This window comes from Balneola sp., from assembly GCA_003712055.1.
Taxonomy (GTDB): domain Bacteria; phylum Bacteroidota; class Rhodothermia; order Balneolales; family Balneolaceae; genus RHLJ01.
In genome coordinates, this window is the sequence record RHLJ01000002.1 from 115,344 (window position 1) to 173,014 (window position 57,671).

A 57,671-nucleotide genomic window follows, 5' to 3' on the forward strand; every position below is an offset into this window, starting at 1 on the left:
TCTCTTAGCGCTTCAAATACCTGGTGATCTTTTGGGTAAACCTGGTCAAAGAATTTTTTAGACGTTGAAAAAAATTTATCAGCAAAATCAACCTTTTCCATATTCAAATATGACAATCCAAGGTGAAAATTCAAATTGCCTAAAATTTCTTTGTCTGAATATAAATCGGTTAAGTGTGTGAGCAATTCAACTAATTCGGTTTCTTGGTTACTATCAAAAAAAAGATCTATTAAATCAGAAAGAGCTGCTGGATTTTTAGGTTCAATTTTAAAAAGTTGAATAGAATACTTTTTTGCTTCTTCTATTAATCCTTGTGAAAGAGTTTCAACTATTATCTTTTTCAAATAAGTGTAGTGAGTTGGAAAACAGTCAATCCCTTTAATAAAATTTTGGAGGGCACTTTGGTCATCATTCATCTCTTTATACCACATTCCAATCTTAAAATACTTATCAGCCTTTTCTTCAGGGTCTTTTGACTGCTCAATTTCCGTAAGGTTTTGCTGTATTACTAAGTGATTATCAAATTCAATTTTTCCGGCCTTTGCAACTTTTAAAACATGCTGAAGCTTTCGGATATTTTTATTTAATAATTCTATAGGAGTGAATAAAACGATATAAAAAATATAGTTTTCAAATTCAATAAAGCCAGTAGCTTCAATAAAGGAGTATCTAGGAATTTCTGCGATTCTTATCTTAGTTTTTAATGCGTCTGTCCTTTTTACAGTATTTTTATATGTAAACTTTGATCCTTTGTCGAACTTTAAGAGTCGAGCATTTTGAAAATCGATTAATTTCTCGATGTCATATTCTGGAAAATCCTTTTTCCAAAATTGCATATACATCCATTCATTTTTCTTTTGGGCTTCTTCAAGTGTTAAGCCACGCTGATGAATTGTAGCAAAAGAATTTACCTTTTCTTTTAAATTTAGTACCCATCCGAATGGAGCGGGGACAAGAACAAAGAAGTGTCCTGAATATGGTATGGCACCAAAACCTTGAAATACTTTTAATTCTTCAAAATTTAGAATGTCAAGCTCTACGTGTTGATTTCCATAGTATGCTCTATTAATTGCAGCTTTTGAATATCCTTTCTGAGTGATAATAACACCTTGATGTGCTTCTACATCTTCAACCATTGAACAAAAGCTTTCGATTTTTTTGACATCAATTTTTTCTGAAAAATTTTTGCAATCAACAACAATTTTTAATTCATACCCAGCAATTTCTCCTTCAATTAAAATGTCAATTTGTCGAGGTACCTTAGAAAACTTTCCGAGAATTTTCTGGTCAAATGAAATCGTTGTCTCAGGATAAGTTTCCTTAAAGTATTCAAAGATTTCTTTTTCGTACTCTTTCCAATTCATTTTGGTCTATTAATATTCTAGATAAGTCATAACATTAAGTAATTGTTAGCGCTTTAAACGTATCGTGTTTCTCCTTCCAAATCAATGAGATGTTCAAAGTTTCGAGAACTATTTGATCCAGTCCGAAACTTATTTCTTTCTAAAAAGTAGAGGTTATCGTTTTTTCCTCTATATTTGTTCTACAAATTAAAAAGATATGAAAGAAACAAAACTCGGAGATTTTGAAGAAACCTTGCTTCTTATTGTGGGAATCCTTGATAAAGAAGCCTATGCCTTCAAGATCGCAGAAGAATTTGAAGACCAACTCAAACGCTCTGTGTCAATCGGAGCAGTGCATTCTACCTTAAATCGCTTAGGAGATAAAGGCTTTCTCACTTCCAAGATGGGAGATCCGACTGCCGAGCGAGGAGGGAGGAGAAAACGCATTTATGAAATCACTGCGGAGGGGCATCGAGCCTTGAAAAACTCTCGTGAAATCAAGCTTTCGCTATGGAACCAGTTTCCTGCCTTTGCAAACCTAAAGTTTAGGGTAGGGTAGTGATAATTATCTCAAATCAAATACCAGTTTTGTCATTCCGCGGCGTATGCCCGGAATCTAGATTTATCTTAAAGATCAGAATTCAATGCTTTAAGGAAGATTCAGATTCCTGCTTCCGCAGGAATGACTTATTAGAGAAATGCTGGTTAACTCTTCCTACAAGACAAGGAGTATACTAAATGGAATCCAGGCCTCCTGAATTAGCTGAACGGTTTTTATGCTTCTTCCTCAAACAAGAGTTTCAGGAAGAGGTACTTGGTGATTTAGAAGAGGCTTACTATTTCGCTTTGAGGGAGCACACCGAACGAAGAGCAGCTCTCTTGTACTGGTTCCAGGTGCTTAACTATCTCCGCCCCTTTGCTATTAAAAATTTCCGCTCACCCGAAATCTATCCTGTTATGCTATCTCACAATATCAAAATCAGTTATCGTACCCTGCTCAAGAACAAGACCTACTCCCTGATAAATATTTTGGGTCTGGCCATAGGTATCACTGTTTCTATCTTCATAGGACTTTGGGTACTGGATGAATATTCCTTCAACAAAAATCATGAGCATTATGATCGAATAGTCCAGGTATTCCGAAAGAATGTTACACCTGAAGCAATTTATATCAATAGTTCTATGACAGGTGCACTTGGAGAAGAGCTAAATGAGAAGTTTCCCCATTATTTCGAATACACGGCGCTAACTTTTTTTAGACCCAGTGAGCAGGTTCTTAGTATCGGTGAAAATTCCTTTGAAGAAATGGGGTATTTCTTTCAGCCAGATATCACTCATATTCTTTCGCTACCCATGTTGGAAGGCTCGAGAGATGCTCTTCAAAATCCGAGCAATGTGATTATCTCGAAATCATTTGCAGACAAAGCTTTTAGAAATGAACAGGCTATTGGACAAACGGTAAATTTGAATGCGAATGTAGATTTGATAGTGGCCGGAGTGTATGAGGACCTCCCACAAAACTCGACTTTTGGAGATGCTTCCTTCCTTATTTCCCAGGCACTCTTCTATAATGAGCAAAATCCCTATGGATGGGACAACTATAACATGAAGTTATTTGCTTTGCTCCGACCCGGCGTAAATGTCGAAGATGCTTCAGAAGCGATTAAAGATGTTATCAAGCCCTACCGGGATGAATTGTACAATAAAGGAGAGATTTTTTTGCTTCCTATGAGGGACTGGAATCTGAATTCTACTTTTGAAAATGGGGTACAGGTAGCTAGCCAAAAAGTGCAATTCATTCGATTATTTATTGTCATAGGGCTGTTTATCCCGCTCATTGGATGTATCAACTTTATGAATTTGAATACCGCCCAATATCAAACAAGAGGGAAAGAAGTAGGTATCCGAAAAACCTTAGGATCGGTGAGAGCTACTGTAGCCAGTCAGTTCCTGGTTGAGTCGTTTATGTATGTATTTGGTGCCTTAATGGTCTCTTTGGTATTGGTATATGCCTTGCTTCCCGGCTTTAATGAAATCTCCGGAAAGGAAGTCACACTTCCCTGGATGTTCCCCGCTTTCTGGTTGTTGTGCCTGGTATTCAGCTTAATCGTTTCTTTGTTTGCGGGTAGCTATCCTGCTTTTTTCTTGTCTTCATTTAATCCGATGGAAGCTATAAAGGGGAAATTGAGACAAGGAAGAAAAAGTATTCGGTTTCGCCAGGCCCTGGTGGTGTTTCAATTTACTATTTCCATCTTTCTGATTATTGGAACCATCACTATTCATGAGCAGATCAATCATGCCAAGAATAGATCCATGGGATATGAAAAGGAAGGATTGATCACCATAAGAGGACGAAATGCTGACTTTGCCCAGAAAGGAGAGTTATTGAGAGAAGAGCTGAAAAGAACAGGAGCTGTTGAAGAAGTTGCTTTTTCAAACTATCCATTGACTAATACACTTGGTAATAACGGTGGGTTTAGTGTTGAAGGATCAACAGAAATAAACCAGGAGACGTTTAACACAATCTATGTGACTCCGGAATATGGGGCAGCAGCGCAATGGGAATTGGTGGCAGGTCGTGATTTTAACAGAGATCAGGGAATTGAGATCAATTCAATTATCCTGAGTGAATCGGGGGTTGCGCAGTTAGGGCTTACAGACCCTATCGGAAAAGAAATTACTGCTCATAACAACACATTTAATGGCCAAACTAATTTTACGATCATTGGCGTGGTGAAGGATATGATCAAAGGCTCTCCTTTTAACGATCCTGTTCCACTCATGCTTTTTCCAAATACTAGTACTAACCGAAGGGGATTTATGTTCGTGCGGCTCAACCCCGACATGCCCTATGGCGAATCGATTGCGGCTGTTCAGGAAAGTTTTCACAGCGTGTTACCCGATCACCCCTTTTATGCCCATTTTGCGGACGACCAATACCTGGCAAAGTTCAAGTCCGAAGATCAAACAGGTACATTGGCAACACTCTTCAGTACACTAGCCATTTTGATAAGCTGCCTTGGATTATTTGGTCTTTCAGCATTTATGGTTACTCAGCGTGTTAAAGAAATTGGAATCCGAAAAGTGCTCGGAGCTTCTATTACTAATTTGTGGATGCTGTTGTCCAAAGATTTTGGTCAGTTAGTAATTATCGCTTGTGTGATTGCTTTACCTGCTGCCTTTTATGCGATGAATAGCTGGTTACAAAACTATGAGTTTAGAATACCATTGTATTGGTGGATTTTTGTAGCTGGAGCGGTCTCTTGTTTGGTAGTTACTATGCTAACGGTGAGTTACCACTCGATAAGAGCTTCACTGGCTAATCCGGTTGAGTCTTTGAGATCGGAGTAGTTCTTTTATTAGTCATTCTGAGGCTACCGCCGAAGAATCTAATCGGGTTCTATCCGGTAAGATCCTTCGCAAGTATGCTCAGGATGACTTCAAAAAAGAAAAGATATTAGCACCCAATTCCTCATACTCTGTACCTGAGGTCCTAAAAACTACGGCAAAAAACACAGCCCAGCCTTTTGCACGGGTAATGGTTGAGGGTGTAGCTCCATATTCTTCTACAAGATCTTCTCTTAGAGTTTTTGTCATCGGAAGCATCCAAAGAATAGCAAGGTCCGTGGCAGGATCTCCTTTGGTGATGTCTCCCCAATCTATTACAGCTTGTATTATCCCTTCCTTTACAATGATATTTCCGGGGTGCAAATCTCCATGTATCAATGTGGGATTAGTATTTATTTCTTGTGCTAGGGCTTCTTCCCAAAGCTTCAATACGTGAGGAGACAACACGAGCTTATTTTTTTGAATTCGCTCATCAATCACATCTGCTTTACTTGTAAGTGGTGCATCCCTAAAAGGATTTAGAGGCGCACCTTCAGGACTGATATCATGAAGTTTTTTTAAAAAGTGAACGAGTCGAAAAAGCTCTGGTTCGGCAAGAAATGTATTTCGAGCGGCAGTACCCTCGAACCACGGAAGAATACTCCAGTGCCAGGGGTAAGAGCTGTCAGGCTTTCCAACTCTTATAGGAGCAGGGATAGGTAAAGGAAGTTGCCCTTTTAACTTTTGCGTCCATTCAATTTCATAGGTTATTAGCTCTGCTCCCAACGCTCTTCTGGGGATTCTTACGAGGTATTGATCACCAAGTTTGTAATTCTGGTTATCCCAACCACTTCCTACCAGCTTTAGGGAAAGCTCGGAGAACTCAGGGAATTGTGAGTCAATCAGGCTTTGGACTAGTTCCTCGTCTATATTGAGATCTGAGTTAGGGTAAGCAGTCATGGAATCAGCTTATAAATCCCAAGGGTTCTTTCCTTCAATCTGGAGCTTCCAAATGGTATTGCTCCCATCAGAAATGCGCCTTATTTGAGTAAAATCATCATTACTTATAAAGATCATTGGAGATTCAACGTCAAAGGCAATTTCCATTATAATAGTAAGGGTATCATTAGATGATAAGTATTCACCTGACTGTAGAATATCAGTAACAATCACTTCAGAAGTAGAGTCAGGAAAAAGTTCAAGCCATTGTGCGCAATTTACACCTTGATTCAAAAGTTCAAGGCACTCTTCGGTGGAAGAAGCAATTGGATAGACAAAGGTGGTATTTCCACTTCCAAAAAAGAAAAGCTCTTCGTCAGGATTGCTGTCACTACTACATGAAAGCCCGAAAATCAGTAGGAAAGAAAGGGTCAAAAATCTCATGAGCACATCAACGACTTAGTTGTGCAATAATTTTAATTGCTCGTTTCGAAACTGACTTTCTAGAATCCTGGCTATGTCTATCAAGGTGCGGGAGCATCCAGCTCTTTAGAGAGGAATCCTTCTCTGCCCAGGTAGATAATGTTCTCATGGCTTCATTGAGTACAATCCAGTCGTTATGGAATTCGAGATTTCTCTTCACAATCGACACTGCTTGCTCATATTGCTCATCGTTCATTTGATCCTCAAGCTTTAGAAAGAGCTGGCATAAAGTCCATTGGGTTGAAGCCTGATCAATATCAGCAATTTCGGTTAAAAACCGATCGATATAGGGTACGAGTAGCTGCTTTTCTTCTGCACACACTCTTTTCATTGCATTGGACACACGCAGGCGAACTACCTCATCTTCACTAAAGTAACAATTAAAGAGTTCATCAAAGTTGGAGTGATTGGCTAAAACTTCTTCAACCACCTCAACAGTGTTGCCCAGTGAGTTGGGATGTCCTCCGGTTAGCCGCTGCTCAAAATTATTCATCGCCAGGTTTAGATTTTGTAAGATGCCAGATTGTTATTCCACACATTACAAGATAAGGCAAGCTCAACTTGTGTTATTTGTTAATGGTTATTGAGAAAACTATTCACCAATAACCATTAACATACGATGTAAATATTCAAAAGCATTTTTATACTTCCTACTGCGATTCTTCAATCTTTCGAATAGCCTTAAGGATACTTTTTCTAATTCCTGGGGAAAGAGCGTTGACATAATGAGGTTGGGCCAGTACCAGGATTTCATGATTCAACTCAGGATATTTTTCAGCAAATCGGATCATACATTGAAAGGCAAAATGCCGAACAGAAGGTTTTTTCTGAACCTGTTCCCAAAGAGTAGTACTGTAATCATACAACCGACTCTCTTGTTCTTCTTCCATATCCATTTTGAGGAGGATTTTGATGAACTCTCGTTGATGTCCATCCTCTAATTCCGGGAGCACATCTATTATTTCGGAAATGTAAGGAGTGATTCTAGGATCATTCTTTTTCATGTATCCTCCGATCATCCAGGTTGCTCTCCAACCGAATGGTTTTTCATCTGTGAGTGCGATACTCATGGCCTCATCAAAACACTCAGGGTGCTCATCAAGGAACTCAACCTTTTTAAGCTTTTCACGACTCAGCAACACCGATTTGAGGAGCGGATTCATTTAGAAGGGCTTCTTATTAGTCATAAACACGAATGATTTCCCCATGACCATTTCCCATAATGCTACGGACATAGGCGTTGACTACTTTTTGATTGGATATGGGATTGTGACCCGGAAAGTAATCCTTGTACTTCTCGTAGGCATCTTCCACAACTCCCAAAGCCACAGCATTTAGCCGAAATTGAGTTCGTGTCTCTAAAGCAGCAGCCTGAACAAAGCTGTGAATGGCTCCATTAACCATGGCCGCGCTTGTTGTATTCATTACTGGATCATCTGCAAGGATTCCCGTTGATAAAGTAATAGAACCGTGCTCCGAAAGATGGTTCTGACCAATTCGGACAAGATTTACCTGTCCCATTAGCTTGCTTTGGATGCCAATATAAAAGTCTTCTTCACTGAGATCGTTAAAGGGAGCCCATTTAGCTTCCCCGGCAATACAAACAATGGCGTCCACTTCTCCAATTTGTTCAAAAGCTTTTTTGATTGAATCCGAATCTGCAATATCAATGAGAACATCCCCAGTATTTCTGCCACCTATCAATACGTCATGGTCGTTGGAGAAATGATCAACCACTCTTTTTCCAATAGTTCCGTTTCCGCCAATGATTAATAGTTTCATTCGAATAACCCCAATTGATCTTTCTTTGGTTTCTGTTCAAAGCCTTTAATCGTTCGGCCTCCATATTTCCAGGAATCTCTTCTTTCCTTTTGTATGAGCTCTTCAACTTCATCCTTAGGCTCAAAATTTTGTTCTGCTTTTTGAGAAAGCTTAGCCAGCTTCTCGATGGCTTTAAGTTTGTCCGATCGATCAATCTTTGCTCGTTCAACTGCAGTTTTTAAGGTGGAGATAGTTTCATCATACACCGTAGTTGGAACAGGGAAGGGGTTGCCTCCCTTACTTCCATGAGCAAAGGCAAAACGAGCAGGGTCATTAAATCGGTTTTGAGTTCCATGAATGACCTCACTCACTAAGGCCAGAGATTGTAGCGTTCTGGGTCCCAGCCCTTTTAACAAAAGAAGATCTTCGAAATTGGAAGTTTCAGCTTCCTGGGCTACCCAAAGTATGCTACCTAGTCGCTTGAGGTCTACATCTCCGGATTTAATTCCCTTGTATTTAGGAAGCGACATATGCTGCAATTCATTGATAATATGAACGGGCTTCTCATTTGTGATTTCGAGAATCCCTTTCTGAGCTGGTTCTGCTTTGGCATCTACCATGTTGAGGATTTCTCCCTGGTGATCTCCGCATACCGCCGTATGGGGATTTTTCACGAAAGAAGTAATCTCTTGTGAGTGCCAATGGTAGCGTCTAGCGCTTCCGTCTTCGGGTTTCATTCCCTGCTGAATTACAGACCAGTCGCCGTCGGCACTTACCACAAAACTGTGGATGTACAAATTGTATCCATCCTGAATAGCGGTGTTATCTACTTTCGCGCTTAGCTTACTATATCGTGCGAGCAGGTTTCCGTCTTTTCCGGTTTTGTCACCCACCTTCTTAAGTTCTTTGGGAGTGGCTAGCGATTCTTTTCCTTTGCCTCCACAAACATATAATCCCAAGGATTTTGAATGAGGATTTAGCGACTGTTTCAATGCATTCAAAACCGCAGTGGTAACACCGGAAGAATTCCAATCCATCCCTATTACTGCTCCAAAACTTTGAAACCAGAAAGGATCAGAGAGTCTACTTAAGAATCCTTTGGTTCCATAGTCGATGATAATAGCTTCTACAATAGGCAGACTTAGTTTGGTCATTCGTTCGAACAACCAGGAGGGTATTTTACCTCCCATCAATGCTAAGTCAGCGGAGCCTGAGGATTTCATGGCTTGTCACTCTCTACTTCAGTTTTTTTCGTCCATTTACGGCCATATTTCCAAAGCAGAATAATAACCAGTATAAGCATTAACTGGGCAAGAAGACCACCTATAGCTTCACCCGCTTCATAAGCACTTAGTGAACCGCTAAAAATAGCTAAGAACTTAGCTACATCCATGGTCATTCTATCCAAAGTATTTAGTGCTGTTAATACTAGAAGTCCAGCTAGTACCAGAAAGATATAACCGAATAGTTTTTTCATATAATATTAACGTCTTGATAAGTGCGCTTTTCAATTTGAATATTGAAAGCTTAATGAACATACTAAAAGAGGTTCAACACCAAAAGCATTGAACCTCTAAAATTTTGAAATAAGTATTAATTACTTATTCACTTTAAGCATGCCTTCTATGCCAAAAGCGGAATAGACTCCTTCAGTAATCTGATGGAGTACCTGGTTGTATTGTTCAACCGGTTCTCCCATTCCCATATGATCTACCACTGTACGGAATGGTTTCGCACCGAATGGGAGTTCAATAAGAGAGGAAATGGCATCGGCCACGATTTGAGGGCGTTGCAGTTCATTGTTCTGCAATGCTTCCATGAATGCTTCTCCCATAGCCTGGGGAGCATTCATAAATTCTCCATAGCTTTCATTTCTGCTAGTATCGCTTGGTTGTATCAGATTATCAATGAAAGTAGTAGGAAAACCGCCTGGCTCAACAATGCATGATTCAATACCAAATCCGGAAAGCTCGGCCCGGTAATTTTCGGATAATGCTTCCAGAGCCCATTTTGAAGCTATATAGGGTCCATAGAAAGGAAGGGTAATTCGTCCAATACAACTCGATATTTGTATGATAGTGCCCTGTCCCTGTTCGCGAAGGAAAGGGAGAACAGCTCTCATAACTCTCTGAACACCAAATACATTTACATCGAACACGCGCTGCATATCTTCTGTGGTAAAGTGTTCTACCATTCCAGAGACGCCAACACCAGCGTTATTAATCACTACATCCAGGCCGTCCATTTTTGAAATGGCTTGTTGCACTCCTGAGTTTACGCTCTCCTCATTAGTTACATCCATTTCAACCAGATGTACACCTGAGGAAGAAAGCTCTTGAGCTACTGATTCATTCTTTCCTGAAGTCGATCGCATAGTTCCGACGACAGTATGTCCTTGTTCTGTTAGCAATTTTGCGGTTAAGAATCCAAAACCGCCACTTGCTCCGGTAAGTAAAATTTTCTTGCTCATAATATCCTGTTTTAAGGGGTTAAGTTATTTGACAAGAATAAGATCAGAACAAACAGTAATACTCTAGAACACGGAATAGGGAAAGGAGCACACAATTTACTGGTGTGGTATGAAGAAGGTACATTGTTCAATGTTCAATGTTCAATGTTCAATGTGCTCCGTATCTCAAACGCTGGTCAATTCACTTCCCGGTATTCGTTGGGAGTCATTCCGGTTTTATTTTTGAACAGGCGACTGAAATAATGGGGATAGTTAAATCCCAATTCATAAGCGATGCCACTTACCGAATCGTCTGATCCAAGAAGCATATTCTTCGCTTTATTAATCAGGAAGTCATTTATATGATCTTTAGCAGATCTTCCTGTTTCTTTTTTAAGCAGATCACTGAGATAATTAGGAGAGAGATGACAGTGTTCAGCAAGGTATTGAATAGTAAGGGGTCCGGATTGCAGTAGTAATCCCTGGTTGAAATAGTCCTTCATTAAGGATTCCACTTTCGAAACAATGTCCTTGTTGTGAGCCGACCGCGTATTAAACTGGCGCTCGTAAAATCTTAGGCTATAATTGAGCAGTAGTTCAATATTGGAAACCAATACCTGCTGACTATGATTATCAATACGCTCATTAATCTCAGTTTGAATCATATCCTTGCAGTTCAAAAAAACCTGCTCCTCTTGTTCAGACAAATGAAGGGCTTCATATACCTCATAAGAGAAGAAAGAGTAATTATCGATGTTTGAACCGAGATTAGTTTTCCTTATTAAATCCGGATGGAAATAGAGGAGCCATCCTTCAACCTCTCCAGGTTCTTGCGCCCGGGTTATTGTGATTACCTGACCCGGAGCAGTAAACATTAATACGCCCTCAGCAAAATCATAAGAGTTACGACCGTAATCCAATCCACAATTAGAATCTTTCAGAGCGATGCAATACATATCGGAGGAGATTCTGGTTCCTATTTGTTCTTCACCATGTTGTAGTTCTCCCACATTGATTACCGATACTAGCGGGTGAGTAGGTTTATCTAACTTCAGGAATTCATGAAGTTCACTTATAGAATTGTGGTTAATGATGGGACGAGGCATGTGGAATTTTTTGTTTACAAAGTAGCAGCTTCCAATGATTCAGACTAACACAAATTCCGGTTCTAAAAGCATTTTTTAAATGAAACAGGTGTATCTTTAGCGCCAATCAAAAAGCCCTATACATGCACAAGAAACAAATTCACATCACGGTAGAACTAGACGAGCAACATATTCCAACAAACATTCTCTGGAATGCCGATGACATGCAGGGAAAAAGTGAAGCCCAGTGCCGGGCGATGCTACTGTCGCTTTGGGATTCCCGGAATAAAGACACCTTAAAGCTAGACCTTTGGACCAAAGATATGACCGTGGATGAGATGAAGATATTCTTCCATCAAACACTAGTTTCTATGGCAGATACTCTTCAGCGATCAACTGCTGATGAACGCATTTCAGGAGACATGATGGATTTTTGTGATTACCTCGCTGAGAAGATGGAGATTAAACAGTAGGCAATTATTCAATGATCAATTGGTCAATTATCAATTTCGCAATTAAGAATTAGTTGGAGGCTTGTCATTTCGAACGAATGTGAGAAATCTGATTTATGTAAACAAAGGCAATCTTTAGATTTCTCGCTCCGCTCGAAATGACAAAAAGAAAATTCTTAATTGAAAATTGAACCATTGATCATTAAACCACTGTTAATTGAATAAAATCGAGCCAAAACTAACCGCACTTTCTTGTTCTCGTTCATCCCAAAGATCATAAGAGAGAATCTCGCCTTTTAAACCAGGAAACGTTTTGAGGAAGGTGAAAAGGGGAGGGAAACCACAAATTCTATAGGGATCGTATTCCTCTTTCATTAAGCCTAATAGTTTATCCGGACTTCCGGTTGCTCCGATTTCGAGGAAGCGCTCATCATTAAGCTTTACCTCATCAAATAGTTGTGATGCTGGCTTTTGGTCGCCAAATTTATGCCCAATGTGTGAAAGGTCTCCGCTGATCAGGAAGAAGGTGTCTTCATCATCGGCATATTCTTTTCTCAGTAATTGAGTGAAAGCTTCTACCTGTTCTTCTCTAAAGCTATTTGTGGAATAGAACAGTTCATCGAGTCCGCCCACAAGAATTGGGATTATTTCAAACTCATGACTCCAAATATGATTTAAAAAGAGGAGGTGAAGTTCGATGCTGTGTTCTATGCGATGGGCGCGGTCTTGGAATGATACTCCTGGCTGAGAAAGATTCTGAAACGAGTTCAGAATGACCTCATTAAAAGAAGTGTTGGAAGCTGTTTCTCCATTGGGGAGGGAGAAGTTTTTTTGGCTGATTACAAAGGGAGTCTCCTGGTAGAGTTTGTCATACCATCCTGAATAGTGAGAGGTAGCGAGAATCACTACTTTTTTTGGAGTAAGGTTTTTTATCGCTGAAAAAGCTTTTACATAACTACTTAATCCAACCCTTGGATCGATGTGGGGAGCATATAGAGCTTTAGCTTCCATTACTGGAGTTGATTGTTCATAAGTATTGAACGCTTCATCTAGCCAGGTTGAAAGTTCTTCCGGATTTTTCGGATAAGATATCCCCGCAGTATTGCTGAGGTGAATGGCCGAAGCTTCGTACTCGGTTTCGATAAGTTCGGAGTGACTGTTAAAGTACTCAGACTGAAGAAGCCCATGTTCATCCAGGTGGCGGATATATCCCAGTACTTGTTCTTTAGTTACCTCATCGGAACTGAATTTCAAAATATCTTCTACACTTCGATTGCCATCCAGTAAAGAAAGCATAGTTTGGGATTCCATAGGGAGAGCGAAGTCAGGAGTCAAATATCCTAAAGCATCATAGAAAACAACCAGCGAATGCCCATTCTGGTGATGCGGAATTTGCTGAATATCAAATCTTACCGGAGGGATAGGGTCGGAGTAAGAATTAAATAGCAATTCTTCCATTTAGAAGGAGATTTTGATATTCAGGTTTGGGGTGAACCCAAGTAAATACCTCTCTTCTTCAACAATTTCAATTTCTTCGTCGCTATCAATTTCGTCCGGGTAGTAGAAACGATTCAGGATATTGGTACGATCATAAAGATTAAGGAAAGAAAGTCCTACTTCAGCATTGAATGATCGGGATAGCGTTCGGGGTACCTTATACCAAATCGAAAAGTCCAGGCGATGATAATTAGGTAGTCGTTTACTATTTGTTTCCCCCCATTCTATCACAAAGAAAGTTTCTGTTTCTGTTTCTCCTTCGTCAACTTCTACTACCTCAATAACTTCTTCGTTTTGAGGTTCGGTATAAGGAGCTCCTGTTTTAAAGGTCCAACCTGTAGAAAACTCAAAGTTTCCAATTTCCAGACTTTGAACAATCTGAAGCTGATGCTTTTGATCAAGGAAGGAAGGAAATCGCTCGTCTTCAAAATCCGGAAAAAAACTTTCTGCATCTACAAGGGAATAACTGATCCATGCCCGGTAATTATTAATTCGTTTTCTAAGAAGTACATCCAGACCGTGAATTATGTCTTCACCGCTTGATTCTTCATCATCTAGTTCCAAGCCCCCAAAGTTATAGTTCAAAGAAATCAGGCCATTTATTCTTCTTGAATAAGCTTCTGCATCTAATAGCCAGCCACTATGTTGAACCACAAAACCTCCTGATATTTGCTCACTTCTGAGCACAGGGAAATCTTCTTTATCCGACATATACCAAATTTCTTCTGTTCTACTGGAAATGGAGTTGTCGAAGTTTTTCAAAGTTCGGATGTATTGATGATATCGGCCAGTAGAGGCTTTTAGTTGAAGCCAGTTTGTCGGGGAGTAGGAGATATTCAATTGAGGATCTATGGTGTAAATATCTACAAATCCGAACCTGCTGGCTCTTACTCCCGCATCTATCCGAAAAGGTTGTCCTACTCCGAATATATAATTTCCAAACAGGGAATAGCCGATGCCAGAGTTCTTTGTTCTATCAAAAAAATCATCTTCATAAGTACTTACTTGAGAGAGGGTAAAATCGACATCGAGGATATTTAATTGACCACCGAATTTGAGCTGATTATTACCCAGTGAAAGGGTATTGATTGCCCGGATTTCGGTATTTAGAATATTGTTCGTTCGTAATGCCCGATCGCTAAGTGAGTCTACTCCGCTTGCAAAACCTCCATCAAATGGGTCTTCCTCTTCATCTTCCTCCTCATCGTCTTCTTCATCATGATCATCGAGTTTGGAAAGTTGTTCACTGGCTTCAAATTCTGCCGGGTCTACTTCTCTTTGCAGAAGAAAGTCATATTCTAAATCATAAGAAGAAACGGATGCACTTATTCTGCTTTCAAAACGATCGCTCCAGAAACGATCCCACGCAAGGTTTATGCCTGCAGTATTTACCTCATGAAATTGAAACTGCGCATTTTGCTCACCCTCATTGGTAGTTCGGTAATCGAGTTTATTCCCATTCGTAAATACACTAATGGAAAGTTGATTCCTGTAGTCTGGTTGCCAAATCCACTTTCCATTAAAATCCCAGAATACCAGCTCCTGTTTTTCTACTTCATCGCCTTCTCCATCTTCTATTTCAATGGGCTGTCCATCTCTGGAAAATTCGGAAGCATTAAACAGTTTATCCTGGAAAGCATCGAAAGTGGCGGATTGATAGATGTCGGTATAAGAGCGTCTGCCTGAGAATAAAAAGCCATGTTTTTTGAAGGGTACAGCAATAGATCCACTGGCATGAGTTAGGTTGGAATTAACATCTCCAGAGGTTTTTCGAGGCAAAAAAGTAGGCCCCTTCATTTCCAGCAATCCTGAGGTAGCACCACCAAATTGTGTTGGAATTGCACTTCGATACACATTCACCGAGTTAATGCTTGAAGGGATGACAGCACTCACCAGTCCAAAGTAATGCCCGGTGTGATACAGAGGAATATCATCCCAATACATAGATACCTGATCGTTAGAACCTCCCCGAATGTTTAGCCCGGAAGCAGATTCATCTTGAGCATTTATTCCGGGAAGAGCATGTAGAGAATACAAGGCATCAGGTTCTGAAAGCCCCGGAAGAACGTTCATGTTTTGTGGGCGGATAGTTACTGTTGAAGCGTCCTCTTTAACAATAATCCCGGTATTGAGGTATTCCGTAACAGTGATACTTCCCAACTCAGAACTTTTTGGGGTTAAGGCTATGGTAGTATTTGCTGAAGTATAAAGCTCTAGTGCCTGGAAAGTTTGGCTCTCATATCCTAAATGGGTGAGTTCAACTTCATATTGTGAAGGCTTGTTTACATATAGCTCGATGTAACCGTCTAGGTCAGAATAGGTACCTTTATAGCTATTCAACTGCCGAGCTAGTACGAGTTCAATGGGATCTCCGGTCTCAGAATCGATGACGTGAAAAGAAAGCAAAGCTCCAATTTCTTCAGCCGGCTTAATGGCTATGAAATTTCCTTCGACTACCTCAAAACTCAATCCATATGGACTTAAAATCTTCACCAAAAAAACAGATAGGGAGGTGTTATCTACTTCAATACTGATAGGCTCGGCAGGGATTTCAGTTACTGAGTAGGAGAAGAAGACAGCATAATTATCTGAGATATCCTCCAGGATTTCTGGCAATGGCTTCTCATTCGCAGAATAGCTAATACTCTGACCAAATAGGGGTATGGCTAACCCTATCCATAGCAACCCAAGTCCTAGAAACTTCATTGTTAATTATGAATGGTAAGCGTTTTTGTATCAGAATTATACGAATAGGCAAACCCGAAAGGCTCCAATACTAGTCTTAATGCGGTATCTACATTATTGGTAGGAAAGCTTCCGGTAAACCTGAGTTCATCATTGTCAGGTACATTGAAAAAGGTGACTCCATACTGAGCTGTTACTTCATCAAAAGCCACCTCCAACGGTACATTTTCTAAAGTGATGATACCACTCATCCATGAAGGGCGAAGCACATCTTCAAACCCTGATTCAGAAACAATGGCACCAACTTCGAATTGAATTTGAGAACCTGCTTCAAGAACACGTTCAATATTAGCTGCTTTTACGGCAACCCTTCCTTCATAACAGGTAGCAGTAAATAAGCCCTTTCGGTTCTTTACATTGAACTCGGTGCCTAATACCTCTACCTCTCCTAAAGGAGTGCTAACTTTGAAGGTATTTCCGGAAGTGACATCAAAAAAAGCTTCGCCATCTAAAGTGATCAGGCGTGACGTTTCCCATTGCTCTTCATCAAAAGAAAGTGAAGAGTTTGCATTTAATACTATCTCGGACCCATCAGGAAGAATGATGATTTTTGTTTCTCCAAATGCGGTTTGGTATAAATTCAGTCCTGAGCTTTGGAAGAATGCCAGATATAGGCCAGTGAATGCAGCAATGAGGATGGTAGCAGCAATAGAAATAAACCGCGCACGAGGAAGAGTAAAGATGGTGGCTTGCTGAGGTTTTTCAATTCGATCTTTCAGTCTTGAAAACTCATTATCAACATCAAACTCCTGAACGGAAAGAGAATCTGAAACAGAAGCTATTTTTTTGAAGTCCCCGAATTCCTCGTGGTTCTCAAAGGCTTTTACTTCTTCCTCACTTAGTTCACCAGCAAGCCAGCGGGCTAGAAAGGTTTCATCATTGATATGTGGTTTTTCGTTTGACACGGCTTAATGACCTTGTAATACGTCCTTTAATTTTAGTAGTGCTTTACTCATTCTTTTTTCAACCGCCTTTTGGGAAACTTCCAGTCGTTCAGCGATTTGTTTGTAAGTCAGTTTGTCAATTCTGTTCATCAGGAACACTTCTCTTTGTCCTTCAGGCAGGGCAGCAATAGCTGATTCAAGTTTGGTTTTGTACTCATTCATTTCCATCTCAAATTCAGGATGTTCGCTGTTGAGCGTTTCTCCATCATAATTGGAGGCGTACTCAAACCGCACATTATCCTTTTTGATCAGGTTGAGCATCAGGTTTTTAGCAACGGTGTATAAAAAGGGAAGAGCAGCATCCGGTACCACCGATTTACATTTCTCCCAAAGTTTTGCAAAAGCATCCTGAACCAGGTCATTTGCACGCTCCAGATTACCGCATTTGTAATACAAGTAATTGCGTAATTGAGGAGCCGATTCTCTAAAGATCTTTTCGAATACCTGCTGTTGACACACATTTTCAGCCATTTCCAAGGGTACGGAACACTTGTTAAATGTCCAACTGTTCTGAGCATATCCTTTGCTGAAAATGTACTTTTTCTCATGGCGCTATATGGTTTAAGCTTTGAGTGTAAGTGATAACAGGGCGTAACTCATTTACTTCCGATTCTTTTTCAATCGTGGTACTGATTTCAATAACCGAGCTGTTCTTTTTGCTCAATAGCATCAAATCAAATGCTGTTACTGCAAAAATGAACAGCAGAATCAAAATGTAAGGGGTTGAAGGTTTTGCGTAATTCATGATTCAAATTTTTGTTGTTTACTTATAAAACAACCGGGTTAAGGTTTACCCTACCCTATACTTCAATTTTTCTTAGAATTTCTTTTTTAAGCCCCTTCTTATTCGCCATTTGGATTCCTAATCCAGGTCGAACATTAATCTCCAACACAGTTGGTCCCATTTCTCTGTCAATCACTATATCTATTCCCAGATACTCTAGAGGAAATGCCCTGGAAACTTCTTTAGAAAGTGCGATTATTTCATCCCAATGGGGGAGAGTTAAGCCCGTAATTTGATTCCCTGAATCCGGATGGTGAGTGGAGTACTCCTTGCCATCATATACATGAGTCAATATTCCTGTCTCCATATCAATACCCACTCCAAGCCCTCCTTGATGTAGATTGGCTTTCCCGTCCGATGCCTCAGTAGGCAACCTGAGCATTCCTAAAACCGGAACTCCTTTTACGGTAATAATCCGTACATCCGGTACTCCTTCCGAGTAGATGTTACCAAAGAAGGCATGAGGTTGAATGCACTGTTCGATAATGGCTCTGTCTGAATCACCAAAGGAGTATACTCCAAAAATGATATTTGCGATGTGCGAGAATATCTCGCGCTCTTGGATGATTGAAGAACCTTTGTACCAGTCACCTTCTTTTTTGTGAAGGACAAGTATCCCGCCACCACCACTACCTTTAGCAGGCTTTATGACCAACGAATGATGGGCTCTAAGTTTTTTCCATTTAGACTCTATCCCACCAATATTGGAAATCATGGCATAGGTTATAGGACAAGAAAGGCCTCTTGGCTCTAGTACCAGTTTTGTTTCAGCCTTATCATCAGCAAGCTTGTAATGCTTTCTCTGGTTATGGGAAAATATCAGGTCAACATTTCGCTGGTTGATGCCCAATACGTTCTCTTTTAACGGCTTTGAGTTCGAAAAAAGTGAAGTAAGCATGATTAAACTCCTTTTAATGCTGCAAAGCGTGAAAATTCTGTAAACCGTAACCCAATCCACCTTCCGAGCAGTAGATTTAAAGCAGCAATAGTGAATAAGATTTCGGGGAAGGTGATAAGGAAATTCTGAATCAGTGTTGACGAGAATACCCATACACAAACCAGGGTAACGATGAGTGTTTGTAAGTACACATTAATAGCCTTTTTCGGAGAATCTTCTTCTACTTTGCGGGCAAATTTTTCAGCCATCATGGTTATGATGATAATTGGGAACACAAGGGCTTTAGTGGGATCTAGCCAGCCCGTCTTGAAGAAAATTGTTAAAGCGATAATACTAATAATGGCTACTGCAGTTAGCATTACACTAATTTTCGGTGTGTGCAAAATGCGCCACTTTTCCAATGGAAAATTCATTAATGCTATTGCTACAATGATCATAGTGAAATAGCCTAATCCGATTAAGGTCCCCATTTCCATAAAAGCAAAGGCGATTAGTACCGGTAGAAAAACTCCAAAGGTTTTCAGACCTACCACATTTTTAAAAACCGAGACCAAAAAAGCGCCAAGAGGGAGGAGTAAAAGAAAAGTAAGGGGCTTTTTAGGAATCCCGGTTTTGTCTAATACATCCCAAAGGTTAATGGCAGCAAAAGTGGGATAGTGATTTATTCGCTCTGATTCGATGTTATATAAATAATCGAATTCAATATTCTTTGAACGGGTAATTAGGAATTCATCGCCTTTGTACAATTCCAGGTAGTTTGCCGGGATTTCGGCAAAGTGGCCGTTTAATGCATCAAAAGGGACCCAGGTATTTCCGAGTTTTGCTTCAACCCATGCATGGGAAGTTTTTTTAGTAATGTCCTCCAATATGATTCCCCCCACCATGCGGGCTGGAATACCTTTGGCACGGAATAAAGCCACTAGCAGCCTGCTTTTCCCATTGCAGGAAGCTTCGTACTGGGTTAAAGCTGTTACCGCATCGGTAAGCTCATCGGTCGAACTTGAAGGGATTTTATGTACGAACTCATAAAAGGAAGAGCTTATTTCAGATAACGTATTGATCGAATCCGACGCAAGTACGTTGGAAAGACGCTGAATTTTAAAATCGTTGGATTGAATAAAAGGAGTAGGAGAGATCCAGGTTATTCCATCCGGCTGGATGTCATTCATTGATAACGCAGGATCAATATGGACTTTTAGGCGTTTTCCTCTGAAGGCGAATGTATAGGAGAGGTCTATATTCTCAGTTGATTCTCCTCTCCACGCCATTTTTTTATTGAGGCCATCCTCCCATACAAGGCCGGAAAATTCTTCTGTTATGACTTCCTGTCGGATAGTGTTTTCCGGGAAAAAGGTAGTAACTGAATATGGAGTGCTATCGCCTTTTACAGCGAAATCATATTCTACATTGTAAAGTGTCTCAGAGTAGAAGTTCTTTTGAGATTCCTTACTGATGCCAATTCTGAGCAGGATTAATAGAATTGGAATAATTATTAGTAAGTAGGTGGTGGTTTTCATGGGTTGAGTTGGTTGTTTTTACCATAAAACAACCAACTCAAAAGTTACCCTACCCTAAAGAATATGTGAGTGATGAATCGAAAAGCAATTTCCTCTTGGTTTTCAAGAATCTTACCCACCCCTCAATCCCCTCCGGTGGAGGGGAGGCTCTTTGTTGGAGAATCTATTTGGTTATAGGAGTTCCCCTCTTGGGAGGGGAAAGGGGTGGGTAAAAACTTTTATTAGAGGATTCCCAAAGAGGAAAAAACTCTGTTTCTAGTATTTGCTTAAAAGAGTCACCAACTCCGATAATCCCTTGAATTCTGCGTAATCAGCAGCAGTATTTCCGTTCTCAGCAACAAGAGTTTTATCAGCTCCGGCTTCGAGCAATGTTTTAGCCATTGATGCTTGAGCAAAAGATACGGCGTAAATCAGGGCAGTTTCTTTCTTTTTGTTTTGGAGATTTATATCAGCACCGTGCTCCAGAAGAAGTTTGGCAATAGAAACATTTCCTTTAAATGCTACTCCCATTAGTGCGGTATTACCCATTACATCCCTGCCATTTACAGGTACCCCTTCTTCAAGAAGGTACTTTACGACATCTTCCTGATTTACATAACAGGCCAAAATAAGAGGGGAAAAGCCCTTGGAATCGGGAGTATTGAGAAGCGATTGATCGCCTTCAACCTGCTGCTTTATTTCCTCAATGTTCCCGGCGCGAATCAAGTCAAAAAAATCCATGCATTCTCCTGATGATGTTAAAAAGAAAGGGCAATACAAGATTGCCTTATACTGATTTAGCTATGAAATAGAATTGTTGTTTAGATCATTCCGCAGCGAAAGCCGGAATCTGGATTCCTGCCTTCGCCCGCCTTCCATAGTAAAAGTACGGTGGACAGGCAGGAATGACTTTTAAATTGTTTGATGGGTTAATCCAGGTCAAAGCGATCAAGATTCATCACTTTATCCCATGCATTTGCAAAATCTGAAACGAATTTAGCCTGTGCATCATCGCTTGCATACACTTCAGCTATTGCTCTTAACTCAGAGTTTGAGCCAAAAATTAGATCAGCTCGTGTGCCTGTCCATGTAAGCTCACCTGTTTTTCTATCCCTTCCTTCAAATACATCTTGAGTATCGGAAGTTGCTTGCCAGGTATTATTCAGATCCAGCACGTTCTTGAAGAAATCGTTAGATAAAGTGCCCGGATTATTGGTAAACACACCATGCGTTGAACCATCAAAATTAGTGTCTAATACTCGCATACCTCCAACCAGAACAGTCATTTCAGGAACCGAAAGTGTCAATAACTGTGCCTTGTCAACAAGCATTTCTTCAGCAGTAGTATTGTGTTTTGGATCGAAGTAATTACGGAAGCCATCTGCTGCCGGCTCTAACCATCCAAATGATTCCACATCTGTTTCTTCTTGTGAAGCATCCGTTCTTCCGGGAGTGAATGGAACAGAAATGTCACTTCCGGCATTTTTTGCTGCCTGTTCAACACCGGCACATCCGCCAAGAACAATAAGATCAGCAATGGATACCTTTTTGTTTCCAGATTGCGACTCATTAAAGCCTTGTTGGATTACTTCCAGGGTATTGATCACTTTCTCAAGCTGAGTCGGGTTATTGACCGTCCAGTCTTTTTGTGGAGCTAATCGAACTCTTCCACTGTTTGCACCACCTCTTTTATCTGATCCTCTAAACGTAGAGGCGGAGGCCCATGCCGCAGAAACTAATTCTGAAACAGAGAGCCCGGAATCAAGGATCTGTACTTTTAGGGTTTCAATATCTTCACCATCAATTAATTCGAAATCAATAGCAGGGATCGGGTCTTGCCAAAGTAGTACTTCTTCTGGTACATCGTCTCCTAAATAAAGCACTCTTGGTCCCATATCACGATGTGTTAATTTGAACCATGCCCTTGCAAATGCATCTGCAAATTGATCCGGGTTTTCTAGAAATCGTCTGGAAATCCTTTCGTAGTCAGGATCAACTCTTAATGCCAAATCTGTGGTAAGCATAAATGGAGCATGCTTTTTCTCAGCATCATGGGCATCCGGTATTTCAGCTGCTCCAGCTCCGTCCTTTGGCTGCCATTGCCACGCGCCAGCCGGGCTTTTAGTTAACTCCCACTCATAGCCAAACAGGTTCTCAAAAAAGAAATTACTCCATTTGGTAGGGGTTTGTGTCCAGGTTCCTTCCAGTCCACTGGTAATGGTATCGCCTGCTATTCCGGATTCATAAGAGCTTTTCCAGCCCATTCCCATTTCTTCAATACTAGCGCCTTCAGGGTCGGCTCCAAGATTAGATTCTAAACCGGCGCCATGTGCCTTTCCAAAAGTGTGTCCTCCGGCTATTAGGGCTACCGTCTCTTCATCATTCATTGCCATTCGGGCAAATGTTTGGCGTATATAATGTGCAGACTTGGCAGGATCAGGCTCGCCATTTGGGCCTTCGGGGTTTACGTAAATAAGCCCCATATGGTCGGCGCCCAATGGTTTTTCTAATTCGCCGTCATTAGTATGGCGCTGAGATCCTAACCATTCTCCTTCCGAGCCCCAGTAGATATCTTCTTCTGGCTCCCACACATCTTCACGACCTCCGGCAAAGCCAAAGGTTTTAAAGTCCATAGATTCGAGGGCGATATTTCCAGCGAGTATCATAAGATCTGCCCAGGAAATTTGGCGTCCATATTTCTGTTTGATGGGCCAGAGTAATAATCGGGCTTTATCCAGATTCACATTATCAGGCCAGCTATTCAGGGGAGCAAATCGTTGGGTACCTGCTCCGCCACCTCCGCGACCATCAGTCACTCGATAAGTTCCCGCGCTATGCCATGCCATTCTTATCATCAAAGGACCGTAATGACCGAAATCAGCTGGCCACCAATCTTGAGAATCAGTCATGAGCTCAGTTAAGTCCTTTTTTAACGCTTCGAGATCGAGTTTTTTGAATTCTTCAGCGTAATTGAAATCGGAATCCATAGGATCTGACAACGAAGAATGTTGTCGAAGAATGGATAGGTTCAATTTGTTTGGCCACCATTCGGTATTTCTTGCTCCACCACCAGCAGTTTCTCTTAGTGCTCCGTTAAAGAAAGGGCATTTGCTAATATCTCCATCTTTCATGTGCTCGCTCATCTCGTATTCCTCAGTTAGGTTGGCATTAAAATTTTTATGAAGAAATGGACTTTAAAAATTTCTATCAAATCACACAAAACTTATGGCGTGATAGAAGGAATCAATATCACTAAGGGAATAGAGGAGATTAGGAATTCTGCTCCTCTCTCATCTTTTGGCACTCGCATTTTGTCCCATAATTAATGCACAGTGGATGGTCAGGTGCCTTTGAAAACCGCGCTTTACAAGGGCCTCTGCCATGGTGAATAATAAGATGAGACAAATCGGTCCAGCTCTCCCTCGGAAATAAAGCCACAAGATCTTTCTCTATTTTATCCGTGTTGGTTTTGTGTTTTGTAAGCCCATAACGATTGGCAAATCTTTTTACATGGGTGTCTACAACTACACCGTGGTTTATATTGAAAGCATTACCAAGTACAACATTAGCCGTTTTTCTGGCTGCTCCCCTTAGGGTAAGAAGTTCGTCCATGGTTTGTGGTACCTTACCATCAAATTTTTCAACCAATGTTTTAGATGTTTCTTTCAGAGATTTCGCTTTGTTTCTGTAAAAGCCTGTAGTTCGTACCAATTCTTCCAGTTCTTCTAAAGGAGCTTCTGCCATTAGTTCGGGAGTTGGATAGGTCTCGAACAATTTTGGAGTCACCATATTCACTCGTACATCGGTGCATTGGGCGCTTAGAATAGTAGCTATTAGCAATTCAAAAGGATTTCGGTGGTCCAGCTCACAAACAGGATTTGGGTAATATCTGTACAACTCATTGAGTATTTCGAGCGCTCGCTCTTTTTGCTGTTTAGTTTTGCGAGGAAGTTTCATTTAGAAATATGATGCTGTTTTTTTGTTTTGTATTAGAAAATGGCGACTCTTGCCTAAAAATAGAATCATTAGAATCGTTCAGTTCTTTTAAGATTATATGAATTCGAAATCATCTGGGAAAAAATATCCAAATACTGTCAACTATACTCTTATTGGAATTTGTTTTGGGTTTCTGTTCCCGATAGTAGCAACAATATTTGATATCAACTTACAAGGGTTAGAACTCTCATTTCAATCCGCTTTGGAAGTTCAAGCGGGAAACCCCTTGCATTGGATTATTGATACTGCTCCTTTTTTTCTTGGGAGTCTTTCAGCATTAGCAGGATTCAGAAAAGATCAAACTGTCCATATAAACCAGGGCCTGGAGGAAACGGTACAGGAAAGAACTAAGAGTCTGGAAGAGAAGAATAATGAGTTGGAGCAGGAGATCGCTCAACGCATTCAAACAGAGAAAGAGCTTTTTGAAGCTAAAGAAGCTGCTGAAGCAGGAGCAAGGGCGAAGACCCAGTTTCTTTCTACGATGAGCCATGAGATAAGAACTCCTCTTAACGCTGTAATAGGTATTACTGGGTTACTAAGAGATACTAACTTAAATGATGAGCAAAGAGATTTTGTAAAGACGATCTATAAAAGTGGTGATAACCTGCTTGGGATTATTAACAACATACTGGATTATGCTAAGATTGAATCAGGAAAGTTTGATCTCGAAGAAGTAGAGTTCTCAGTAGCTTATTTGGTAGAAGATGTACTCGATTTAGTTTCAGCTACTGACATAGGGAAGAAGATTGAACTTCTCTATGATATCGAGGATCATGTTCCTGATTATGTTTTTGGGGATTCTACCCGAATACAACAGGTATTGGTAAATCTTACCAGAAATGCACTAAAGTTTACTGAAGAAGGGGAGGTACTAATAACAATCGATCTTGAAGAAGAAACAGGGGATGATGCTTTAAGTTTACGTTTTAAGGTTAAGGATACAGGGATAGGTATTGAACACAGTAAACAGGAGAAGCTCTTTAAATCTTTCTCTCAAATTGATGCAAGTACCACCAGAAAATTTGGAGGAACAGGACTTGGTCTCGCTATAAGTAAGCGGCTTGTAGACTTAATGGGGGGAGATATCTCAGTAGAAAGTGAACAAGGGGTAGGTAGTACGTTTACTTTTTCAATCCCTCTGAAAAAGAGCGAAAAAGAATTCAATCCCTTTCAATCCGCTACCCTTGAAGACAGGAATGTGTTCATCCTGGATGATACAGATACGAACCTCATTATCCTTAAAAAACAGTGCGAAAAGGTGGGTATGAAGGTGACAACCTTTAGCGATAGTGAAAGCTTTATAAGTTCTATTCCAAAGTTAAAAGATTTTGATCTCGGGATTGTTGATATGCATATGCCTAATAAAAATGGGATTCAGGTAGCGGAGGAGATCAGGAAAATGTACTCAAAGCTAGATCTGCCCCTTGTACTTTTGAGTTCCATAATGGATTTAAAAGGAGAAGAGTGGAAGGCTCTTTTTAATCTATCTCTGACTAAGCCCATCAAGCAAACCCTGCTATTTCATAAACTAGAGAGAGTATTTCTAAACCAAATAAAAAAAGAAGACAGTGATGAAAAGGAATCTAAAAAACCTGTTAAGATAGCCAGTGACTTAAAAATTCTACTTGCTGAGGATAATCCTATTAACCAGAAAGTTGCCGGGAAAATGCTTAATAGATTCGGGTTGTCTTGCGATGTAGTCGGGAATGGGGTTGAAGCGGTACAAATGTGTAAAATGATTGCTTATGATCTGGTGTTAATGGATATGGAAATGCCAGAAATGGATGGGGTAGAGGCAACAAAGATGATTCATAAGATTGAGTCCGAAATTCCAAAACTTCCCATAATTATAGCGATGACCGCTAATGCTATGGAAGAAGATCGAAAAAAATGTCTGGATGCAGGGATGAAGGACTTCTTGCCAAAGCCTGTTAAATTAAGCGATATGCAAGAAGTGCTAACCAAATGGTTTAGCACGGAGTGATCAAACCTTCTTACCGCACATCAAATATCAGTACTTCAAAATAAAGATTGGCATCCTCTGGTACGCCTACGGTTCCACTTGATCCATATGCCAATACGGAGGGAATGTATAAGCTAATGCGCCCGCCATCTTTAATAAGTGGTATCCCGATTCTCCAACCAGGGATTACGGTATCTAAATCCAAAGCTGTTGGAGAAGTCCTGCCATCGAAGACATTTCCATTACTAATCAGCCGCCCTTCATAGGTTACAAAAACCTGGGCACAAGCATCGGGTCGATCTCCATCACCTTCTCTTTTAATGACATAACGAATTCCAGATGGGTGTACTTCGGCATCTATTCCCTCTTCAGCCAGATAGGCGTCAATGGCTGCAATATCTTCAGCTAATTGAGTTTCGCTTACATTAATATTCGGGTCGGAACAGTCTTGCTTGCAACCGGAAAGCGAGATTAAAAGAATTCCGAGAGTAAGAATAAGTGAATTATACTTCATAAAAGTGTTTATACCTCATTTAACGCTTCGTTCAACGCCTGAAGACTCTTTTTCGCGTCCCCAAAAAACATCTGATTTTTTTGTTCATAGAAAAGTGGATTATCAATACCGGCATAACCCACACTTAGGCTACGCTTAAATACCACCGTTCTTTTTGCTTCATCAACATTGAGAATAGGCATGCCATAAATGGGGCTTCCGGGGGATGTTTTGGCCATTGGATTTACAACGTCATTCGCACCGATAATGAGTACTACATCGGTAGTGTTAAATTCAGGGTTAATTTGATCCATGTCATATAATAAGTCATAAGGGACGTCTGCCTCTGCGAGAAGTACATTCATATGACCAGGCATTCTTCCCGCCACAGGATGAATTCCATATTTAACCTGAACACCTTTCGATTCAAGTTTTGTGGCTACTTCTTTTATAATATGTTGTGCCTGGGCTACTGCTAAACCATAGCCAGGTACTATAACTACTTTACCCGCATAAGCGATTTGAATGGCCAGGTCCTCTGCAGAAGTTTCGTTCACTGATTTATCACCGCCAGCTCCGCCTCCACCGGTAGCTCCACCATCACCTCCGAATGATCCAAAAATCACATTGGCTAAAGAGCGGTTCATTGCCTTACACATAATATTGGTTAGGATGAGTCCAGCAGCACCAACCAACGCTCCGGAAACTATAAGCAGGTTGTTGCCGAGCACAAAGCCAGCCATCGAAGCAGCTATACCTGAATAGGAATTAAGTAAGGAGATTACTACTGGCATATCTGCTCCACCGATTGGGATCACGGAAGTAATACCGATCAAAAGGGATACCCCAATGATTACCCAGAAAATTGTGGTATTTGAAGCATCAAAAGTAAATACGCCTATTAACACTAACACTCCCAGCATCGACGCAATGTTAATTACATTAAGCCCCGGGAAGGTTATAGCATTTCCTGAAATGAAACCCTTAAGCTTTCCAAATGCGATAAAACTACCAGTAAAGGTAACTGCCCCAATAAAGATACTTAGGCCAATAGTTACCAGGCTTGTAGTATCGAAAGCTGAAATATCGGTGGTTCTGGCAAATTCACCCCAGGCCACAAGAGCGGAAGCAGCACCTCCAAACCCATTGAATACAGCTACAAGCTCAGGCATTGCCGTCATAGCTACTTTTTTGGCAAGCAATACACCAATAAGGCTACCAATGATGACTCCAATAATGATGAGTTCAAAAGAGATGATTTCCTGATCAAATAAAGTGACAACTACTCCAATTAGCATCCCCGTGGCTGCAAGTTGGTTACCTTTTCGGGCTGTTGCCGGGGAATTGAGAAGCTTCAGTCCTCGAATAAAAAAAGCAGTGGCAACCAGGTAAAGAAGTTGAATGGAGTCGGGAAGCCAGGCTGCAATGGCTTCAGGTAAGAGTTGACTAATCATTTGTCATCCTCCTTTTTCTTAAACATCTCCAACATACGATCGGTCACCATAAATCCCCCAACCACATTAATTGTGGCTAGTATGATGGCTGCAAAACCGATCCACTTGCCAAGTTCTTCACCCAAAGATCCTGCTACAATTAAAGCACCCACAATGGTGATACCTGAAATTGCATTAGCTCCACTCATTAATGGAGTATGAAGGGTAGGAGGAACTTTCGAAATTAGCTCAAAGCCAATAAAGCAGGCGAGCACGAAAATAAAGAGAGAAAAAATTAAGGCAGACATAGTTAGTTAATTAGGAATAGGAGAATTAGGAATAGGCAAGCATATTCCTAATTCCTAATTCAGTTATTCTTAATTGAAGGGGAGATGAGCTCACCCTGATGAGTAATCGTGGTATTAAGTAGGATTTCGTCTTCAAAGTTAAAATCTGCTGCTCCCTCTTTAATGAGAAGGTTAAGGAGATTCAGCATGTTTTTAGCATACAACATACTTGCATGGTTAGATAGCTGACTTGGCAGGTTAACAGGACCTACGATATTTACGCCATCTGCATTAACCGTTTTTCCAGCTTCGGTAAGCTCACAATTTCCACCATTTTCTGCAGCAAGATCGACAATAACAGAGCCAGGTTTCATGTCGCTAACCATTTCCTTAGTAACAAGTAGTGGTGCTGGTCGGCCAGGAATCAGAGCAGTTGTAATCACAATATCTGATTTCTTAACATGCTCATGGATAACCTGTTTTTGTCGTTCTTGGCTATCTTTGGATAGTTCTTTTGCATAACCACCTTTGGTTTCGGTATTCTCTTCTTCCAAAGGAATCTCAACAAATTTAGCACCCAGGCTTTCTACTTGTTCCTTAACAACAGGGCGAACATCGTAGGCTTCAACAACAGCTCCTAACTTTCTGCAGGTAGCAATGGCTTGCAATCCTGCAACACCTGCGCCTAGAATCAGGGCTTTCGAAGGAGGAATAGTGCCTGCCGCAGTCATCATCATCGGGAAATATTTATCGAGAGTATCTGCGGCAATTAGAGAGGCCTTGTAACCGGCAATTGAGCTCATAGATGAAAGGGCGTCCATGTTTTGTGCCCTAGATATTCTCGGGATTGCATCCATACCAAGAGCAGAAATAGATTGACTTTTTAATAGCTCTACAAGGTCAGGGTGTTGTAAGGCCCAGAGGAAGCATACAAGGGTGGTATTTGATTTAATAGTCTTTAAATCCTCTGTTGAAGGTGTTTGAACAGCGAGAATAATATCCGAATCAGAAAGGATATCAGATCGGCTTTCGACAATTTTGGCCCCTGCTTCAGTGTAATGTGCATCCGGAAAATTTGCGCTTACTCCGGCGTCTTTCTCGACCCATACCTCTAGTTCTTTCTTAACTAACTGTGAGACTACATCCGGGGTAAGTGCAACTCTGCGTTCGTATTCTGCGGTTTCTTTTAAAACTGCAATGATCAATGGAACCTCCAACTTTAGTTTTGCCCAACAAGTCAACATAATGAAATACATCATTTAGATAAACAAAAGTGGGAGCGCTTTTTTTGAATTATTTAAGAAAAGCCAGGTTAATTCAGAGCGAGGGATTTGATGCATGTAATTGAACCGAGATGATCTAACGCCTTATAAAAATAAATTAAGGCATTTCTGCTATGGAAAATGTATAATCAGGTCAACATTAGAAGTAAGGGTAGTGCCATGAGGTATTGGAATAGCAGCTATGCGAAGTATGCCGCACTTCTATTTTTAGGAGTTTTTTTATCAACAACAGCTTGTGAAGAAATAGATCTGGATAGCGAAGAGGCAGGAGAAGTACAGGGATTTTGGCAATTGAGATCCGGAACCGGAGACAACACTTTTCTGCTTGTATCAGCTACTGAGGTTATTTTTTATTTCTACGATCGTTCAGAGAATTGTATTACTCTAGACACGTACGAAGTAGTATCTATTGATGGGACGGGTTTTTATTTGTTGAGGCAGGAAGACACCGAAGAAACCAGGGGAATTACCTTTTCCAGGAATGGAGATGGACTCCACGTCAGGGATATTGATGAAAGCCAATCAAACCTTGATAAATATCAGATAAGCGCAGTTGATATCAATACCCTTGCTCCTGTTTGTGTAGATCCAACCGATGTATTCGGGCTTTGGGAATATGTAAATGAGATGGTTAACGATACCGTATACGTATCTATTCAAATGGACACCATCAAAGTTGCGAGTAAAGGGCAACAGGAGGATTGTTTCTTTACTTCAGTTCTTGAAGTATTAGCAATTGACGGGACTAAATTTACTATACAAGATAATGACCCATCTTCAGAAACAGGCCAACAAGAGGTAACTCTTACCAGGACAAATGATGGCTTGAGGATTCAAAGGATGGAAGAAGGAGTTTTAGTAGATGAACTTTACACTCAAAGTGATTTTGATTTTTCTACCGCTGAACCCGAATGTTCACAAACTCCAATCGATCTTTTTCAGGGTATTTGGCAATACAATGCACCTGTTGCTGATTCTTTTACATTTTATTTGAGTATCACTCAGGAATCCATGAATTATCATTTTCCGCTCGAAGGTACGGTAGATAATCAAGGACAAGAATGCTACCAGGTGGAGGTACTTCCAATAATTGAAGCTGGTGAAGGGTTTCTTACTGTAACACTTCCTCCTGAACAAACGGAGCAAGTAAAATTCTTCTTTGAGTTTAATTCCGATGAAGGGCTTCTTTATATCGATGATGGATTTCAAAAAGAATCTTTCTTTCCATCCGATATAACCCGTGCTGAAATAACCAATAGCTGTGTTCTCCTAAAAACTAATTAACGCCTATTGGTTTAATAGAGATATTCAACTCCTAATGATTCCTGATTTTCTTATCATTGGCAGATAAAAATTTTAGGATATTATTATGGAAGATATTGCAGGAAAAACATTTAAAGTAGTTATTGTTGGAAGCGGCCCTGCCGGGCTAACCGCAGCACTTTATGCAGCAAGAGCGGATTTAAACCCAATTGTATTTGAGGGGCCGGAACCAGGAGGTCAGCTTATGACCACCACAGATGTAGAAAATTTCCCTGGGTACCCTGATGGGGTAATGGGTCCTCAAATGATGCAGGATTTCAGGGAACAAGCATCTAAATTTGGTGCCGATTGCAGGTACGGATATGTGACCAACATTGAGTTTGGGGAGCGCCCGTACAAGCTTACTGTTGATGAGAAAACCGAGATCTATGCTGACACCATTATTATTTCCACCGGTGCTTCTGCTATGTGGCTTGGTATTGAAAGCGAAACCCGTTTAAGAGGTAAAGGTGTGTCAGCTTGTGCTACTTGTGATGGTGCCTTCTTCAGAAACCAGCATGTGATTATTGTTGGTGGTGGAGACACGGCTATGGAAGAGGCTACTTTCCTTACCAAATTTGCAAGCAAAGTAACGGTTGTTCACCGAAGAGAGGAATTAAGAGCATCTAAAGCAATGCAGGCTCGAGCTTTTGCCAACGAGAAAATCGAATTCATGTGGAATAGCGAACTCGAAGAAGTGTTAGGTGACCAGGTGGTTGAAGGAGCAAAGGTAAAAAACAACCAAACTGGAGAGTCTACGGTACTTGAAGACGTGACAGGAGTATTTGTGGCCATTGGGCACAAGCCTAATACCGATTTGTTTAAAGGTGTGCTCACTATGGATGATGTTGGCTATATCCAAACAAAAGGGCAATCTACAAAAACAGATTTACCCGGAATTTTTGCATGTGGTGATGCGATGGATTCTTTTTACAGACAGGCAGTTACCGCAGCTGGAACTGGTTGTAAGGCGGCGCTGGATGCAGAGCATTATCTAAGTAATGAACTCACTGCTTAATAGAAAAGGTGTATAAAAAGAAAGGTGAAATAGAGTTTATCTTTTCACCTTTCACTTTTCATTCAGTAATTACTTCTTCTTTTTCTTGCCTACTGTTTTTTCTTCAGGCTCATCAGCCTCTTCTTCTTCAGCAGCAGCTTCAGTTGATTCTTCTTCCTCTTCTGTAATTTCGATGATCTCGGCATCAACTGAAAATTCGTCCTCATCATCTTCTACTTCTCTCTCAACCAGTATCTGGTAATCGTTGATAAACATTGCGAACATCCCTATTGCAGAAATTACCGGGGCCATTGCCCCAACTAATGCAGCACCGCCTACGCCAAATGCCAATTGAGTCTGAAAAACCACTTCTCCATTTTTATTCTTGATGATTAATCGCCGGGCGCTGCCTTCCTTGATAAATTCCCTGATTGAAGAAATCACTTCATTTACCCCACCCTGAACTTCTTCATAGATGCGTTTCGCTTTTGATTTTGCCTCGTCTTTATTCATGATATGTGCGATTTATGAAATTTTTTGTAAGGAGTCTCCTCCTGCGCGGTCTAACTACGCAAAGAAAAATAAAAAGATTCGGAGTTCCAATGTTAGCAAGAGTTTATTGTGCCGCTACTGTCGGTGTTGACGCAAGAATTATTGATGTAGAGACTCATCACACTAATGGGATGGTCAAATTTTTTTTAGTCGGATTGCCTGACCGTGCAGTTTCAGAGTCAAGAGATCGGGTGGAAGCAGCCATTAGAAATACAGGCTCCTATTATCCACTAGGGCGGATAACTGTAAATCTGGCTCCAGCTGATCTACCTAAAGAAGGGAATGCCTTTGATCTTCCCATAGCTATAGGCCTTCTCAATATGTCCGGGCAACTGCACACCTCCAAACTGAATGATACTGTTGTGGTTGGTGAATTATCCTTAGATGGGAAAATTCGTCCTGTCAAAGGGGTACTTCCGGTTGCGGTAGAAGCGAAAAATCGAGGTTTTAAGCATTTAGTAGTTCCAAAAGAAAATGGTTCAGAAGCAGCAGTAGTTGATGGATTAGAAATATTTCCTTTCGAACATCTGAACCAGGTAAAAGACTGGTTAGAAGACAGGAGCCCGGTTCGTCCTCATTCATCAAACCTGGATTTAATTTTTAGCAAAAATGGAATTTCCGAAGTGCTTGATTTCAGCGATGTACGAGGTCAGGAAAATGTAAAAAGAGCCCTTGAGATAGCTGCGGCAGGTGGGCACAATGTAATAACATTATATTTTATTACACAACTAGTCTTATTGCCTGCTCTATTGTCTCATTTCTCAATAGTATAAATTTATAAATGTCATTCACGACATATATAAACTTTAAACAATGAATTCATCCGAGTTTAAACCAATTTACTCACTGAAAATCGCTCGAATGATTATCAACTTGACACAATATCGATTATCAAAACTCAGTTCGATATCTCAAGTCACGATATCAAAAATTGAGAATGGGATAGTTAGACCACGAGATAAAACTATTCTAAAAATAGAGAAGATTGTTGGCCCTGTAGATTGGGAGAGAACTTTTAGCGAAGGATTCATTCAAAGACGCAAGGTAAATCATGAGCTATAGAATCTTTCAAGTTTTTAACTCAGGGAGAGTCGAAAACTCAGAGTCAACCGAAAAGTTATTACCTAATGGTGTTAAAGAAACTTCTAGCGCTATTACTTCGGATCAAAAAGAGAATTTATTCCCAACTGATTTCAAACCAAGAGAATGATGAAGCGACATTTTAAGCCAAATAATGGTTCTCCAAGGTATGTAAATGGTAAGTACCCAAATTACGATAGGACTTACAATCACCTTAAAGAAAACTCTGTAATCTTTAACGAAGAACTAAGATCAAAAAGAGAATCCCATTCTGCTGTAATGACTGGAATAGGCGAATGCAGAAACGCACTAGCGGAGTGGGAAGGTAATTCACAAGGATACTATGTAGTATATGACCGTAGGTATGAAGCTTTATTACCAATTGCCAAAAAAGGTGTTCTAGCTGTTGTAAATGAGTTTAATATCTGGCGAAATCAACAGGTAAAGAATGGCTACGCAATAGAAACACCAAGTACATGGCCTAAAGACTTACTCGATCGAAAGCTTAAGGCAGAGGCATTACTAGATATTAGATATGCTGAGATAAAAGCGTTGAAGGATCGAATTGAGGCGCTCATTCAAGAAAAAGAGAAAAAGAAGAAACAAGGTATTCTACCGAATGGTCCTCAAGGTAGAACTACACAGGCAAATGAGAATGAACCAATAACTGCTATGGATGGTCAGGGGGTTTCTTATTCAGATCAAGGCATCCCTTTTATCAATGAAGAATCTTCACCATACCATGGCATGTCTGTTTTCCATTATCGCCAAATGTGTAAAGAATGGAGAAAAGAAGTAGGTATAACACCTGCTCAGCTTGTTACAAAAGCAGAAGAGATTTTTCTTGAGCAAAAACAGATTGCCAAAGAAGAAGGAATCGAACCGCCTCTTTTTCCTCCAGTAACTAGTGAGTTCAAACTACCAGAATGGATAAAGAGACTTGGAATAACTAAAAAAGATTGGCCTAAATGGCCAGAAGGCGTAAAGCCTATTAAGAATATATCTGTACCCATTGCTCAGATATAGCTTGGAGTAAGTCATAGTACATACTCTCCTATTCGAGAGACGAAAGTCTTTCGGTTTATTATGATTAAATAATCGTCGGGTATAACAACCCGACGGTTTTTGGATTTCGTTCTGATGCTAAATCGGACAAAGGGGCTGTTGAGTTTCGGGTCATTCATCAGCAGTCCCTTGATTGTATAATATAGAACTGGATAGGCTGTGCACGCTGAAAAGCTTGGTTTCTACTTCACCAAGCATTCCAGTTCACAATTTTTGAAGTAGTAAATGAAGTAGAAGAATATGAGGAAGACTTTACGTGTTATTTCCCAAATTGATAAATACAGGTATACAGATGCTTGGTGGCAAAATTCCGTTTCATTTGATCACAGCTTATCTCTCAGTGATAGTTTCAGTAAAAAATTTGAGTCTATCATTGTTGAATGTAAAATACCAAATAGAAAAGATTCACTTATCAATTTCGAGATACTTATTGCTAATCTCATATATGCAAAGAATAGAAAACCAATTCGAGTTTCACTTGGTAGATCATCCAATAACTGGAAAAAAACTAGATACACAAAAGCTGGAAAATCGACTATACAATATATCCACATATTAGAAATACATGGATTTATAATAATGAAGAAAGGATTCAGAGATAAAAGAAACCCTGTAAATAGTAGGCTTACTAGGATTACTGCTACTAATAAACTTCTTAGCAGTTTAACTGAACTGAATAGCTGTGTTATAAAAAAACCTGTAGAGCTTGTAGAATTGAAGGATGAAAATGGGGCTCTGATAGACTACCATGATAATTCGATTAGTAATTCCATTAGAGAGATTCTCGAGAGAACTAATAGGATCAACAGTAGTTCAAATATTCTTTATCTGGATCAAAAACTCTCAGTTTTCTTAGTCTCAATATTCATCAATGATTTTAAGAGTTATGGGAGATTACACACGAGGGGGTATTTACATCATCAAGCTTTAAATGAGAATGAGAGAGCTGAAATAACAATTGATGGGGAAGATATTGGGGAGTTAGATTTTAGTGCCTTACATCCAAATCTTCTTTATGCTTTGGAGGGTATACAATACTTTGGCGATCCATACTCGAGAATTGATGAAAGGCCACAGCTAAGACCTTTTTTAAAAGCAATGCTGCTTGCTCTTTTAAACTCTGAAGATATTGTTCAAGCTGAACGTGCCTGTAATAAATGGCTTTTTGACAATCTAACTTTGGATGAAAGACAAAAACTAAAATTGACAAAAGCGAGACCATATCTAGAATCGATGATCGAAGCACATAGTCCGATTTCGCATCATTTTTGTAGTGGCAAAGTATCTGGGCTAAGAATTATGAATCTAGATTCAAAGATTGCATTAGATATACTAGCACACTTTACAGATAAAGGCATTCCAATTTTACCTGTTCATGATTCATTCATTGTACAGAGACGATATCTAACAGAGTTAAAAAAAGTGATGAAATCAGTATACCGTAAACACACAAACGGGTACAGAATTAAAGTGAAGTGATCAGATGGAAAACGTACTAGTTAATATCAGATGCTCCCAAAACGTACTAGTTAATACGAATTGCATAATTAATCTAACTAATAAACATAGCTGCTGGTTTACCAGCCAACTATTTTCATTTTCAGATGTTCATCCTTTTCTGATACCAAATATTTCAGACCCCAAATTTTTAATCACCTAAGTTATGCCACAAAGATGCAGAGTTTGTACCCACCCCAGAAGAAAAGAAATTGAAAAGCTGATTGTATCAGGTCAACCATATACCCAGATATCCAGAGAGTATGGGATGTCAGATGACTCAGTAAGTTATCACGCCCAAAACCATCTGACTGCAAAGCTGATTAAAGTTGCACAAGAAGATGAGCATAACCATATAACTGATATCTTGTCTGGAGTAAATGATATTCTTAAAAGACTAGAAAGAATCTTTGAGGAGGCTGACCGAAAAGACCAGAAGAGACTTGCTTTAGATGCCATAAAAGAATTGCGTACTACTTATGAATTCCTGGCAAAAGTAGAGGTCAAGAAAGCTGAACTTAATCGAGACAAGAAAGAACAAGGTAGTAGATTTATAGAAGAACAAATCACCAATGGGTTTATGGCACTTTCTGATAACGAACTACATGCCTTTACCCAGTTGGTTGGTAAGATTTATTCAGCTGACCCTGACTATGAACTAGACCCCGTTGGCAAATTAGTGGTAGACCAGTATAAGCCCGTTGATTTGCTCAAGAGAAGTAAACCAGATAGGAAGATTAGAATGAAGCGAAAGAGAAACAAAACACCTTTGGAAGAGCGGAGTACTCCTCAAACCTCAGATGATAGTTTATCTCTGGATTGGGATGATCTGGAATTGGATGAATTTGATACTATTCCAAGTATAGAAACTGATCCCCGCTGGTTACAGGAAGACATCAACAAAGGAATTAGGTAATCAAAGGCTGAAACTCGGTAGAATATCCATTTCTAAGAGCTTAGCTACCTCTTTCTTATATCTTTGTTGGCCTCAATGGTTTTAAGCCATTTAAACCCAGCAGAATCACCCTATGTAAGATGCTGTTAAATAAAATCCTATGTCATAATATTTCTTAAACGACCGGTTAAGAAACGTTATATTTGATACACAGGAACCAATTGATGAACAGATGCAACAGTATATCGGGTATTACAGGGTAAGCACAAGAGGACAGGGTAAATCGGGATTAGGATTGGAAGCACAACGGACAGCTGTTCGTAATTTTTTAAAAGGCAAGCAGGCAACGGAGATTGATTCATTTACAGAAGTGGAGTCTGGTAAAAAATTTGATCGTCCAATACTTAGGCAGGCAATTGATAAGTGCAAGCAAACAGGTTCGAAATTACTAGTAGCGAAACTGGACAGGCTAAGCAGGAATGCGAAGTTTCTATTTACATTGAAGGACGAACTGGAAGATGCAGGCATTGGATTTACCATAGCTGACATGCCTGAAGCGAATACATTGGTACTTGGATTTATGGCTTCACTAGCACAATATGAAGCTGAGTTAATTTCTACGCGAACGAAGGAAGGACTAACGGAGGCAAAGCGGAAAGGTAAAAAGATTGGCTCCCCGCAAAATCTAACCAAAGAAGCTCGTCAGAAGGCACTATCGACTATCAGAGACAAAGCAAGAAGCGATGTTGATACACGTAAAGCATTCCATTTCATTCAACCACGACGCGAGCAAGGTTGGTCGTATGCTAAGATAGCTTCCGCTCTCAACAAAGAGGGTTACAGAACAAGAAATAATAAATTATTTTTTCCATCTCAAACTAGGAGGGTATTTATGCGGTATTTAGACGTTAATAATTATACACTTATAAAAAGTACTAATGAATAACTCTGTAATAACTCAGAATTGCTTTAATCATAGATTTGGAATATTTTTACCCTATAATCTAACAACTTAAATATAGGTATTAATTTCATGAAGATACTTTCTCAAGAAGAGGCAAGAGATGAGCTCGACGGATATATGAATACCATCGCTGATGCAATTGAACGTGCAGTTAGCGAAGCGAATACTCAGGCAAAGCCTCATAACACAAAAAGAACACGTGCCGAATTAGTAAGAGATCAAGCGGTACAAAATTTAAAGGAAGAGTTCACTAACACAAGTGGCGTAACAGTTTTAGAGAAGGACAATACAGTTCTTTTTCGATTTGGTGAATCAATCATAGCACGTGTCAAAAAACTGGATAAGAACTTCAATGCAAGTTACAATCACACACCAAGCTCGAGAGATTATACTAGTCAGAATTATGAATTATTCGGGGAAGAACACAAACTAACCAGCGTTCACATTGGTTATGTACTTGATGGATTCGGAGTTAGTATTTCAAATATGGCTATCGTTTGCCCTGTTAATAAAGGCAAACGATATACGTGGATTATTCCAATAGATGGAAGTACTACTATGACTGGATCACTATCATTTCCAAATGGACCAACTGATGCAGACACAAATGCTGATGATCGATTCAAAGTCAAAACTTACAGTGACGATGAAAGCGAAGTGAACGAAAACCAAACACAACACGAAGACAAGAAGAAACAAACTGATGGCAGGCTCAGGATCAAATCAAAGCTACAAAAGGGTGAATCCCAAAATGGTCGAACTAGCGAGGGAGGCGCGTGAACTAACACAAACTAAACTAGCTAGTTTATTGAATGTATCACAAGGGATGGTTTCTAAAATCGAACAGGGTTTAAATTCTGTTGATGATGATATATTAAGGAAACTATCCCGAGTCTTACGTTACCCAGAATCTTTTTTCCTTCAGGATCATAGAATTTATGTTCCCGGAATAGGTTTTGACCGTAATCGTAAGTCGTTAGGGGTAAAAAAAAGAAATTCAATTGATGCTAAAATAAATATTCAGAGAATGCACGTGCAGAATCTGCTTAGTGCTGTTGAACTTGTATCTGAAAACATTCCTCGAATTGATTATTTAGATGGCAACCTTTCTCCAGAAGAACCAGAGATTGTTGCGAATGCAGTAAGACAATATTACAAGTTGCCACGTGGACCAATTGAGAATCTTACAAAAGTTCTTGAGGATTCAGGCATTTTTGTAATTGAAACAGACTTTGACACTGATAAGCAGTTTGGCATGACAGTTCAAGCACCTGAAGTACCAGCGATTATTTTCTTGAACAAGAATCTCTCTCCAGACAGAATGCGATTCACTTTGGCTCATGAATTGGGACATATAATTATGCATGAAATGCCTAGTCCTGAATCTGAATCACAAGCTGATCGATTTGCCTCGGAATTGTTACTCCCAAGTGACGAAATAAAAAAAGATCTGCTAAATCATGGAATAAATAGAATGTATTTGCAGAATCTTAAAGACTTGAAATATAAATGGGGAGTCTCATTTCAGACTTTAGTAAAAAAAGCATTGGACTTAGGGATTATTTCTGCCAAGCAACGACAGTATTTTTATGTACAAATGTCAAGAAATGGCTATTCAAGAAATAATGAGCCGGATTGTGGTTTGGAGAAAGAAAAACCAACTCTCTTTAATAATCTTCTAAAGCTTTATAAAAGTGAATTAGATTATTCCGATATAGATTTGGCAAAGGTTATGTCTCTCAACAAAGAGGAATATCAATCTTTATATAGTAATGAAGAATTACGGCCAAGATTGAGGCTGATTGCAAATAGTGGAAGGCATGCAGTTTAGTTGCATGCCCTTCTTACTATTCTTGAACGTCTATCACCAGATACATAAGTTTTATTACCATTTGAATTAATGTAATACTTCCCACCTCGAGGCCCTGTGTAAATTTTCCTACCATTATAATACTCACATTGGGCTGTTGAAGTACTGCGGACATTTCGATTTTGAGTATTAGAACTGGTTCTTGAGTTAACAGCTGAACCATTATTAGAAGTTGTACTTACTGTACTATTGAATTCCCATAAACTTATATCTATAGTTGACTCAAATGGTTCTTCTAATGAGTCTTCAAGATTATGATAAAAGTCCAATCCTGTAAAAGATTCTACTGAATCAACAGTCACTGCATAGTTGGTTATTGGTAGATCATTTCCGTCAGAGTTTTCTAAAATGAACCCAATTGCTTTCCTTTCATCAGTTGGATCATATACTACTTTATAAAAGTATTTAGGAACCCCAATCTCATTTTCACCAATTGATTCAATGATACCTTTACTCAATACTGGACCTGTTATAACATAAACCCTCTCTTCTGTTAATGCCCAATTCCGAACAATTGATTCAAGGGACCTCCAAATCCCTCTATTGAATGATCGATGTTGTGGTGAAATATTGGAGTAATAAAATGAACTAGACATAGATTCTTCACTCATTTTTAAATCAGCTGCTGGAATCAAATGTCCGCGATCGTAACCTGAATTGGCATAGTCTCCGTATCCGGCAGTACCTGTAGTAATCTTAAAGTCACCTTTGAAAGAATCCTTTCGTGGGGTTGTACCATTTACTTCTGTAGCTGTAAGTTCATACGCAACCCAATCAGCTTGCTCGTAAGCTTCGTTATAAGAAAGTGAATACCAAGTTCGGTGAATTATTTGGTTGCCATCTACTGCATTGGCTAAAAATACTTGATTCTGAGCTATTGAAATTCCTTGAGTCAAGAAAACCACTACTGTTAAAAGTAGAATGATTCTTTTCATGATAGAGACCTATTAAAATTAACCACGACGTTTTAATTGTAAGACCCCTGAGATTTGAACTCCTTACATTTTGGTTAATAAATTAATTAAATGAATCTATCATGAAGTTGAAAGCAAACACTCTAATTTTAATTGATTGTATCTAACATCATTTTCATTACATATTCATATTAAATAGATTAATTCAGTGCATATAATTATTAAGGGGTATATGAATATGATCAGAATGACTTTTGTTTTAAGCTATTTATTAATAGTTAATGGAAATATTCTAGCACAAAGCTATCAACTCAACTCATTGGTAGGACTTGATAGCGTAAATGTCGTTGTTGATATACAAAGTGATTCAGATCATTCGTACGACGAGGATAATTTAATTGATAAAACTGAGCTTAGACTACGAAGAAATGGGCTCAAAATATCTGAAAACAGATTTAACTCTACTGTATTTATAAGATTTCTAATTAAAGATATAACACTAGGTACTCGAAATGTTGGTTACTCAATATCATATGAGTTAATGCTTTCTCAGGGAACAATACTTTTGAGTAACTATCAATATGTAGAACCTGCCATATGGTTAAGAAGCGGAGTAAGCTTGATAGGGGATGATTACACTAGAGATGAGTTAACTCGATTAACTGATCAATTACTAGACACTTTCTTAAATGAGTTACTAACTGCTAATCCGGATTAGTTTATGATTAGCAATTAAGGCAATTACATTTCCTTAATTGGAACTCTATATCTCTTAAGAGTAACGATCGTATTATTTCTCTCTTTAGTGTTGAAAATAACTTTAAACTTCTTGATATAACGACTCTCCATATGTACTATTACTCCTGGTTCATCAATTGGCATATTTCTAACATATGGCTCTTTTCGGGGATAAATCTCTACTCCATTAACAACGTTACCTATTAGCTGATGAAGTTTTTTTCTTCTATTTATTTTTTCTTCTTCTGATGTAGCTGTTTCTAAATATTCCCTCGCTTTGGTTATTTCTTTTTGAGAGGATTTAAGTTTTTTCGATTCATTTCTTAATGAATACAATTCAAGATTCAGATTATTTATTACTTTGGATAGATCAGTCTGCTCTTCTATAATTTTTTCAATTTTTAGTTCAAGCTTATTTCGTACCACTTTATTACGAGTTGTAGAAATTGTATCAATTAAATTAGACACCTGATCTTCTAATTGTCTTACCCGAAATTTTTCAGCTGATATTTTTAGCTCATTTTCTGAAATCTGCTTCTTCAGCTCATCTTTATCATTAATGAATTTACTTAAATCCACCTCTTCTATGTATTTGAAGAAGAGTTCAAAGAAATCTTGATATCTAACACTCCTTGCCCGACAAATACGGTTCCCATTCTCATCCTTTAATGCACGTTTTGCACTGTAGCACCTTAGATACTTACCTCCTTTTGAAGTATCACCTTTATTATCATAATGCATAGCTGAACCACATTCTCCACATTTGACAATTTTCACAAACACATTGCTATGTACCCCATTAGATCCATTTCTTCCAACATGGTATCCATGTCTTTCTTTCCAATCTAAAATATGCTCCTGTACTGCTTCAAATAATTCCTTTTCAACAATCGGTGGGTAATAATTAATTATTTTATTTCCGATTTCTTTGCGTTTACCACTTTGCTTAGAGTGTGGCTGATATTCACCCAACACTCTTCTATCATGAATGTATCTTTGTATAGTGGAAGGTGGCCAATTGCGAGTCAATCTATCAGCTATTCGCTTATTTCCAAGTCCTTCAAGCTTTAATTGGAACATCATACGTACTTCAGCAGCAATATCTTTTTTAATTTTAAAGGATATCGTTTTACCATTTTTGTTTGTAACAGGCTCAAGCCATAATGGGCAGATTTTACTTAGCTTTTCCTCACCTTTTTCTGATTTTTCTCTTTTTACTCGCCAGTTAGCCCTTCCTCTAATTGTTTTCTTTAACGACTCCTCGTGACCAGTTTGAAGTATTATCGCAGATAGAACAAGCTGTCCAACATCAAATGTATCTTTTGTGTAATACTGCTTATCTGCTGCCGTATATATACCTACTCCTTTAAGTAAGATTCCTGTCATTAGATGAACAGCCTCTAATAGTGCCTGCCTTGTTAATCTATCTAGCATTTCTATTACAAGAACACTACCCTCTGCGATCTTTCCATCATTAATTAGGGTCTCGAAATAACCTAAAGCACCTTTCGTCCTATTTTCTCCTGTAAAACCTGAAAATCCTTCGTCAACTAATTTTAACTCATTGTCGAGTGGTAAATCCAAACTCTTTGCGATTTTTTCATAATCGATATCTTCAGTTTGCCTTCGTAATCCATCACCTTCTCTTTGTTTACCTGTACTAATTCTTATGTAACTGTAAACTTTTGGGGTACTTTGATTTTCCATAATGCATCATTTTAATGAAAGTCGGACACACAAGAAATGAAATCATTTATAAATAGTGTGTAATTAACTACAACATTATTATGGTAGGACCACCGGGATCAGGTAAAACGATGATGGCTCGAAGGATTCCCACCATTCTTCCTCCCTTAACTCTTGATGAAGCTTTAGAAACCACAAAAATACATTCTGTTTCCGGTTTGCTTCAATCTGGTAAGGCGCTCATTACTTCCAGGCCGTTTAGGGCACCACATCATACAGTATCGGATGTAGCTCTGGTAGGTGGGGGTGGAATTCCCATGCCGGGCGAAATTTCCATGGCGCATAATGGAGTGTTGTTTTTAGACGAACTCCCTGAATTCAAGCGAAGTGCGTTGGAGGTGATGCGCCAGCCCCTGGAAGATGGTTTTGTCTCTATCTCCAGAGCCAGAATGAGCGTTACTTATCCAAGCAGAGTAATGCTCGTTGCTTCCATGAATCCATCCCCTTCCGGAGACTGGTATAACCCAAATGAAGGAGGAGGGGTTAGCTCATTACAAATGCAGCGATACCTAAGTAAGATCAGCGGCCCGCTTCTGGATAGGATTGACCTGCATATTGAAGTAAATAAAGTGAGCTATGATGAGCTTTCTGGTCGGGCAAAAGGAGAGTCTTCTGAAGAAATTCGAAAAAGAGTTATCGAAGCCAGGAAAATTCAGTCACAGCGTTTCTTTGGCGCAAAGGGAGTATATAACAATGCTCAAATGAATACCCGACAGGTAAGAAAAGTGTGCAAGCTTGATACTACAGGTTCAGAAATACTGAAAGGGGCGATTATTTCACTAGGCCTATCTGCAAGAGCATATGATCGAATTTTAAAAGTAGGCAGAACGATCGCTGATTTGGATAAATCGGAAAACATCCAGGCTAATCATATTGCAGAAGCCATTCAGTACCGGAGTTTAGATCGAGAAGGGTGGCTGGGGTGAACATTGAACTTTGAATAAGAACACCGAACATTGATTTATATATAAGGTGGAAAGAAAGAATAGATATGATTTACATGATCGTTTAATTAAGTATTCGATTCTGATAATGAACGTGGTAGAAATGCTTCCAAAAAGTTATGCAGGAGTTCATTTTGCTAAGCAGTTAGTAAGGTGTGGAACTGCTCCGGCTTTTCATCATGCTGAAGCACAAAGTGCAGAATCAAGGAAGGACTTTATACATAAAATGAAATTGGCTCTTAAAGAGCTTCGTGAGACATATATAAATCTCAAGATAATTCATGAAAAGCCACTTCTCGATGATGAAAAGGTTAAAAAAGGAATCGAAGAGACAAATCAATTGATTTCGATCTTTGTCAAAAGCATTCAAACGGCTCGAAGGAATAGCTGAAGCGCTCGATGTTCGAAGTTTCACGTTCAGAGTACAATGTTCTACAGCTCGCATCATTATGCGGTATCAGAAAAGAATTACAAAACTATAATTCATATAGACGAAACAAACCAGAAACAATAAAGTTAAATCCCAAGAAATATGGTGACAACTATGAGAGACAAGACAACATATTGGCAAGGCAGTTTGGTATTTACTTTACCTATCATAATTATCCTATTATACATTTTACTATTCCTTTAAGGTTGATTTGAGTGTTCGATTTAGAGTAGCTTACCGATTCTGAATTAAACACAACATATTGGGCAATTACGCGGATATAGCATTTCCTTCTGCTGTACGAAGATTATTTACTTATCAGGTTCCAAAAGCCTTGCAAGGAGAAATAAAACCAGGCATGAGGGTTTGGGTGCCATTTCGTACTTATAATGCAATCGGTGTAGTTGTTAAGCTTCATAACCAAAAACCTGATTTCGAGATTAAAGCAATTCGGGAAGTTCTTGATCAAAGCCCCGTACTGGATACTTCATTGTTCAAGCTTACAGAATGGGTGCATCAGTTCTATTTTGCGAGTTGGGGAGAAGTAATACAGGCGGCCCTTCCGTCAGGCCTGAATTTTGTATCCAAAGAATTTGTGCGAATAAACCCTGATTCATCCACTCAGTCCCTTAGTGAGAAAGAACAGCAGGTAGTAAACGAGATAAGTATGCATGAAAAGCTTACCCTTTTAGAGGCAAATAAACGCTGGCGCAATTCCGGGTTCTCAGTTTCAAAGCTAATTAAAAAAGGAGCTCTGGAGGTTTGGGAAGAGCCATTTATGAAAGTGGATCTCAAAACAGAAAAAGAATGGGATTGGGCAGAGGGGAAATCAGCGCATATTGCCACGCAGTTTTTGCAGAGTGCTACGGGCAGGCCAGCAAAATGGAAAACAGCGTTGTCAGCTCTTGCTCAAAGTGACCTTCCCAAAAGAGACGCTCAACTCTCAGCCATACCTGAATTCAATAGTACTACTAAAAGAAGGCTTCAGGATGACGGATGGATTCAATTTAAAAAGGTAGAGAAGGAGTTTAACCTTGAGTTGGAATATGTCCCCGGTTCGATAAAAGAATTAAATAAAGAACAGAGGGAAGCTTTTCAGGCCATTGGCGAATCAATAAGCAAAGAGCAGTTTGAAAACTACCTACTGTATGGTATTACCGGTAGCGGGAAGACCGAAGTGTATATTCATGCCCTAAATGAGACTCTCAAAATGCAGAAAGGGGGCATTATCCTGGTTCCCGAAATCTCACTTACTCCTCAAACTGTTTCTCGTTTTTATAAAGTTTTCGGAGATGAAATTGCAGTCTTGCATAGCAGGATGAGCGATCGAGAGCGATTACAGGCTTGGAACGCATTGAAAAGCGGTAAGAAAAAAATAGCCATTGGAGCACGATCGGCCATATTCGCTCCTGTACAGAACCTGGGGCTAATTGTAATTGATGAAGAACATGACGGGTCTTATAAACAAGAAGATCCTTCTCCGAGATATCATGCCCGCGAAACCGCAATAATGAGAGCAAGCATGGGAAATGCGGTAGTGATTATGGGTTCTGCAACACCTAGTATGCAGGCACTCCATATGGCTGCTAAAGGCAAATGTCAGTTACTTAGTTTAACAACTCGTCATGCTGATGCAAGGCTTCCGGACGTCGAAATCGTTGACCTAAAACAATACTCCGGCGCCATGAAAGGGAACCTTGCTATTTCTTTGTTCAATGCTGTTGAAAATGCCCTATCAAAAAAAGAGCAGGTAATTCTGTTATTCAACCGAAGAGGATTTGCAAGCTATTTACAGTGCGGTATCTGTGGTCATATTCCTCAAAGTCCCGAATGCTCCGTAAGTCTGACCTATCACAAACGTAGAAACCTCTTACTATGTCACTATTCGGGATATTCCAGGAGGGCTGATACACATTGCGAAAAGTGTGGATCTGGCAACCTATTGATTCGAGGCTCAGGTACCCAACAAGTGGAGGAGAACCTGGAGGAATTATTTCCAAAAGCCAAAATTCTTCGTTTTGATAAAGACTCAACGAGCAATAAAGGCGCTCATGAGAAAATCCTGGCGAAATTTGGGAATCACGAAGCAGACATTCTTATAGGAACCCAGCTAGTAGCCAAAGGCCTTGACTTTCCAAATGTAACTGTAGTAGGAGTGATTGATGCAGATACCGAGTATGCATTCCCTTCTTTTCAATCTCATGAACGAATGTATCAGTTGTTAAGCCAGGTATCAGGGAGGTCGGGAAGAGGGGAGAAACCAGGTAAGGTATTTATCCAAACCCGGCAACCGGAAAATCCTGCCATTCAATTTGCCAAATTCCATGATCATGAAGGTTTTGCTAAAGAAGAAATGGGCTTTCGTAAGCCTTTGAATTACCCACCCTATTCGCGTCTTATAAAGTTTGTTTTGAAAGGAAAAAAGGAACATGAGGTAATTACCGCCTCCGAGAGTCTAAAAAATATAGCGTTATCGGTTGTTCCTGATATTGAACTCTTAGGACCCTCTGCTTCATCCATAGGATGGATGAACAACAATTATATTTGGGAATTATTATTAAAACTGGATCCTGAAAAAGGGGGGCAGTATATCGAAGCGGTGCTTAGTAAAATCATGGAAGTATATTCCAGGAAATCCGGATTGAGTAGCTCAAAAGTGAGAATCAATATTAATGTGGATGCAGTGCGCTAAAAACTTGCAATAGGTTTCAGAAAGTAAGTATTTACGCCCGAACTCATAATCATCAAACATGGGCGAACAACGAGTAAAACTGGCTAAGACTAACGAGGAAGTTCAAAACTTCATGAAGAATGTTCTAAAGGATGTTAGAGCATTGGAAAAAATGTTAGAGGAAGAATGGTTTGAGACGGATATAATCCGAATTGGAGCAGAACAGGAGCTTTGCTTAATAAATCAGCAGGCCAAGCCTTTTTTTGAGGCTCCTGATGTCTTAGAAAAGCTTGGAGGAGATAGTGATAATTTTACTACAGAATTCGCAAAGTTTAACCTGGAGATTAATGTAAATCCCCCGCTTGAGTTTAAGGGGAACTGCCTCTCACAAATGGAGCATAATCTCCAAAAGAATGTGGAGCAGGTAAGAGCCGCTGCAGACGAATTTGGTGCAGAAGTACTACTTACCGGGATTCTTCCAACCATCCGAAAAGCAGATGTCAGTATCGATAGTCTGACTCCGATCCCAAGATATAAGGCGCTTTGCCAGGCTATAGATAATCTGAGAGGAAAAGAATATGAGCTTCGAATCCAGGGGATGGATGAATTACTTATGAAATTTGATACCCCAATGCTGGAGGGATGTAATACAGGCTTTCAAATTCATTTGCAGATAAAGCCTGATGAGTTTGTTTCGAAATATAATGTAGCTCAGGCTATTACTGCTCCGGTTTTAGCAAGTGCAGTAAACTCTCCCCTTTTCCTGGGCAAGAGGTTGTGGGCCGAAACCCGAATTGCTCTATTTCATCAATCAGTAGATACCCGAGGAGTAGGAGACCATATCCGAGAAAGCAGTCCAAGGGTGATGTTTGGAACCGACTGGCTAAGAAACTCCATTCTTGATATTTACAAAGAGGATATTTCAAGGTTCAGAGTACTGCTAAGCTCTGATGTAGAAGAAAATGCAGAAGAGCTGATGAAGGAAGGGGTCGCTCCTCAATTAATGGCGCTGAAAGTTCATAACGGTACCGTTTACCGGTGGAACAGGCCATGTTATGGAGTAGGTGGTGGTAAGCCTCACCTGAGAATTGAAAACAGAGTGCTTCCTTCAGGTCCGACCGTGATTGATGAAATGGCTAATACAGCTTTTTGGCTGGGGCTCCTTAATGGCTTCGAAGATGAGCATCCGGATATAACTAAAGAACTTGAGTTTGATGATGCAAGAATGAATTTCTTTGCCGCTTCAAAAATGGGTATGGACACCAAGTTTGAATGGACAGGTGGAAGAAAAGTTACTGCAAAGGATTTAATTCAGGATGAACTGTTACCGATAGCCCGTGCAGGGTTGGAAAAAGCTGAAGTCGATAAATCGGATATAGATACTTATTTGGGCGTGCTTGAAGATCGCATCGAATCTTCACAAACCGGGGCTTACTGGGTAGTGAAATCATACTCGAATCTGATTAAAGAGAACAACAGGGAGCATGCTGTTTCTGCAATTACTACTTCCATGCTCAAGAATCAGAAAAAAGGTGAACCAGTACATAAATGGGGATTGGCCAGAGTAGAAGATATGGATCACTGGAAGCCTTCCAGCTTGATTGTTGAAGAGTTTATGACTACCGATTTATTTACAGCCCGGAAAGAGGATTTAATCGAGTTTACCGGGAACCTTATGGATTGGAGAAAAATCAGGTATGTGCCCATCGAAGATGACCAAAAGCATCTAATTGGATTAGTTTCAATGAGAATGATGATTCGGGAATATGCTAAGGCGGCAGTAAATGGTGAAGAGATTACAAACAGGCCTATTAGTGATTTCATGATTCAAAACCCGATAACCATTCATCCTGAAGCTTCAATATTGGAAGCAATGAATATTATGCAGACCCAAAAAATAGGATGTCTTCCGGTAGTGAAGAATAGCCGTTTAGTTGGTATTATTACCGAAGGTAATTTTATGGATATTACGCGAAGGTTATTATTAGCCCTTGCGGATGAAAAGGACAGCAAATAGTAGATGCAACTTATTGAAGAAGAACAACGGCTGAAACCCGGTTCAAGGGCAGACCATTACATTGGAGATTTAACGGGAATAAATCCTGGCCCTACAATTATAGCAATGGCAGGAATTCATGGTAATGAAGCTACAGGTGTTTCTGCAGTTGCACGAATTATGGAACTCCTCGAGCCTCATCAGGAGAAATTGAATGGTCGGGTGTTAGGATTAAAAGGCAATATTGCAGCTCTTAAATTAGGCCGACGTTTTGTTGATGAAGATATGAATCGGCTTTGGAGAACCTCTCTGCTCGATAAAATACGGAGAACAGAATCACACCAATTGCCCACCATAGATCGGGTTGAAGTAAAGAAAGTGCTACAAATTTTAGATCCAATTATGCTTTCAGGTGAAGAGGTAATTTATGTTGATCTGCATACTTTCTCTGGCTCAGGGGGGATGTTTATAATTGCTGCAGGTGAGGAAAGCGAATCAGAGTTTCTTTCAGCTCTTGAAGTTCCACAAGTGTTTGGAATCGATAAATCCCTTCAGGGAACATCCATGGATTATGCCGAGCACGCGGGGAAATTTGGCTTTGCATTTGAGGCGGGTTCACATGGGTCTGACGATGCAGAAGAAAATGCTTTTATTGGGTTATCCATATTGTTGGTAAATCTTGGTGTTATCTCGAAAGAGATTATCCCTGATTTTGATCAAAAAGTGGCTTCTTTAAAGGAGAAAGTAAAAGACTTCCCAAAAAAGGTTGAATACCTATATAAGCACATCGTTGAAGAAGGCGATAACTTTGTGATGAACCCAGGATTCAAAAACTTTGACAAAGTGAAAGAAGGTGATTGGCTAGCTTCAGACATAAATGGCAAAATCTTGGCTTTATCAGATGGATTTTTATTAATGCCTTTGTACCAGGAGCAAGGGAATGATGGTTTTTTTATTGTGAGGGAATGTGAGTAAAAAAGAGCTTAACGATTATCAATTTATTGATGGAAGCAGGCTTTCTTCTGTGATAGAAGCTTTGATTTTTGCCAGCGAGGAGCCCATTTCAGGTGATAAAATCAAAGATATCATTATAGAAAATGAAGATCAGATTGAGATCAGTAAAGAAACCGTAGCCGACTTTGTTGAAAAACTAAATCAGCGTTACGATGAAAATGGATTAAGCTTTCGGATCGAAAAACTAGCTGGAGGATATACTTTTGTAACCCAATCCAAATACCACTATTGGCTCAGTATCTTTCAGCACGAAAATGCTTTTCGAAAGCTCTCACAGTCTGCTATAGAAAGTTTGGCTATTGTTGCATACCGTCAACCCATTACCAAGCCCGAGATTGATCAAATTCGAGGGGTAGATTCGGGTTATATCATCAGGCAGCTGATGGAGAAAGCTCTTGTGGAAGTAGCAGGAAGGGCAGACGGTCCTGGAAAACCGCTACTTTACCGAACAACCCGTCATTTCTTGCGACATTTTGGACTGAATTCAGTCGCTGATCTTCCTAAGCCAAGAGAGATTGAGGAAATTTTGAAAGATGATGATATGGCTGAGCACCGCCAGCTATTACTCGAGCGTCAGCTTATGATGGAGGTTGAAGAAGAACGGGATAATGGAAGTGAGGAAGAAGAGGATTCAGGAGTTGAAGGAGAAGGTAACTCCGAGGAAGGATTAAATGAAGAAGAATAATTCGAGAAACAGCGGTAAGAAGTTCAAAGGTAAGGGCAATAAGAAATCTAACGAAGTAGACCAGGATTATTCCCAATCAGAACAAATTCGATTAAATAAGTTTATAGCTCACGCCGGTCTTTGTTCAAGGAGAGAAGCTGATAAGCTCATAACGGATAAGAAAGTACAGGTGAACGGCAAGGTAGTGACAGAGATGGGCTTTAAAGTTCGCAGAAAAGATTCTGTAGTAGTTGATGGGCAAAAAATATCCCTGGAGCCTTTTGTATATATTCTTCTTAACAAGCCAAGAAATACCATCACAACCACTGATGATGAGAAAGGCAGGAATACGGTGATGGATGAGATTGAGGATGCAACCGGCTACCGGGTTTATCCTGTAGGGCGACTGGATCGTAATACAACAGGTTTATTGCTACTTACCAATGATGGAGATTTAGCTCATCGTCTTATGCACCCCAGCTATAAAGTGAGAAAAACCTATGAGGTAGAAACTGCTCGGGGACTTCAGGAAAAAGAGCTTGCTGCCTTCGTTACAGGAATTAAACTTGAGGATGGTCCCGTAAAAGGCTACAATATTAAAGTGTTCGGGGATGTTAAGAACACGTTTATTATTTCTGTTTTTGAAGGTCGAAACCGACTTATTCGAAGAATGGTTGAATACCATGGAACAGAAGTCACCAAGTTGAAACGAGTAGAATATGCAGGGTTAAATCTAAAAAATGTGGCAATGGGTAGGTGGCGATATCTCAAGCAAAAAGAGATTAACGACCTTCGTCAACTTGTCAAATTAGATACGCTCGACTTTAGAAAGCAGTAACATGGAATTTGAGAATATCTCCATATCGTCAGGGCAAACCCCTTCCTCTGAAGGGCTCCCGATACGATGGGATTTATATTCTCCGATAAGTGGAACCAATCGCGAGTTCCCTGTTATTCTTTTTCTACACGGTTTCAAGGGATTTAAAGACTGGGGTCCTTTTCCTGATGCATGCGAGGAAATAGCAAGAAATGGATTTGGTGTAGTTGCTTTCAATTTTTCATTGAATGGGATAGGCGACAATAAAACTGAGCTGGATAGACTAGATTTATTTGCCAGAGAAACATTTTCGCAAGATATCCAGGATATAGATACGATTATTGGAGCTCTTCAGCGGGGAGAAATCAAAGACTCTCACTCTCACTTAAATACGGATGTGATTGGAATATTGGGGCATTCGAGGGGAGGGCAAACTGCCCTTGTAGCAGCTTCAAAGTTTGATTCCATTCAGTGTCTGGTAACATGGTCGGCAGTAGCCAATTACCTGGAGAGATGGTCAGATGTTCATAAAAAAGATTGGGACGAAAAGGGCTTTACAGAATTCAAGAATAGCCGTACCGGTCAGATAATGAAGTTGGATCGTGTTGTATATGATGATGCACTAAATAATCAGGAGGAAGTTTTAGCTATTAACAGAGTTGAAAAGCTTCGGATCCCATCCTTATTCATTCATGCCCGTCAGGATGAAACTGTTCCTTATACCGATTCAGAAGAACTTCATATAAAGTGCGCTACTAAAGAAAAAGAGCTGCGTTTGATCGCAAATACCGGACATACTTTGGGAGCTGCACATCCTTTTGAAGAAGAAGATTTTCCTGCTCCGTTTATGGAGGCCTTAGACTGGTCGATTGGTTGGTTTAGAGAGTATCTTAGATAAGCTAATTCTAGCTTTTAAAACTTTTACACGAATAACTTGCTAAACCGGGTTGTTTGTAAGACTTTCTTAGACTTTTTATTAAAACTAACAACCAACTATTCTATTTATGCAACTCGGAATATTTAAAAAAGGGCGTATTCTAGCGTATGTTCTATGCAGTTTTTTGGTGATTTCTGGATGTAAGACGACTCAACCAGCTTCGTCGTCATCGTCTTCATCACGACCTTCTGCCAACCGACCTGGACCAGGTGGTGGCGATATGAAGAAATTCAGTGAAGTAATCACTAAGGATGCTGAATCTGATGAAGGTTTATTTAACGTGCACAAAGTAAAAGACAAGTATTACTTTGAAGTACCAAATGAACTTCTTGAAAGAGAAATGCTACTCGTTACCCGTGTAGCCGGTTCTACTCAAAACTTAAGTTTTGGTGGAGCAGGTCAAAAAGCTCGTGGCCAGCAAGTGGTAAGGTGGCAGCGAAAGGAGAATTCAATCATGCTTCGACACGTTTCTTATTCCAGTGTTGCAGATGAAGAAGATCCAGTATACAAGTCAGTACGCAATAATAACTTTGAGCCAGTAATCTATACCTTCAAAATTGAAGCTGATGCAACAGATAGTACTGGATTAGTGTTTGATGCTACCAAGCTTTACACCTCTGATGTAGCTTTATTGAGCGGTTTAAGTAGCTTCCAAAGAAGAAATTTCCAGGTTCGTCGTTTAGATGCGAGCAGAAGTTTCGTAGAGCGTATGGCGAGTTACCCAAAAAACCTTGAAGTACGCCATGTATTAACTTATGATGCTGGTTCTCCTCCAGATGATGGTGTTACTAATACTATTTCTTTGGAAGTAAACCAGTCGATGTTACTTCTTCCGGAAGAGCAGTGGATGCCAAGAAACTGGGATCAAAGAGTAGGCTATTTCTCAATCGGTCAATACGATTATAGTTCTGATGAGCATAAAGCAGAAAGAAACAGATTCATTACTCGCTATAAGCTGGTTCCAAAAGAAGAAGACAAAGCAGCTTATCTAAGAGGTGAGCTAGTTGAGCCAGAAGAGCAAATCGTTTATTACTTAGATCCGGCTACTCCAAAAAAGTGGGTTCCATATCTATTACAAGGTATTGATGACTGGCAGGTAGCATTCGAAGCAGCAGGCTTCAAGAATGCAATTATTGGTAAAGAAGCTCCAACTCCTGAAGAAGACCCAGAGTTTTCGCCAGAAGATGCGCGTTACTCTGTAATGCGTTATATCACGAATCCAATTCAGAATGCTCAGGGACCCCACGTTCATGATCCAAGAACAGGTCAGATTCTAGAAAGTGATATCCTTTGGTACCACAATATCCAGAATCTCCTTAGAAACTGGTTCTTCATTCAAACAGCAGCAGCTAATCCTGATGCAAGAAACGTGAAAATGTCAGATGAAATCATGGGCGAAATGCTTCGATTCGTTATGGCTCACGAAGTTGGTCATACACTTGGTCTTCCACACAACATGGGTTCAAGTGTTGGATATACGGTAGATCAGTTACGTGATCCTGAATTTACTTCTACGCACGGTACTGCTCCATCTATTATGGATTATGCACGTTTCAACTATATTGCACAGCCAGGTGACGGAGTAACTCATTTCTATCCAAAAATTGGCGAGTACGATATCTGGTCAATCAAATGGGGTTACACCTGGATTCCTGAAGTTGAAGAGCCAAACGACGAAAATGAAACTCTAAATGAGTGGATTGTAGCTAATGGTGACGATCCGCTATACTGGTTCGGTTACTCAAACGGTATCGATCCTCGTTCACAAACAGAAGCGATTGGTGATGATGCGATGAGAGCTAGTGAGCTTGGTCTTGCTAACCTTCAGGTTATAACTGACAATCTTATCGATTGGGTTGGAGAACCTGGTGAAGAATACAGTGATCTAAGTGAACTTTATAATAACATCATTGGTCAGTGGAGACGATATATGGGGCATGTTACTACCTATGTAGGTGGTGTGTACCAAACATACAAAACCTTCGATCAGGATGGAGAAGTGTATGAGATTGTATCTAAAGCAGATCAACGACGTGCATTGGCTTTCCTAAATCGCCACGCTTTCACTACTCCAACCTGGGCATTTAACCAGGATATCCTTGACCGTGTGAATTCATCAACAGCTGTAGAAGCTTTCCGTGGTGCACAAGCAGGGGTACTGAACAATGTTATGAGTCCAACCAGAATTGCTCGATTAGCAGATAATGAGCGCCGTGCTGATGGCGAAACGTACACTGCCTTCGAAATGATGGATGAACTTCGAGGTGGAGTATTTAGTGAGCTTAGAGCGAATAGAAATATCGATGTTCATCGTCGACATCTTCAAAGAGCTTATATTGAGCGTGCTGATTACCTCATGAACCAGGAGCCTCCAAGAGGTGGGTTCTTTGGCTCACCTTATGACATTAGCCAATCTGATGTACGTCCAATCGTTCGCAACCAACTAGTGATTCTTAGAAGAGATATTAACAATCGCTTGAATGCAGGAAATATCAATCGTGCTTCGAGAACTCACCTTGAGGATGCTCGCGCCCGAATTGATGATATTCTTGACGGCGACGACTAAGCAATTATCATAAAGACAAAGGATGGTACGGTAACTGTGCCATCCTTTTTTTATTTAAAAAAGGAGATAACATGAAAAAAGCCTATTGGTTGATACCCGTTCTCAGTTTATTGATGATGATTCCAAGTACATCAGCTCAGCAACTGGATATGGAGTTAATGAAAGGGATTGAACCGCGGAATATCGGTCCAGCTGGTATGAGTGGTCGTATCACAGCGATTGATGTGGTAGAAATGAATCCGGATATCATGTATGCCGGGTCTGCTTCCGGAGGTATCTGGAAATCTGAAAGTGGTGGAATTGCCTGGGAGCCTATTTTTGATGAGTATGCTGCTGCTTCCATCGGTGCGATTGACATACACCAAAAGAGCCCGGATATCATTTGGGTTGGAACGGGAGAAGGAAATCCAAGAAACAGTGCCAGTGCAGGAGCCGGGGTATATCGCAGTTTAGATGGTGGTCGATCCTGGGAATTAATGGGTCTTGAAGGGACCCGAAACATTCATCGGGTAATTATTCACCCGGATGATCCAAACACCGTGTATGTTGGCGCTCAAGGAAACGCATGGGCCGATACAGAAGATCGTGGAGTGTACAAAACCACAGATGGTGGCAAAACCTGGGAAAAGATTTTATATGTAAATAATAGAACCGGTATTGCTGATTTGGTGATGGACCCCATCAACCCGAACAAGATGTTCGCAGCAATGTGGGAGTACCGCAGATGGCCATGGTTCTTTGAATCAGGTGGAGAAGGCTCAGGTCTATATATGACAGTTGATGGAGGTGAAACCTGGACCGAACTTACGAGTGAAGATGGCCTTCCTGAAGGAGAACTTGGAAAAATGGGGATTGCTATTGCACCAGGCAAAACCAATGTAGTTTATGCCATTATCGAATCCAAGAAGAACGGAATTTACCGAAGTGATGATGGTGGATTTACCTGGGAGCTTCGTCAAACCGTTGAAAAAGACGGAGATGTAGGAAACAGACCATTCTACTATGCAGAAATCTATGTAGATCCATTCAATGAGAATCGTGTATACAGTATCTATACGTATATCTCCAAGAGTGAGGACGGAGCCAAATCGTTTGAAAGCCTCTATCCATACTACAACTGGGTACACCCAGATCACCACGCTTTCTGGTTAAGTAAAGAAAGCCCTGGCTTTATGATTGACGGAAACGACGGTGGTTTGAATATTACCTATGATGGCGGTGATACATGGAGATTCATCGATAACATCCCTGTAGGTCAGTACTACCATGTTAATGTGGATATGGGAATACCATACAATGTATATGGCGGTATGCAGGATAACGGTTCATGGGAAGGTCCTGCTTATGTGTGGAGATCAGGTGGAATCAGGAATTCTTATTGGGATGAACTATTCTTTGGTGATGGATTTGATGTACTGGTTGATCCAAGTGATTCTCGTTATGTATATGCCATGTCTCAGCAAGGGAATATTGGAAGGGTTGATCGGGTTAGCGGAAGCGCAAAATTCGTAAAGCCAACCCACCCTGATGGAGATGTACTTCGTTTCAATTGGAATGCAGCTCTAAACTTTGATCCATTTGATGCAGAGACTATCTATTTCGGTAGCCAGTATGTGCACAAAAGTACCGATCGGGGAGAAACCTGGGAGATTATATCACCGGACCTAACAACTAACGATACTACCAAGCAGAAGCAGCATGAGAGTGGTGGTTTAACCATGGATGCTACCGGCGCTGAAAACTACACCACCATTTTGGCTATTGAGCCAAGCCCTGTTGAAGAAGACGTGATTTGGGTTGGTACCGATGATGGTAAAGTGCAAATCACTCGAGATGGTGGCGCAAATTGGACTGATTTAGCAAGAAATCTGCGTGGTGTTCCAGAAGGAAGCTATGTAGCTCAGGTTAAAGCGTCTAAGTTTAACGCTGGTGAAGCTTTTGCGGTAATCAACGATTATCGTCGAGGAAACTGGGCTCCTTATGTACTTCATACTACCGATTATGGTCGCCGTTGGGCAAACATCGTTGAAGACAAAGGAGTGAAAGGCTATGCACTTTCCTTCGTTCAGGATTTGGAAGAGCCGAACCTGATGTTTGTTGGAACAGAGTTTGGATTGTATGTAAGTATTGATGCGGGTGATACTTGGACAAAGTGGACACATGAATACCCAACGGTATCTACCTATGATATGGTAATGCATCCACGAGAGCATGACCTTGTAATAGGAACATTTGGCCGTTCATTCTGGGTGTTTGATGATATGCGACCACTTAGAGAGCTTGCCAGTAATGGTGCTGACGAACTTGAAAAAACCATCAAGGCTTTCCCTTCTCCGGATGCCTATCTCGCAGAA

Annotated in this window: 50 protein-coding genes and 2 pseudogenes (2 of these 52 cut by a window edge); 25 read left to right on the forward strand and 27 right to left on the reverse strand. The window is 40.1% G+C overall.

The features are described from left to right. Window positions 1-1,364, reverse strand: the 5' portion of a protein-coding gene (locus tag ED557_05485; GenBank protein ID RNC84435.1) for a hypothetical protein. 28 nt of this gene lie to the left of the window's left edge; 1,364 of the gene's 1,392 nt are visible here — the first part of the coding sequence; the start codon lies at window positions 1,362-1,364; the stop codon falls past the left edge of the window. Between the two features lie 196 nt (window positions 1,365-1,560). Between ED557_05485 and ED557_05490 the strand changes: the two genes are divergently transcribed. Further along, complete coding sequence (locus ED557_05490; GenBank protein RNC84436.1) at window positions 1,561-1,902, forward strand: PadR family transcriptional regulator; 342 nt, start codon at window positions 1,561-1,563, stop codon at window positions 1,900-1,902. A 179-nt stretch (window positions 1,903-2,081) separates the two neighbouring features. Continuing rightward, a complete protein-coding gene (locus tag ED557_05495) occupies window positions 2,082-4,694 on the forward strand; it encodes an FtsX-like permease family protein (protein RNC84437.1) in 2,613 nt (870 codons plus the stop codon). A gap of 78 nt (window positions 4,695-4,772) precedes the next feature. On the opposite strand, the gene ED557_05500 is transcribed toward ED557_05495, so the two are convergent. The 9 genes from ED557_05500 to ED557_05540 form a co-directional block, all read right to left on the reverse strand. Next, entirely contained in the window at window positions 4,773-5,630 is an 858-nt protein-coding gene (locus ED557_05500; protein RNC84438.1) for an aminoglycoside phosphotransferase family protein, read from the reverse strand. Window positions 5,631-5,639: 9 nt separating this feature from the next. Then, window positions 5,640-6,053: a hypothetical protein gene (locus ED557_05505; protein RNC84439.1), complete on the reverse strand. Its 414-nt coding sequence runs from the start codon at window positions 6,051-6,053 to the stop codon at window positions 5,640-5,642. Window positions 6,054-6,060: 7 nt separating this feature from the next. After that, entirely contained in the window at window positions 6,061-6,585 is a 525-nt protein-coding gene (locus ED557_05510; GenBank protein ID RNC84440.1) for a hypothetical protein, read from the reverse strand. Window positions 6,586-6,742: 157 nt separating this feature from the next. Further along, window positions 6,743-7,255, reverse strand: coding sequence for a hypothetical protein (locus tag ED557_05515; GenBank protein ID RNC84441.1), 513 nt, complete (start codon window positions 7,253-7,255; stop codon window positions 6,743-6,745). Between the two features lie 16 nt (window positions 7,256-7,271). Next, complete coding sequence (locus tag ED557_05520; protein ID RNC84442.1) at window positions 7,272-7,874, reverse strand: short chain dehydrogenase; 603 nt, start codon at window positions 7,872-7,874, stop codon at window positions 7,272-7,274. Beyond that, window positions 7,871-9,076 carry a DUF763 domain-containing protein gene (locus ED557_05525; protein RNC84443.1) on the reverse strand — a complete coding sequence of 402 codons (1,206 nt, stop codon included), beginning with the start codon at window positions 9,074-9,076 and terminating at the stop codon, window positions 7,871-7,873. Before ED557_05525 ends, ED557_05520 begins: the two co-directional genes overlap by 4 nt. Continuing rightward, window positions 9,073-9,330 carry a hypothetical protein gene (locus tag ED557_05530; protein RNC84444.1) on the reverse strand — a complete coding sequence of 86 codons (258 nt, stop codon included), beginning with the start codon at window positions 9,328-9,330 and terminating at the stop codon, window positions 9,073-9,075. Before ED557_05530 ends, ED557_05525 begins: the two co-directional genes overlap by 4 nt. Window positions 9,331-9,450: 120 nt before the next feature. After that, window positions 9,451-10,323, reverse strand: coding sequence for an SDR family oxidoreductase (locus ED557_05535; GenBank protein ID RNC84445.1), 873 nt, complete (start codon window positions 10,321-10,323; stop codon window positions 9,451-9,453). 176 nt (window positions 10,324-10,499) lie between these two features. Then, window positions 10,500-11,408, reverse strand: coding sequence for an AraC family transcriptional regulator (locus tag ED557_05540; protein ID RNC84446.1), 909 nt, complete (start codon window positions 11,406-11,408; stop codon window positions 10,500-10,502). Window positions 11,409-11,530: 122 nt separating this feature from the next. Here ED557_05540 and gldC point away from each other — a divergent pair, with 122 nt between their 5' ends. Then, window positions 11,531-11,860 carry a gliding motility protein GldC gene (gene gldC / locus ED557_05545; protein ID RNC84447.1) on the forward strand — a complete coding sequence of 110 codons (330 nt, stop codon included), beginning with the start codon at window positions 11,531-11,533 and terminating at the stop codon, window positions 11,858-11,860. Window positions 11,861-12,052: 192 nt separating this feature from the next. On the opposite strand, the gene amrB is transcribed toward gldC, so the two are convergent. The 10 genes from amrB to nth all read right to left on the reverse strand — a co-directional run bounded on the left by amrB (window position 12,053) and on the right by nth (window position 24,160). Continuing rightward, window positions 12,053-13,297, reverse strand: a complete 1,245-nt coding sequence (gene amrB, locus ED557_05550) for an AmmeMemoRadiSam system protein B (protein RNC84448.1) — start codon at window positions 13,295-13,297, stop codon at window positions 12,053-12,055. After that, window positions 13,298-16,042 carry a hypothetical protein gene (locus tag ED557_05555; protein ID RNC84449.1) on the reverse strand — a complete coding sequence of 915 codons (2,745 nt, stop codon included), beginning with the start codon at window positions 16,040-16,042 and terminating at the stop codon, window positions 13,298-13,300. A gap of 2 nt (window positions 16,043-16,044) precedes the next feature. Beyond that, window positions 16,045-16,986 (reverse strand): hypothetical protein, encoded by a 942-nt coding sequence (locus tag ED557_05560; GenBank protein ID RNC84450.1) that lies wholly within the window; start codon window positions 16,984-16,986, stop codon window positions 16,045-16,047. A 3-nt stretch (window positions 16,987-16,989) separates the two neighbouring features. After that, complete coding sequence (locus ED557_05565; protein RNC84451.1) at window positions 16,990-17,496, reverse strand: sigma-70 family RNA polymerase sigma factor; 507 nt, start codon at window positions 17,494-17,496, stop codon at window positions 16,990-16,992. Window positions 17,497-17,569: 73 nt separating this feature from the next. Continuing rightward, a complete protein-coding gene (locus ED557_05570; GenBank protein RNC84452.1) occupies window positions 17,570-17,770 on the reverse strand; it encodes a hypothetical protein in 201 nt (66 codons plus the stop codon). 55 nt (window positions 17,771-17,825) lie between these two features. After that, window positions 17,826-18,707 (reverse strand): alpha-L-glutamate ligase-like protein, encoded by an 882-nt coding sequence (locus ED557_05575; protein ID RNC84453.1) that lies wholly within the window; start codon window positions 18,705-18,707, stop codon window positions 17,826-17,828. A gap of 2 nt (window positions 18,708-18,709) precedes the next feature. Continuing rightward, window positions 18,710-20,224 carry a hypothetical protein gene (locus tag ED557_05580; GenBank protein RNC84454.1) on the reverse strand — a complete coding sequence of 505 codons (1,515 nt, stop codon included), beginning with the start codon at window positions 20,222-20,224 and terminating at the stop codon, window positions 18,710-18,712. Between the two features lie 255 nt (window positions 20,225-20,479). Next, window positions 20,480-20,944, reverse strand: coding sequence for an ankyrin repeat domain-containing protein (locus ED557_05585; GenBank protein ID RNC84455.1), 465 nt, complete (start codon window positions 20,942-20,944; stop codon window positions 20,480-20,482). A gap of 188 nt (window positions 20,945-21,132) precedes the next feature. Continuing rightward, window positions 21,133-23,346 carry a catalase/peroxidase HPI gene (katG, locus tag ED557_05590; protein RNC84456.1) on the reverse strand — a complete coding sequence of 738 codons (2,214 nt, stop codon included), beginning with the start codon at window positions 23,344-23,346 and terminating at the stop codon, window positions 21,133-21,135. Window positions 23,347-23,473: 127 nt separating this feature from the next. Beyond that, on the reverse strand, window positions 23,474-24,160 hold the full coding sequence (nth, locus tag ED557_05595) for an endonuclease III (GenBank protein ID RNC84457.1): 687 nt from the start codon (window positions 24,158-24,160) through the stop codon (window positions 23,474-23,476). Between the two features lie 97 nt (window positions 24,161-24,257). Between nth and ED557_05600 the strand changes: the two genes are divergently transcribed. After that, window positions 24,258-26,183, forward strand: coding sequence for a response regulator (locus ED557_05600; protein RNC84458.1), 1,926 nt, complete (start codon window positions 24,258-24,260; stop codon window positions 26,181-26,183). Between the two features lie 10 nt (window positions 26,184-26,193). On the opposite strand, the gene ED557_05605 is transcribed toward ED557_05600, so the two are convergent. The 4 genes from ED557_05605 to ED557_05620 are packed head-to-tail and all read right to left on the reverse strand — an operon-like array spanning window position 26,194 to window position 29,580. Next, window positions 26,194-26,676, reverse strand: coding sequence for a hypothetical protein (locus ED557_05605; GenBank protein ID RNC84459.1), 483 nt, complete (start codon window positions 26,674-26,676; stop codon window positions 26,194-26,196). Window positions 26,677-26,684: 8 nt separating this feature from the next. Further along, window positions 26,685-28,106, reverse strand: coding sequence for an NAD(P)(+) transhydrogenase (Re/Si-specific) subunit beta (locus ED557_05610; protein ID RNC84797.1), 1,422 nt, complete (start codon window positions 28,104-28,106; stop codon window positions 26,685-26,687). Beyond that, on the reverse strand, window positions 28,106-28,396 hold the full coding sequence (locus ED557_05615) for an NAD(P) transhydrogenase subunit alpha (protein ID RNC84460.1): 291 nt from the start codon (window positions 28,394-28,396) through the stop codon (window positions 28,106-28,108). The genes ED557_05610 and ED557_05615 overlap by 1 nt, the downstream gene beginning before the upstream one ends. 59 nt (window positions 28,397-28,455) lie before the next feature. Continuing rightward, window positions 28,456-29,580 carry a Re/Si-specific NAD(P)(+) transhydrogenase subunit alpha gene (locus ED557_05620; protein ID RNC84798.1) on the reverse strand — a complete coding sequence of 375 codons (1,125 nt, stop codon included), beginning with the start codon at window positions 29,578-29,580 and terminating at the stop codon, window positions 28,456-28,458. Between the two features lie 198 nt (window positions 29,581-29,778). Here ED557_05620 and ED557_05625 point away from each other — a divergent pair, with 198 nt between their 5' ends. Both ED557_05625 and trxB read left to right on the forward strand, forming a co-directional pair. Continuing rightward, complete coding sequence (locus ED557_05625; protein RNC84461.1) at window positions 29,779-30,942, forward strand: hypothetical protein; 1,164 nt, start codon at window positions 29,779-29,781, stop codon at window positions 30,940-30,942. 85 nt (window positions 30,943-31,027) lie between these two features. After that, complete coding sequence (gene trxB / locus ED557_05630) at window positions 31,028-31,978, forward strand: thioredoxin-disulfide reductase (protein RNC84462.1); 951 nt, start codon at window positions 31,028-31,030, stop codon at window positions 31,976-31,978. 69 nt (window positions 31,979-32,047) lie between these two features. Here the strand turns inward: trxB and ED557_05635 are convergent, their stop codons facing one another. Beyond that, the gene (locus ED557_05635) at window positions 32,048-32,470 is read right to left on the reverse strand and encodes a DUF4342 domain-containing protein (protein RNC84463.1); all 423 of its coding nucleotides are present in this window, start codon (window positions 32,468-32,470) and stop codon (window positions 32,048-32,050) included. An 89-nt stretch (window positions 32,471-32,559) separates the two neighbouring features. Between ED557_05635 and ED557_05640 the strand changes: the two are divergent. From ED557_05640 to ED557_05675, 8 genes and pseudogenes are all read left to right on the forward strand, one after another. Further along, a pseudogene (locus ED557_05640) lies at window positions 32,560-33,222 on the forward strand (ATP-binding protein). A 100-nt stretch (window positions 33,223-33,322) separates the two neighbouring features. Then, window positions 33,323-33,571, forward strand: coding sequence for an XRE family transcriptional regulator (locus tag ED557_05645; protein RNC84464.1), 249 nt, complete (start codon window positions 33,323-33,325; stop codon window positions 33,569-33,571). Between the two features lie 147 nt (window positions 33,572-33,718). Continuing rightward, a complete protein-coding gene (locus ED557_05650; GenBank protein RNC84465.1) occupies window positions 33,719-34,615 on the forward strand; it encodes a hypothetical protein in 897 nt (298 codons plus the stop codon). A 279-nt stretch (window positions 34,616-34,894) separates the two neighbouring features. After that, window positions 34,895-36,133 (forward strand): hypothetical protein, encoded by a 1,239-nt coding sequence (locus tag ED557_05655; protein ID RNC84466.1) that lies wholly within the window; start codon window positions 34,895-34,897, stop codon window positions 36,131-36,133. A 184-nt stretch (window positions 36,134-36,317) separates the two neighbouring features. Further along, window positions 36,318-37,067, forward strand: a complete 750-nt coding sequence (locus ED557_05660) for a transcriptional regulator (GenBank protein ID RNC84467.1) — start codon at window positions 36,318-36,320, stop codon at window positions 37,065-37,067. 211 nt (window positions 37,068-37,278) lie between these two features. Then, window positions 37,279-37,992 carry a resolvase gene (locus ED557_05665; protein ID RNC84468.1) on the forward strand — a complete coding sequence of 238 codons (714 nt, stop codon included), beginning with the start codon at window positions 37,279-37,281 and terminating at the stop codon, window positions 37,990-37,992. An 87-nt stretch (window positions 37,993-38,079) separates the two neighbouring features. Continuing rightward, window positions 38,080-38,790: a hypothetical protein gene (locus tag ED557_05670; protein RNC84469.1), complete on the forward strand. Its 711-nt coding sequence runs from the start codon at window positions 38,080-38,082 to the stop codon at window positions 38,788-38,790. After that, window positions 38,714-39,841 carry an ImmA/IrrE family metallo-endopeptidase gene (locus ED557_05675; GenBank protein ID RNC84470.1) on the forward strand — a complete coding sequence of 376 codons (1,128 nt, stop codon included), beginning with the start codon at window positions 38,714-38,716 and terminating at the stop codon, window positions 39,839-39,841. Before ED557_05670 ends, ED557_05675 begins: the two co-directional genes overlap by 77 nt. On the opposite strand, the gene ED557_05680 is transcribed toward ED557_05675, so the two are convergent. Next, window positions 39,838-40,815, reverse strand: a complete 978-nt coding sequence (locus ED557_05680; protein RNC84799.1) for a DNA/RNA non-specific endonuclease — start codon at window positions 40,813-40,815, stop codon at window positions 39,838-39,840. The genes ED557_05675 and ED557_05680 overlap by 4 nt on opposite strands. Before the next feature lie 211 nt (window positions 40,816-41,026). Here ED557_05680 and ED557_05685 point away from each other — a divergent pair, with 211 nt between their 5' ends. Next, window positions 41,027-41,512: a hypothetical protein gene (locus ED557_05685; GenBank protein RNC84471.1), complete on the forward strand. Its 486-nt coding sequence runs from the start codon at window positions 41,027-41,029 to the stop codon at window positions 41,510-41,512. 23 nt (window positions 41,513-41,535) lie between these two features. Here the strand turns inward: ED557_05685 and ED557_05690 are convergent, their stop codons facing one another. Then, window positions 41,536-43,239 carry a recombinase family protein gene (locus ED557_05690; protein RNC84472.1) on the reverse strand — a complete coding sequence of 568 codons (1,704 nt, stop codon included), beginning with the start codon at window positions 43,237-43,239 and terminating at the stop codon, window positions 41,536-41,538. Between the two features lie 65 nt (window positions 43,240-43,304). Here ED557_05690 and ED557_05695 point away from each other — a divergent pair. The 10 genes and pseudogenes from ED557_05695 to ED557_05740 all read left to right on the forward strand — a co-directional run. Then, window positions 43,305-44,204, forward strand: a pseudogene (locus tag ED557_05695) (ATP-binding protein). A gap of 106 nt (window positions 44,205-44,310) precedes the next feature. Beyond that, on the forward strand, window positions 44,311-44,613 hold the full coding sequence (locus ED557_05700) for a four helix bundle protein (protein ID RNC84473.1): 303 nt from the start codon (window positions 44,311-44,313) through the stop codon (window positions 44,611-44,613). Between the two features lie 301 nt (window positions 44,614-44,914). Then, complete coding sequence (priA, locus tag ED557_05705) at window positions 44,915-47,344, forward strand: primosomal protein N' (protein RNC84474.1); 2,430 nt, start codon at window positions 44,915-44,917, stop codon at window positions 47,342-47,344. A gap of 58 nt (window positions 47,345-47,402) precedes the next feature. Continuing rightward, complete coding sequence (locus ED557_05710) at window positions 47,403-49,340, forward strand: CBS domain-containing protein (protein ID RNC84475.1); 1,938 nt, start codon at window positions 47,403-47,405, stop codon at window positions 49,338-49,340. Window positions 49,341-49,343: 3 nt separating this feature from the next. Continuing rightward, the gene (locus tag ED557_05715) at window positions 49,344-50,294 is read left to right on the forward strand and encodes a hypothetical protein (GenBank protein RNC84476.1); all 951 of its coding nucleotides are present in this window, start codon (window positions 49,344-49,346) and stop codon (window positions 50,292-50,294) included. Beyond that, on the forward strand, window positions 50,287-51,018 hold the full coding sequence (gene scpB, locus ED557_05720) for an SMC-Scp complex subunit ScpB (protein RNC84477.1): 732 nt from the start codon (window positions 50,287-50,289) through the stop codon (window positions 51,016-51,018). The genes ED557_05715 and scpB overlap by 8 nt, the downstream gene beginning before the upstream one ends. Then, the gene (locus ED557_05725; protein RNC84478.1) at window positions 51,005-51,835 is read left to right on the forward strand and encodes an rRNA pseudouridine synthase; all 831 of its coding nucleotides are present in this window, start codon (window positions 51,005-51,007) and stop codon (window positions 51,833-51,835) included. Before scpB ends, ED557_05725 begins: the two co-directional genes overlap by 14 nt. Before the next feature lies 1 nt (window position 51,836). Further along, window positions 51,837-52,712, forward strand: coding sequence for an alpha/beta hydrolase (locus tag ED557_05730; protein ID RNC84479.1), 876 nt, complete (start codon window positions 51,837-51,839; stop codon window positions 52,710-52,712). 106 nt (window positions 52,713-52,818) lie between these two features. After that, window positions 52,819-55,317: a DUF5117 domain-containing protein gene (locus tag ED557_05735; GenBank protein ID RNC84480.1), complete on the forward strand. Its 2,499-nt coding sequence runs from the start codon at window positions 52,819-52,821 to the stop codon at window positions 55,315-55,317. A 71-nt stretch (window positions 55,318-55,388) separates the two neighbouring features. After that, window positions 55,389-57,671: the 5' portion of a hypothetical protein gene (locus ED557_05740; GenBank protein RNC84481.1), read on the forward strand. Its footprint extends 891 nt past the window's final position; the window shows 2,283 of its 3,174 coding nt (coding positions 1-2,283); the start codon lies at window positions 55,389-55,391; the stop codon falls past the right edge of the window.

What these genes read in the sequence shown, in the direction of transcription:
- ED557_05690 (RNC84472.1), bottom strand. Translation starts at nt 43,239, where the DNA reads ATGGAAAATCAAAGTACCCCAAAAGTTTACAGTTACATAAGAATTAGT.
- ED557_05735 (RNC84480.1), top strand. Translation starts at nt 52,819, where the DNA reads ATGCAACTCGGAATATTTAAAAAAGGGCGTATTCTAGCGTATGTTCTA.
- ED557_05650 (RNC84465.1), top strand. Translation starts at nt 33,719, where the DNA reads ATGAAGCGACATTTTAAGCCAAATAATGGTTCTCCAAGGTATGTAAAT.
- ED557_05670 (RNC84469.1), top strand. Translation starts at nt 38,080, where the DNA reads ATGAAGATACTTTCTCAAGAAGAGGCAAGAGATGAGCTCGACGGATAT.
- ED557_05645 (RNC84464.1), top strand. Translation starts at nt 33,323, where the DNA reads ATGAATTCATCCGAGTTTAAACCAATTTACTCACTGAAAATCGCTCGA.
- ED557_05580 (RNC84454.1), bottom strand. Translation starts at nt 20,224, where the DNA reads ATGAAAACCACCACCTACTTACTAATAATTATTCCAATTCTATTAATC.
- ED557_05535 (RNC84445.1), bottom strand. Translation starts at nt 10,323, where the DNA reads ATGAGCAAGAAAATTTTACTTACCGGAGCAAGTGGCGGTTTTGGATTC.
- ED557_05625 (RNC84461.1), top strand. Translation starts at nt 29,779, where the DNA reads ATGTATAATCAGGTCAACATTAGAAGTAAGGGTAGTGCCATGAGGTAT.
- ED557_05605 (RNC84459.1), bottom strand. Translation starts at nt 26,676, where the DNA reads ATGAAGTATAATTCACTTATTCTTACTCTCGGAATTCTTTTAATCTCG.
- ED557_05635 (RNC84463.1), bottom strand. Translation starts at nt 32,470, where the DNA reads ATGAATAAAGACGAGGCAAAATCAAAAGCGAAACGCATCTATGAAGAA.
- ED557_05490 (RNC84436.1), top strand. Translation starts at nt 1,561, where the DNA reads ATGAAAGAAACAAAACTCGGAGATTTTGAAGAAACCTTGCTTCTTATT.
- ED557_05685 (RNC84471.1), top strand. Translation starts at nt 41,027, where the DNA reads ATGAATATGATCAGAATGACTTTTGTTTTAAGCTATTTATTAATAGTT.
- gldC (RNC84447.1), top strand. Translation starts at nt 11,531, where the DNA reads ATGCACAAGAAACAAATTCACATCACGGTAGAACTAGACGAGCAACAT.
- ED557_05655 (RNC84466.1), top strand. Translation starts at nt 34,895, where the DNA reads ATGAGGAAGACTTTACGTGTTATTTCCCAAATTGATAAATACAGGTAT.
- ED557_05520 (RNC84442.1), bottom strand. Translation starts at nt 7,874, where the DNA reads ATGAAACTATTAATCATTGGCGGAAACGGAACTATTGGAAAAAGAGTG.
- ED557_05500 (RNC84438.1), bottom strand. Translation starts at nt 5,630, where the DNA reads ATGACTGCTTACCCTAACTCAGATCTCAATATAGACGAGGAACTAGTC.
- ED557_05505 (RNC84439.1), bottom strand. Translation starts at nt 6,053, where the DNA reads ATGAGATTTTTGACCCTTTCTTTCCTACTGATTTTCGGGCTTTCATGT.
- ED557_05730 (RNC84479.1), top strand. Translation starts at nt 51,837, where the DNA reads ATGGAATTTGAGAATATCTCCATATCGTCAGGGCAAACCCCTTCCTCT.
- ED557_05665 (RNC84468.1), top strand. Translation starts at nt 37,279, where the DNA reads ATGCAACAGTATATCGGGTATTACAGGGTAAGCACAAGAGGACAGGGT.
- ED557_05515 (RNC84441.1), bottom strand. Translation starts at nt 7,255, where the DNA reads ATGAATCCGCTCCTCAAATCGGTGTTGCTGAGTCGTGAAAAGCTTAAA.
- ED557_05710 (RNC84475.1), top strand. Translation starts at nt 47,403, where the DNA reads ATGGGCGAACAACGAGTAAAACTGGCTAAGACTAACGAGGAAGTTCAA.
- ED557_05565 (RNC84451.1), bottom strand. Translation starts at nt 17,496, where the DNA reads ATGGCTGAAAATGTGTGTCAACAGCAGGTATTCGAAAAGATCTTTAGA.
- nth (RNC84457.1), bottom strand. Translation starts at nt 24,160, where the DNA reads ATGAAACTTCCTCGCAAAACTAAACAGCAAAAAGAGCGAGCGCTCGAA.
- ED557_05570 (RNC84452.1), bottom strand. Translation starts at nt 17,770, where the DNA reads ATGAATTACGCAAAACCTTCAACCCCTTACATTTTGATTCTGCTGTTC.
- trxB (RNC84462.1), top strand. Translation starts at nt 31,028, where the DNA reads ATGGAAGATATTGCAGGAAAAACATTTAAAGTAGTTATTGTTGGAAGC.
- ED557_05495 (RNC84437.1), top strand. Translation starts at nt 2,082, where the DNA reads ATGGAATCCAGGCCTCCTGAATTAGCTGAACGGTTTTTATGCTTCTTC.
- ED557_05615 (RNC84460.1), bottom strand. Translation starts at nt 28,396, where the DNA reads ATGTCTGCCTTAATTTTTTCTCTCTTTATTTTCGTGCTCGCCTGCTTT.
- ED557_05675 (RNC84470.1), top strand. Translation starts at nt 38,714, where the DNA reads ATGGCAGGCTCAGGATCAAATCAAAGCTACAAAAGGGTGAATCCCAAA.
- ED557_05585 (RNC84455.1), bottom strand. Translation starts at nt 20,944, where the DNA reads ATGGATTTTTTTGACTTGATTCGCGCCGGGAACATTGAGGAAATAAAG.
- ED557_05530 (RNC84444.1), bottom strand. Translation starts at nt 9,330, where the DNA reads ATGAAAAAACTATTCGGTTATATCTTTCTGGTACTAGCTGGACTTCTA.
- ED557_05555 (RNC84449.1), bottom strand. Translation starts at nt 16,042, where the DNA reads ATGAAGTTTCTAGGACTTGGGTTGCTATGGATAGGGTTAGCCATACCC.
- ED557_05660 (RNC84467.1), top strand. Translation starts at nt 36,318, where the DNA reads ATGCCACAAAGATGCAGAGTTTGTACCCACCCCAGAAGAAAAGAAATT.
- ED557_05600 (RNC84458.1), top strand. Translation starts at nt 24,258, where the DNA reads ATGAATTCGAAATCATCTGGGAAAAAATATCCAAATACTGTCAACTAT.
- katG (RNC84456.1), bottom strand. Translation starts at nt 23,346, where the DNA reads ATGAGCGAGCACATGAAAGATGGAGATATTAGCAAATGCCCTTTCTTT.
- amrB (RNC84448.1), bottom strand. Translation starts at nt 13,297, where the DNA reads ATGGAAGAATTGCTATTTAATTCTTACTCCGACCCTATCCCTCCGGTA.
- ED557_05700 (RNC84473.1), top strand. Translation starts at nt 44,311, where the DNA reads ATGAACGTGGTAGAAATGCTTCCAAAAAGTTATGCAGGAGTTCATTTT.
- ED557_05680 (RNC84799.1), bottom strand. Translation starts at nt 40,815, where the DNA reads ATGAAAAGAATCATTCTACTTTTAACAGTAGTGGTTTTCTTGACTCAA.
- ED557_05575 (RNC84453.1), bottom strand. Translation starts at nt 18,707, where the DNA reads ATGCTTACTTCACTTTTTTCGAACTCAAAGCCGTTAAAAGAGAACGTA.
- ED557_05540 (RNC84446.1), bottom strand. Translation starts at nt 11,408, where the DNA reads ATGCCTCGTCCCATCATTAACCACAATTCTATAAGTGAACTTCATGAA.
- ED557_05525 (RNC84443.1), bottom strand. Translation starts at nt 9,076, where the DNA reads ATGAAATCCTCAGGCTCCGCTGACTTAGCATTGATGGGAGGTAAAATA.
- ED557_05715 (RNC84476.1), top strand. Translation starts at nt 49,344, where the DNA reads ATGCAACTTATTGAAGAAGAACAACGGCTGAAACCCGGTTCAAGGGCA.
- ED557_05510 (RNC84440.1), bottom strand. Translation starts at nt 6,585, where the DNA reads ATGAATAATTTTGAGCAGCGGCTAACCGGAGGACATCCCAACTCACTG.
- ED557_05725 (RNC84478.1), top strand. Translation starts at nt 51,005, where the DNA reads ATGAAGAAGAATAATTCGAGAAACAGCGGTAAGAAGTTCAAAGGTAAG.